Origin of the sequence: Erythrobacter litoralis, from assembly GCF_029760855.1 — a bacterium.
Lineage (GTDB): Bacteria > Pseudomonadota > Alphaproteobacteria > Sphingomonadales > Sphingomonadaceae > Qipengyuania > Qipengyuania litoralis_A.
Window position 1 is genome coordinate 230,687 of the sequence record NZ_SOSI01000005.1, and the last position, 54,186, is coordinate 284,872.

Consider the following 54,186-nt stretch of genomic DNA (forward strand, 5'->3'; position numbering starts at 1 on the left):
TGGTCGAAGACGACCCCAACAACGTGCAAGTAGCCCTAGGGGTTGAACGGCTGTCGGAGATAAACTTTGCTCTCGAGGGTGAGGAAGCACACGATTGGTTCGAAGAATTTGCTAAGGCGCTAGGTGTCGACAAAGGAATGCTGTTTCAGCAACTTTTTTCGATATGGGAGAGACAAGATGGTTCGCCTGAGACATGTTTGTCCTGTGTCGGTGAAATAGAAGCGGTGATCTTCCCCGCCGAGCCGCAGTCGGAATCAGACGCCCATGTAAAAAATAAGGGCCTCGCGACGGAGAAGGTGAGAATTGCTGATATGCCTGTGACGGTGGAGACCGAACCCGTTATCGATGAGACAGAAGTGCAGGCTGAAGACAAACCGAACAATAAGTAGTGTCGCTCTATCCTTGCGTATTGGTCGCGAGTCTTAATTTGACAGCGAGATCATGAGAAATTTGCGGGTCGAGGACAGCAATCGTTTCAGATCGCAAAAGCACTGCACGTTGGACGGACGAGCGTTTACAGGCACTTGAAGTAAGGCCAACGCTCACGAGATCTCAAAGCGCCGGAAGCCCATGTTACCCATCGCCAACCGATTGCGCAGACGGCTTGAAGACCGTCGAGCCTTCTTCGAGAATTGGCTGTTCCAATGGTTTGGTTTGAAAGACGGGCGTGGGGTCAGCGTCGACCTATTCAACGGCAAGAAATCGCATTGGGAGGGCATTGGGTACTTCGGCTCGACAAGGGACGTATTTTGGGAGGCCCTTCCCCGGGGCATTCGAAACGAAATACTCGAACAGTTGGAGTGGGTCGAACGAGAAGCCTCGCGCTATCGACCAGAGGTCTTGCCGAAGGCGCTGGATGAAGCAGCGGGCCAGTTAGGCACTTTCGTGGAAATCATTCGCCACAGAGCCATCGATTGTGATCAAGGACTGCGGGGTGATGGGATTAACATTCCTGGCCCGTCTGACCAGGGGCGATGGTACGGCACTTCCAAATCGAAAATCCGCCAACAAGCTGACGCGATCCTCGAAGCCCATCAGGGCGGTTCACCTAGCTCAGCTATTTCTAAGCGCGACGCCTTAGCGTTCGCATCAGATGAAGAGGCCGAAGACATGACAAAATATCAGGTGGCGCTATCCTTTGCGGGCGAGCAACGCGAGTATATCGAGGCCGTGGCGGAATATTTGAAAAAGGAAGGCGTCACAGTCTTTTATGACCGTCACAGCACGGTGGACCTTTGGGGGAAAGATGGAGCGGCAGCATTCACTGATCTATTCTCGAAAAGGGCTGCCTATGTGGTGATGTTCATTTCTGAGGACTACGTCTCGAAAGCTTGGCCGCGTCAGGAGCGGCAAGCTGCGATATCGCGGCAAATGCAGGATGAGGACGAGTACATCCTACCGGTGCGTTTCGACCAAGCAGAGGTCCCCGGACTGCCTTCAACCCTTCAATACGTACAGGCGGAACAATTTCAGCCATCCGATTTGGCGAAAGCGATCATAGAGAAAATTGGTCACAGCCCACTAAGCGGGAAGGCATCCGATGCGGCTCCACAATATTCGGAGAGCCTACGTGGAAAAGTCGCATTCGACTATACGAACCATGATGGTCGATACCTAATTGGCGAAGGCGAGGTCCAGTTTGAGACGAAATGGTCGGGGGCAGGAGCCGACACCATTCACGCCTATAACGACCCGCCTACCATCCATGGCATTGCCATTGCCGAAGGAGCGACGCGTATCGACGAAATCACCGATGCAAGCTCATACGATTTCTCTTCCCGTTCGAGGAGAGCGAACAAAGGAGAAGTGGTAATCCTTCGGAACATCCACGGGAACTACGCCGCACTCGAACTGATCGAAATCGGCTACAAGGGGCGAAACTCCGACCGGTTCGAGCTGCGCTTTACGTATAGAATCAATCCTAACGGAGTCAGAGATTTCTCCGCCTGAAAGCCCCTCCCCCCACGTGGTCCAGGAAAGCGGCACCAAATCTTGAGCGGTTCCACTTCGGGTATCTCAGGGCCTCTCCCCCAAATCTGAGAGTACCTCGGCAGAAAAACCTGGCGATGGAATTTTTGAAAGCCCGCAAGTGTGTACTCCGCTGTGTACTACTCTGTGTCCCCGACGTCCCGAAACAGCCTTCCCGTCCCACTCAAACTGTCCGATTTCCATAGCTCTGCAAGGGGTAAAGCGCAGTTGGCCCGCCGAAATGCGACTGACTGTTAATCACTTGGTCGTTGGTTCGAATCCAACTCGGGGAGCCAGATACCGTACCCAAGGGGTCCACGCTGTACCCAAAAGGCCTTGATTTCCGCGCCTTACGACAGCACCCCGCTCTCAACCAAGCTCGACCTTACCCAGCTATTCCCAACTGTCATGGGGGCTTTTGCGGGGCCAGGTCTTCGCAAAGTGGGGGCCTCGCATGCTGACAGATGCTCGCTGCCGTACGGCGATACCCCGAGAGAAGCCGTACAGGCTTCCCGACCAGCACGGTCTCTATCTTCTCGTCTCGACGACCGGCTATCGGAGCTGGAAACTGAAATACCGTTTCGGTGGGAAGGAAAAGAAGCTGACCTTCGGGCCTTATCCGGAGGTTCGGCTCACGGCGGCACGGGACCGGATGTTCGAGGCGCGCGAGCTTTTACGCCGGGGGGTGGATCCGGCAATGCCGGCGCCCGCTGCGGAAAGCTCTTACACTTTCGGCGATGCGGCGCGAAAGTGGCTCGACCTGCAGAAGGACAGCTGGAAGCCCAAGCACGCGAAGACGGTGAGGGATCGTCTGGATGCGGACGTCCTTACCCAACTGGGGAAGAAGGGGCTTGGCGAAATTCGGCCGCGCGATATCCTGACCCTGCTCGAGCCGGTGCAGGATCGCGGCGCCATCGAGGTCGCGCATCGCTTGCGCAATTACTGCAGCGCGATCTTCGAATGCGCGATTGCGCTGGACTGGGCGGAGAACAACCCGGCCGCCTCGATCGGCAAGGCACTGCGGCCGAAAGTTTCGCGCCGGTTTCCCGCCCTGCTCGAGCTGCGTCAGGCGCGCGCCTTTCTGCGAACGATGGAATCGCAGCCGTGTCAGCCGGCAACGAAGCTGGCCTCGCGCTTGCTCGCATTAACGGCCGCGCGCCCCGGACCGATCAGGATGGCGCAGCGCGAGGAGTTCGAGGGGCTCGGCACGGCCGAGCCGCTCTGGCGGATACCGGCATCCAAGATGAAGCTCGAGCGTGCGGCCAGCGAACAGGACGCGTTCGAGTTCATCATTCCGCTGTCACGGCAGGCGGCCGAGCTGGTCGCGGCAGCGATCGGGTTCGCGGGCAAGCGGAAGTTCCTCTTTCCCTCGAGCCGGCACTCGCACCGGCCGATCAGCGAAAACGGCCTCAACACCAACTACCGCCGCGTTCCGGGCTTCGAGGGGCGACATGTTCCGCACGGGTGGCGCAGCAGCTTCAGCACGATCATGAACGAGCGCGCAGCCGATCTCGACCGCCCGGCCGATCGCGCGATCATCGATCTCATGCTGGCTCACAAACCGCCGGGGACCGAAGCGGTCTACAACCGCGCGGCTTACATGCGCCGGCGCCGCGAACTCGCACAGGAATGGGCCGATCTGCTTTGCGAGGGCCTAACACCGGCGGCCGAGCTGGTCGACGGCCTGCGGAAATTTCAGCCGACCGGCTGACCGCGATCGGCGGTGCGGCATGAACGCCACCGCTACCCCGTTCGGCAGCCTCGCTGCAAAAATCGCCGGGAATACGCTCAGCCGGAAAGCGCGGGCACTTCTCGAGCGGGGCGACAATCCTCGATCAGGACAGCCCGTCTGGCGTAACTCCTACACCGAAGGAACCTTCGAGGACCGCATATGGCGGCCGATCAACGACGGTTCGACGCGGGGCGGCAAGCGCTGGACGTCTGCGCTGCTGAAAGCCGCTCGAGCATTCGAGATCAAGACGCGCACCAAGCGGCGCGAAGTCGAACCGGGGGCCCGCAACGGCGAGCTCGGCGAAGTCGGGCTGGAGGTTCTGCGCTATCTTTACGAGCTGGTCGATTACGCGACCGGAAGGCTCGAGCCTGCTATTGCGACGATCGCGTCGGAAATCGGCCGGTCGTACTCCGCCGTCCACGATGCCCTGCGACGATTGCGACGAGCTGGCTTCCTCCAGTGGATCCGGCGCAGTCGCCCGATCGACAAGCCGGACCCCTATGGTCCGCAGGTCGAGCAGGTAAGCAATGCGTACGCCCTGCTCGCGCCGGAAGCCATGAAGGGCTGGCTGATGCGTCTGATCGGTAAGGCACCCCTGCCCGCCTGCGAAAATCAACGCAGGGCGAACGACAGGCTCGAGTTCGAGCGAATGCTCCGGCAGCTGACAGCCCGGGAATATGTCGAGCAGCAGCGCTGGAATGGCGATGATCTGCTCGGCGAACAGCTCAAGCGCCTGGCGGCACTGGTGGACGCGCAGGAAAGGCACCAGCGCGAATCCGGCAGAAGCGGAGAGACCGGGGTAGTAGTTCCTACTACATGAAAAGAATGGCCTGACATGTAGTCAGGCCATGCGTCTGGACCCGGTCACCGCCCCCGCATTCTCCCCGCGGCCCTCAAACTCCCACTATCCGCACCGGCGGAGGTCGGCGGCTGCGCCGCCTCCGGCTCGGCGAGGACCGAGTGGCAAGGTTCGTGCCACTCGGCAGCGTTATGCAGCCAGCAGGGCTGCACGATCTTCCGGTTCGAAGTTGCTGATGATCAGCTCGCCAACGCGCTTGGCACCGATCGCCTTCGTCGAGATCGTATAGGTGGTCTCGACCGGCACCTGGACTAGGTCGGCGAAGATCTCGCGAACCTCCGGCGTATCATTGATTGAGATAATCATCTTGCCGCGCGCGCCGGCCGCCGCCTCCGCCAGTTTCGCGAAGTCGTCGGGCGAGAAGACCGCCGCGCCGTAGTCATCCTCGCACCCGTAATAGGGCGGATCGCAGTAGAACAGCATGCCCGGTCGATCGTATCGCCGGACGAAGTCGAGGAACGGCAGCTCCTCGATCGTCACTCCGGCAAGCCGATCGTGCAGGTCATCGAGTACGGGTTCAAGCTTCGTGATATTGAACCGCGCGCCTTGCCGGTTATCGACACCGAAATTGCGGCCCGCGACCTTCCCGCCGAAGGCGAGCTTCTGGAGATACAGGAAACGCGCCGCGCGCTGCAGATCGGTAAGCCGTTTCGGATCGAGACCGGCAAGCCGCTCGAACTCGTTCCGGCTCGCGAGCCGGAATCGCAGCATGTCGATAAAATAAGGGTAGTGCTCCTGCAGGACGCGGAAGAACGTGACGACGTCGCCGCTGATATCATTGATGATCTCGACGCGCGGGCGACTCGAACGGCGCAGGAAGATGCCGCCCATGCCGACGAACGGTTCGGCGTATCCATCGTGCTCGGTATTGGCGATCAACGAACAGATCCGGCGCGCTAGATTGCGCTTTCCACCGATATATCCGGCGGCGGGACGGACGGGCTTGATGCTTTGAATTGACTCCATGTTCCCAAGGGGCTCCATTGACCCCGCCCGTATGCGCGGGTGCGGGGCGGCCAGTCGGCCAGCTGTGTCGCGGCGGGTTGCAGCCCGTCGGTTCGCCTGGGAGCAACCAGGCAACCCCCGCTCCCGCTGCACGGGACGAAGGAATTTCGTTCAGATTGATAGAATTTCGGCCCAGCGATCGAACACCGCGCGGCGTCGATCGAGCTGGACGGAGCGGTTGTATGCCGCCTCGACTTTGCCCTTCCCCGCATGGCCAAGCGCGGCATCGATGTCGAAGCGCCACTCCGGGCCCATCTCCTCGTTGAGGATCGTCGAGAAGCTGGCGCGCCAACCATGTGGTACGTGTCGGCCGGCGTAGCCGGCGCGGATATACAGTTCGCGAAGGGCGCCCGCGCCGATCGGCTTGTCTTTCACGCGGCCGGGGAACACCAGATCATGCATAGCTGCATCCGCTCGATGCATATTCTTGGCGCCGCGCAGGACGAACAACGCCGCTTCACTCAACGGTACGACGTGATCGAACCGCGCATCGTCCTTCTTCGCGCGGCTCAGTTTCATTCGTTCGGCCGGCACCGTCCAGGTGCGTGCCGCGAAATCAATCTCCGCCCAGACCATGCCGCGCAGTGCGGCAAGCCGCACCGCAGTCAGCGCGAGAAAACGCGATGCCATGATCGTGAGCGGCCGCGCCTCGTCCAGCTCGCACGCGGCAAGTAGCGCGCGGCAATCGGCGATCGTCGTCAGGGCGGCATGTGGAAAAGATGGCGGCGCCGCGAGCATCGCCGCGCCGAGATCATCGGCCGGGTTGGCCGAGACAAGTCCTTCGGCCCGGCCGAACTTGAATATCTCGCCGAGCCGCTGGCGCACCCGGTGCGCGCTGGTCCTGCAGCCGCGCGCCTCAATCGCGCGGATCGCCTCGAGCAGATCCCTCGATGTAATCGCGTCTGCAGTCTGTTCGCCCAGCTCGGGGAAGATATCGCGTTCGAGACTGCCGAGGACGTCCCCGGCATGCGCCGCCGACCATCCGCCGCGCTTCGCGCGGTACCATGCGCGGCCGAGCTGCTCGAGCGTATCGACTGTGATCGCGACGCGCCGCGATGGATCGACGCCTTGCTCGATCTTCTCCTTCGCCTCGGCCTGCAGAATACGCGCACGCGCAACGTTGACTTCGGGAAACTGGCCGAAGGTGAGCAGCTTCTCGCGGCCACGCCACCGATACTTCTGCTGCCAGCTCTTCGTACCGGTAGGTCGGACGAGCAGATGCAGCCCGCCTTGGTCGTGCAGTTTATACGCGCGCGAATGCGCACCGGCAGCTTTCGCCGCGGCGTTCGTCAGCATATGAGTATCCGTTCTATGTGACCGCCTCGACGGCCGAACATGATGATCCGAAACGTAAGCGGCGCTATCGGATTGAGCTCTAGATTATCGCTGAGCTATCAGCTGCGATTTTAGTTTTTCGTTCGTTTAGGTAGGCTAGCCATGACCCAAAACTTTGAAATTGTTCGCCTAATAGCGCAGTTAGTGGGTGCTCTTTTGATCGCTTGGCTTGCCGTTCGATGGGCGCTTTCCCGCTACAAATCAGAAAAGGTCTGGGAGAGAAGTCTCGAAGCTTATTCAGAAATTCTCTCGTTACTTGTTGAGATACGCGGCATCGACCATGACCGCCTCACGATGTTGCAGGAGGCAGATGTCTACGCAGGTCATCCCCAAGCCAGCGAATTTCATTCGAGGCTGAGCGACGTTCAACCGCGGCTTCAAAAAGCAGTAGCTAAAGGACGTTTGCTGTTGCCGGAACGCGCCCAAGCCATTCTAATAGAATTGAGCGCGGAATTTGATCGGCAGCGTTCTTCTTCCGATTTGGAACATTTGTTAAATGCGAGATACGTTGCAGTAGGGAAGGCTATGACGGCCTTGATCGACTTTGGCCGCGGAGACCTCAGTATTGATAGCGAACGGCACGGATAATCCCTCCGCGTCGGTCGAGTGGCGAGCCCGCGCAGTTCTGCCGAAAACAGGCTCCGCGTCGCGGGACGATACCCCCGGCGATACCCCCAAATTTCGCGCGGATTTCGGTCTAGAAGTTAATGTCGCAGGGCACCACGGCCGCGCCGCGGTGCCCGCACTCGCTGCAGCGTGCCTTTTCCTCGATGGTCGATAGAGTAAGGCTTACCCGCCGCGCGTTCAATTCGATCATCAATTCGGAGCTGTTGGCTTCGACAACGTGGCCGCATCCGTCGCAGGTGAAGCGAAGATTGTAACCGCGCCGGGCGCACTCGTTAACCGAATCGAGTTTATGTCGAACCATACTGACGTGATGGAACAGGCAGGGAACATCGGTCAATGAAGGGCAAGCCGGACGTTCAGGATCCGAAGGGCGAATGGAAGCTGTATTTCGGGTTCGCGTTCTGGAGCCTGCTCATCATTGCCTGGCTAATCGTTTCGGCGATCGAGCTCATCATGCTCGCATACTGAAAAGTACTTAGTCCGAAGCGCCTGCGGCGGGGTCGACCTTGGCTTGCGCTTCAACCCAACCGATCAGCGCGTCGAGCTGGATGGCCTGCTCGGTGGCGATGAGATCGCGCTCGAGCTGGTTTGTGGTTCGTCCTGTGGCAGGAAGTCGAGGATCGCTGGCCGTTTCATTAGATCCTGCGGCGGCATGGGATAACCCGGGCACTGAGTCGCCTGCGGCCTCACGCTCAGTACCGGTTCCGGCCGATAGCTCTTGCCGCAACCTGTCAGCGCGATCACGCACGATAGCGAGGCGAGCGCGGTAATCGTTCTCGATGGCATCGGAAATTTTCTCCTGTTCGGCCGTAACCCGCTCGAGCCGTTCGCGCTCGAGACGCGCAGCCTCTTCCTGTGCGAGGCGGTATGTCTGTTTGGTGGTGCTATGGGCCAGGCGTTCGCTGTCGCGCTGTGCCTCGTACTCGCCCGCCTTCGCGATCCACCCCGCAATCGATATCGGCCCGAGATGAAATCCGTTGAGCCGCACCGACTGTATACTGGCAAAGATCGCCAGCACGAGAACGGCCGCGCCGATCGCGGCGAGCCAGACGCCCTTCAGCGCGATGCGAGCGGTGGTCCAGGGCGGCATCAGGCGCGCAGCCCGGTGAGATAGCCGCGCACCCCATACTTCGCGGTAAGCTCCATGTTGCGCAGCCGGCCATGCCGGTAGCTGACATGCACCCATCGCCCGTACTCGTAGATCAGCTGGTCGTAGTTGAGGTTGCGCTGCATCCACTGCGCGAGATCCAGCACGCCGACCCCCGGTACCGTGAAATCCGCCGCCTCGCCCAGGCAATGCTGGCTGCTGCCGGAACCTCCGATCGCGCGGTTGAGGATCGGCGAACGGTATCCGCTCGAGACGACGACCGGTCGATCGAAATGGGTGCGTACCGGTTCGAGTACTTCGATGCAAAGCGTGCGAAGGTTCGCGATGACGGCCGGCGGCGGATCGTTCGGAATGTCGCGCCGCGCGGCGGTCTGCGACGCGGTCATCTCGGCAAGAGTAAAATGCGGGGACAGGTTCATGCGAAGAAACTCCAGCAAACGAGGAGCCAGACCGCCAGCAGCGCCCAGTAACTCCACCAGAACGGGCGGGAATAGGTCCGGCCTTCGCCGAGCGCGGCGACCCAGACAAAAAGCGACTTGCCGGCGATGATCATCACCGACCCGACAAAATAGACGGGGTCGTCGGTCGCGAAGGTCGCGCCGTCGCCGACCATCTGCTCGATACGGCCGTAAAGCTGCAGGATCATGCCCAGCGCGTGGAGATCCATGCCGAGCGCCATCGCGAGCCCCGCATTATAGATCGACAGCGGAAAGCGCCGGCGCCATCCGGGCATGGTGTAGCCGGCCACGATGAAAATGCTGCCGAGCACCATGCAGCCGAAGATGAAGAGGATCATTCGCCCTTGCCTTGTGTGAGTTCGGTTATGCCGCGATCCGCGCCGAGGAGGCGCTCGATGCGTTCGGCGCGCCTGGTCAGCTGCTCGGCCTCTGCCTTCAGCCCGTCGATGTCGGCGAAGAATTTCTGGACGCCGGAGAATTTCGGCGGGAACGCGGCGCGCAAGGCAGCGCGAATGCTTTTCAGATCACTCATCGTCCCGGATCCCCAGTCGCGTCTCGATCCGCGCAACGATGATGTTCAGCCCCGCAATGACTTCGCGTACTGCGCCAAGCGCATCCGCCGACTTCGTCCAGGCGCGAAAGGCCATGAAGACGACGCCGAGCAGTGCAGCGAGCATCAGCGCACACAGCACGAGCGCGACGAACAGGATCGCCCGCCAGTCGTCGAGCTCGGCCATGACCCGGCCGGCCTCGACGACATCGGGCGCGCTCATCGTCGGCGCGGCTGCGAGCAGAAGGTCCAAGATCATGGCCTCCGTCTCCTCGAATTGGTGTGAAGTATTCGGTTTACCGAACCACGATCTCGCGCTGGTGCGGCTTCACCGAGTGGCCCGGATAAGGGTAGGTGTGCGCCGGATTGTAATAGCGGGAATCGTGCTCGGTCGGCATGTCGAGATACAGGCGGTTGTCGTAATCTCGCGGTCGCAAGAGTGCCGCGGTCGCCGGGCCGCGCAGATAGGAGATGCTGTCGCCGGGCTGGAACGCCTGCTTGAGCGCGATACGGACCGTGCCGGCCGCCGCATCCTCGATCGTCACCGTGCCCTTGTGCGTATCCGGATAACCGACTGCGTCCATGCGGTAGATCGGGCGCCGTTCGCCGGTCGCAGCACGGGTGAGCTCGAAGCCGGTGAGCTCCTGCTGGTGCGGCGACGGAACCTCCGGCATGGCCAGCCCGCGTTCCTGCCGCCGCGTGATGAGCGTGCCGTTGTTTGGCAGCAGGATGCGGCCGATCGCGTAGCTGTTGTCGAGCGAAACGTCCCAGTTCTCCACGTCGATCGCCGGTTCCCCGACCACGTCGCCTAGATCGCGCAGGATAGGAACGAACGCGGGCTGCAAATAATAGATGATACCGTCCTGCAGATAGAGGTTCGGGTGGATCGTAACGGGGTAGAAACAGGATCCATGGCTCGAAGGGCCAGTGACGGTATCGTATTGCTGAGCGATCGGATTGGCCTGGATCGCATCGAAGATCTCGCGCTTGGGCTCGAGCCAGCGATTGCCGGCATTGGGTCCACTGAAATTCGGATTCTCCGGATTGCTGCTGTCGAGATCGTTGAACGGCATCGGCGTGAGCATCGCGAACGTCGCTGTGTCCGCCAGCAGGCCGCGCCCCTGCCCGGTCGCATCGAACAGGCAATGATCGACGCGCTGGCCATTGACGTTGACGAACTGGCCAAGCGGTACCGGCGTTCCGTCCTTCTGCTTGCCGTACCAGTACGGGAAAAACGCATCGTCGTAATAGTTCGCGCTGCCGGCGTCGCTGTTGTGCCAGCGCTCGATCAGAGTATCGACCGGTCCGTACTTGCCGGTCATCGCATCGTGCAGCGCCTTCACATCAGCCCAGCTGCGCTCCGGGCGATCGTCGTTGAAGACGGTCGCGCGAGAAGTTCCGCCGACATGCTCACAGGCCAGCGCGATCTTCATCCCGGGCTTGGCATGGTCGAGCCAGGTCGCCAGCGTCGCCATCGCAGGGTTGATGAGCTTTGCGTCGGCCGTCGCCTGCGTGACCAGCGTCGCCTGCACGGCATCGCCGACGGCCGAGCCGGTACGGCGATAGACCACGACATTCCCGTCCGGCACGTTCGCGGGCATCGGCAGCTTCTGATAATTGGATTCGGGCGCGGTGAGGTGGGCTTCCTCGCTTTGCCCCATCCAGAAATACCGACCATCGACCGTCGCCGGCAGGACCTCGGTACTGATCTCGCCGCCGTCCTCCCAATTGTCGAACAGCGTGCCGCTGGTGCCGGACAGCAGAATGATGCCGTATCCGCCCGCCGTGATCCGCCCCGCGCTATCGTCGACGAACGTCCCCTGGTGCTTTCGCGCTCCGTCGATCGTCTGAAACACCTTGAACTCGACTTTGGTCGGGAAAACGGAGGCGACGACCTCGCACGTTGCCGACGTTGAACTGTCGGGTACCAGTGTCGATGCGCCGGACAGCGTCAGCTTCGAGACGTTCTTCTCGAAGCGTACGATGCGATTGCTGGTCCCGCCGCTGTTGAGGCGCATCGCATAGCCGGTGAAGCCGTCGATCGGATCGTTCGTCCCGAACAAGGCGATCCCGGCGCGCACCGTTGCCAGGAATTTGGCCTGTACCCGCTGGGGGCTGACGCCGGCGCTGCCCTCGCGCAGCGCGACGGCGTACTGGACGTTGTTGTTCGAATAGACGTTGTCCTGCGCCGCGCTGACCACGAGGTTGGCGAAGCTCGACATCCATCCCGTCCGCTGGCCGAGCTGCTGATCGGATGCTGACGGATTGTCGAACGCGTCGACGAAGGCGGCGGCGACCACGGTCGTATCGTCGTTCTGGATCGTAATCAGCGACCGGTAGAAGGTCGTGTCGACCATACCCGGATCGGCGTTGCGCAAATCGAGATAGAACACGTATTCCGGTTCCTCGTCCGCATTGGCGACGATGCTGAAGCGGATGGTCTTGATTTCTTCGCCGGCCGCGAATTCGAGCGTGCCGGACGGATAGGCGCCGCCTTCGAATTTCGCGGCGGGCGGCCCGTCCTCGCCCAGTCCCTCGGTATGCGTATACCACTCGACCGAACCGGCCGCGCTCGCATCGTCGCGGCTGACGGTAAGCGCGTATTCGGTGAGCCCCGCATCGCCTTCGGGCTGCGACAGGGAAGAAGGCTCGAGCGAATAGGTCGCGCCGCCCGGCGGAGGCGTGCCGGTCCCGGCGTCGACGGCGCTGACGCTGTCGGTGCTGCGCACCCAGGGACCGTTATCGATGCTCTGTTCGCAGGTGATGTTCCTGTCGCCTGCCTTCATCCGGTATGTGCGGAAGGCATCGCCGACGCCGGTGGTCCCGGGAATGACCTCGCCGTCGCGCAGGGTCCGCCAGGCGCGCTGGTCCGGCGAGGCTGGAAAGCCGCGCGTCGCGCCGAGGCCGAAGGATACCCAACTGCCGACCTCGACCGTCGCCTGCCCGTCGACCGTGAAGTATTCGCCGTCGAAGCCGACATGCAGCTTGGACGGGTTCACGATCTCGATTGGACCATTGTAGGAAATGTATTCCGGGCGCTGGATTTCGTGGCCCCACGGCAGCGGTGCGAGATCGGGCTCGATCGGTAGTTCGACGTTCGGATCGCCGTTGACGGCGGCGGCGAGCAGGTCGACAGCCACGCCGTTGGCCGTCGCCGGGGGATTGGACACACCGACATCCCCGACCGCCACGTTCTGCCCACCTTGTACGGGGTTGCCGCTGCCGTCTGCCGGATAAAGGGCCTCGTCGTAGGTCTTGATCGTCGCGCTGTTGAACCGGCGCAGCCGCATGAACGGTTTCGCGGGATCGGTCGCGGTCGGATGGCGTCTCAGCGTATTCCTCCGCATCGTGCCATGCGCGCCGCTGACATCGATCCCGTTGGGCGAGTCGCATGCGAAATCGTTGTCTTCGATCAGATAGTGATGGTTCGGCAGCGCCGCGACGGTGTCGTAATCGACGACGCCCTGCCCCAGCCAGACGAAGTCGTTGCGGCGGAAGATGAAATGTGAACATCCGGCGCGAGGCTGGCCGATATCGGGATGGCTGGAATCGTACCAGCCAACGCCGATGTCGCTGCCGACCTGCGGCGGCGTACCGTCGTCGAAGAAGCGGATCTTCTTCGTGACGATCACGCCATCGCGCGAGAAATTGTCTTCGAAGATGAAGTAGTGGCAATCGACGAACTGAGAGGCATCGGCGCGAGCCCATTCGAAGATGCTCTTGCTGATGATGAAATGGCTGCAGCCGTTGAACGAGACGCAGTTTTTTGCCTGCCCCGCCACCGCGCCCGCGATCCAGACATGCGATGCGCCGGCGCCCTGGATGCTCTTGCTGTTGATGTTGTCGGTCGTGCCGAGGACCGCATCGGCGGAGTATGTTCCGCCGGCGAATTGCGTACGGATCAGGGGCGAGAGCAATTCGATCGAGAGGATCTGCGCGCGCGGCATGACCACCTGCACCCAAGCAGGCTTTGGCGCGGTGATGCGCCAGTGGAACGGATCGCCCGGCGTATCGAGCACGATGACCTCGCCGCCTCGCGCCATCGCATAGGCGACCTTGAGGGCGTCCGGCGAGGAGACCGTGATGAATTGCGGCGATCCCTGCACCGTGGCAGTAATGGACATTAAGCGACCTTTCTGAAGACGGCGACGTAGATGATGTTCGGGGTGGCCGCCTCGGACTGGCCGATCGTCAGGAAGACCGGATCGCCGACGAAGGCGGGCTCGGGCACCATGACCTCGATGCCTTCCCCGCCGGCCGGCGAAAGCGCGATCCATTCGGCCTCGGACCGGACCTCGCCCGTCGCATCGAGGATGTGGCCGGGAGCGGGAACTGCGGTGGACGGGAACTGGTGAAGCGCCGCGCCTGTCTGGTCGCGCACCATCAGATTGGCGTTCGAAATGCCGTTACCGAGCGCGGCGTGAATGACATACGTGCCGGCACCGGGCAGATCGATGCGGTTTGTCGCCGTCGAGTTGCGGCCGAACCGACCGGCAAGTCGCCGATCGACGAGCGTCGCATCGCTAGTAGATATCGCGGCCGCGCGATCGAACCCGTAGAACAGGTCGTCGTGAAGCGGATTGGCCTGCGGATAGGTCGCCGTGTTGGTGTTTCCAGCGATGCCGACGAGCGGATAGGGAATGTCCGGCAGGTTGAGCCGTGCTTCCTCGCTCCCGCAGAACGCGAAGGCATGGATCAGCTCGTGGCCCGGCACGATCGGGCCGAACGGTGCACTCATTGCCAGAGTCTCCCCGCCCGCCGCGTCGATCGCCCATGATTTCAGGATCAGACTCGATCCGACCGTATCGGGAATGGCGAAATCGGTACGGTTCGGCGCAGCACGCCGGGTCAGAACATCTTCACCGGTATCGGTGACAATCGCGGCTTCGAACCGCTCGATCGTGCCGTCCCAGTCGCCCATTACCAGTGCGATATGCGTGTTGGTCATTGGCGCACCGTCGATGAAGGGCGCGGACAAGTTCGTAGCCGATCCGTCAGGTGCGACGGTGTCGAAGGTGTAGACGCCGGTCGCGTCCCCGATTGTCACGCCGCCCAGCGGATCGCGTAACGTCAGGTGAAACGCGCCGCTTCCGCCGAGTGCTTCAGGATTGACAGCGACAGACACGACGGCGGCGTTCTGTCCATCGGCGAGTTCGATGGTGCCGGTAGCCGACTGGTCGTCGGCAAGATCCTCCGCCGTCGCATCGCCAACAAAATCGAGCGACCAGGCCGCCGTCACCACTCCGTCCGTCCCGCCGGTTCGCGCGATGGGGAAGCGGATCGTCGAACCTTCGAGCTTGCCATCGCCGACCGAGAGCTCTCCGGCCAGCACCTGCGCATCGTCGCCGAGGATCGTGGCGGTGGCAGTCGGCGAAGCCGCGCCGACAGCGAAACCGTCCGGCATGGCACCGAAGCCGACCGTGAACTGCTCGTCGCCCTCGATCTTGCGTTCGCCCAGCACCTCGACGTCGAACGCGACCCGCTGCGTGCCGATGGGAATGGTGGCAACGCCGGAGCGGGGACCGATGAAATCGTCGTCCTGCGTCGTGACATGCGTGACGAGCCAGGGGATCTGCGCGGCTTTCAACGCGGGCCGCGACAGCAGGATATCGAAGGTGAACGCGGTCGGTCCGTCGTTCCCTTCGAACTTGCTTTGCGAGCCGTAGATATTGACCGCGATAGGTCCCTGCGCCGCGCTGCTGTCGGTATTCGTCTGGAGATCGCTGACAGCCTGCTGCAGCGCCTCCTGGACCGCACGCAACTCGGCAACTTCCGCTTCGGCGTAATGCTCGACATATTCCGCGCTCGCCCCGGCGCGAAACGTGAAATAGGAAATCTTCGGGTCTTCGTCTGTGTTCTGTCCGTAGAGACTGATCCGGATGGATTTTGCGCCGGCCGGAAGCTTGATATCCTCGAACTTGAACCGGGTCGGTCGCTCGATCCAATTCTCTCCGAGTGCCCGCCACAGGCGAGACCCTTCGGGATCGCTGTAATCCGCCTTGGCGCGATCCGCTTCGAGGCCACCGGCGATGAGCTGGCCGCCAGCGTCGAGCGCGGCGATCCTGACATAGACCCCGCTCATCGGAGAATAGGGCTCATCGTGCGGATGCTTGCGCATAACCGTCCACCCGAGCGAAAAACGGCCGTAGGGCAGCGCCGACACGTCGATATCGAAGTTTCGCGCGTAGATCGCGGTACCAATCGGGCCGGGTTTGATGGCCTTCACGCCATCGATGACCTGTGTGCTCAAAGGTCCGCCCAGCCATTTCGCCACGGTCCCGGGCTTTCGCAATTCGGGATCGGGCCAGAGATTGCGGAAGATTGCGAACTGCTCGCGCGCACGGGTGTTCGCATCGAAGTTTGCAACGGCATCGGCGGCTTGGGTTCGCGCGGTCTCGGCACCGGCGCGTGCCGAGGCGCTGGCTGCGGCGCTCGTTTTTGCTTCTTCGGCCTTGGCGCTCGCCGTCGTGGCATAATCGCGAACGGTGGCGACCTGCGCGACGGCTGAGCTTACCGTGTTTTTAGCTTCGTGCAGGTAACGCGCCATCAAGCGCGTATCTTCGCCGAGGAGGACCGAAGTGCCGCGCAGATCGCGCCTGATGACGACACTCATGCCCAGGGGCTCGCGACTGCGCTGGCGCGGACATGAAAGGGCCCGGCTATGGCTTCGAACGTAAATTCGCCGGGAGGGGTGACGTGCAGTCCCCAGACAAGCTCGGTGTCCTCGCCCGGTGTGGGCATGGGCATTTGATGCATAGTGAAATCGTTGATCCGGACCCAGACGGTCGTAATTGGAACGCCATCGACGGTCTCGAACCCGGCAACATAGACGCCTTGAACGTAAGCGGAGGTGACTTTGCCGAGCTCCGCGCGCAATCGCCCGCCATCACGCCGGTCGCGCACCTCGAAGCGGAACTCTGCCTCGCGGTAGTCCCATCCCTCGAATACAATCAGTCCCTCGGGTGGGCCGAACGACGTCGATCGTACCCCATGAAGGGGCACGAGGTTGTTGCGTTGCATTGTAGTGGTTCCCTTCTTCCGAGGGTCGAAACGAGTCAGAGGTTCGCTTATGGAATGTAGTAATTCGTTTCGTTGAATTCGGACCGCGACCATCCGGAAGGTGCGGAGCCGCCCGACGACGAAGTCTCTCCGCTGTTTCTGGGAAGCGAAGGCGAACCGAGATAATGGCGTGCCGGTGTTGCCGGCTTCAACGCGGCCACGTTGGAATAGAGACTGGCCTGATAGCCGACCGCGCCGCCCGCTCTTTCCGCATCGTCGTAGAACACGTGGTACCGGCTGCCTGCCACCAGCGCGGCACCGGTATTGTCGGTCGTGATCGCTCCGCCGCCCACCTCCACTTGCCGGTCGGGATAGATGCGCAGATGCGCTTCCACCGTAATTGTCGTATCGGTCGCGACGAGAAGCCCGTCGGCCGGATCGTAATCGGTGGTATAGCTCAGCGCGATCTGCTGCTGGATGTAGGCTGCCGGCTGACTCGCGGCGGCGGCGATCCGATCCCGCTCTTCGGGCGTCTGCCCCAGCGCCGGGGTGGCGGGAGCCGTTGCCGTCTTGCCCAGCGCGAAGGCATGCTTATTCGGCGTCTCTCCGATCATCGTCAGGGTGACTTCCAGCGTGCGGGGATCGATCTCGCGCTTCAGGACGATGGCGGGTGTATCGAGACCGAGATCGGGACGATTGATATGCAGGCAGTCCCCCGGCCGGTAACGACGCAGGCGCGGCTTGCAGGGAATGGTGATCGGATAGAATTCGCGCGCATTGACCAGCCTGTACGCGGCAAGCTGTCCCGCCTGCTTCCTGTGCTTCACGAGATTGAACGGGAAGCTGGTGCTGACCTCCTCGCCATCCTCCTCGAGATATTGCGCGTTGACGATCGGCGCTGCCTTGACCAGCTCCCAGTTGTCTGCCTCGCTCGTATATTCCGGAACGATCCGGTTTATCCGGTCGCGATAGCTCTGCATCGCGGTGACTTCGGCATCGACCGTTCCGGCGTCGGCTTCCGTGATCGTGTCAAGAACCACGCGCGGGCGGTCCCAGTGGAACCCGATCCCGGTATTGAGCGGTAACGGCTCGCCGCCGCCCGCGATGCAGATATCGCGCAGGTTGCGCCAGCGGTCGCCGGGCTCGAATACCGCACCGAAGATGCGCCAGTCGTTCGCATCGCAATCGTTCGCCCAGGTCGCGATCGCTTCGAAGTCGATCGCCTCGCGCGGCAAGCCCATCCCGAAAACGCGCTTGCCGTTGCGATACCGGCCGAAGGCATAGGTGCCGGCATGCAGGGCCGGATTTTCGCTGTACTCATAGGTCACCTCGTTACCGAGGCGATGCGAACCCGATCCACCCGGAAACGTGCTGTCCTTGCGCGGATCGTAAACCCGGACCCATTTCGCGTAAGCACCGGCGACCGGTCGGCCGGAAGCATAGCGCTCACCGTCCTTGTCGAACTTGTAGTTCCACCCGATTGCCGCCTGCCCGGAAAGCCTGTGCGAACTGCCCCATCCCGGCGCCGCGCCATAGGGCGGTACCAGCGCCGAAGCCGAGTTCTGGCCGAGCTGCGACGTATGCGCGAAGAAGCTCGAATAATAGGAGCCAACCGCCTTGAAATCGAACTGTGGCGTCAGCGGACCGGCGATCGCGCCGCCGACGCAATAGACCACCACTTCCCACAGATAGGGGTTCGGCACTTTCTTCAGCGTCGCTCCGTAACCCGTACGATGGCGCAGGACGCCTGCGAAATATCCCTCGCCCATCACATAGGGCGATGGCGCATCCGGATCGATGCGCAGCTGCGTGATGCTGCCTCGTGCTGGAGGCGGCTGCGCGAGGGCCTGCGCCCCGATCTGGGCGACACCGGCCACTACGCCCGCAACCGTGGCGACCGTGCTGGCGACGGCTGCGATACCCGGCGCCACGATGCCGAGTGCCCCGCCGGTCGCGACTATGCCCGCGACCAAAGCTATTCCGCCGGCGATCTTGCCGACCGTCTTGAGCGCCTTCGACATGGTCGTTCCCGCCGATCAGCGCGCCGTCAAAGCCGCCATGCCGCATCGATCTCGTCGAGCGACACATCTAGCAGGACGAGAACCGGTTCATCCTCGCGCCATCCGGCTATCTTGCGCGGGGCGACGTTGACGAAGATCGCGTCCAGTCCTTCTGTCCCTGCCACCGCGCATAGATCGCCCAGGCGCATCTCGGCCGGCGCAATCCGCGTCAGGTGCGCATCGAGCAGGCCAATCAGGCTTTCGTGACCGAGCGTGCGCAGCGCTTTCTTCGCACCGATCGCGCTGCGAAACCGCGGGACCGTGGGCAGCCGCCGCCCCATGGCCCGGGCCTGATAGCGCGCGAGATGCGCGCAGGTCCTGGCATAGCGCCAGTCGAAGGCGCGATTGCGGAATCGCGCCATGGTCTTTTCGGTCGCCAACCGCCGGCGTTCGAGTTCTGGCGGTCGGCTCATCTGAAATACCTGTCGAGGACCGGGTTGATGACATCCATGCGCCCGCCGCCGCTTCCCCCGCCACCCGAACGGGAACCGCGGCTCGGGCCTTCGACGCCCCAGGCGACGGGGATGCTCAGGCCGGTCGCGTTGTCGTGTCCAAGCTCACCGGGATTGACGCTCTTGTGAAACGCCGGGCTTAGCGTGTTGCCGATATCGAGTTCGAAGAGCCGTTCGGCGTTCGAGACGATCGACATGGTCAGCTCGCGGCTCTGGCCGACCCGCAGGGTGGTCTGGTCGATCTGTCCGTCGAACATCGCTTCAGGGGTGCCGACAACGAGTCCGCTGTCGACGTCGTATTCCGCGATCCAGAAACGGACGCGGCTGCGCTGGTATCCGGGTTTCGAGAGTTCGACCGGGGCCGTAGTGCCCGGTGGCAAGAGGGTAAGATCGAGCGCAGGGATCTCGTCGCCCTGGCCTTCGGTCATGCCGTCGACGGACGAAATCGACCCGAACACCGGGTCCGCGCTGCGATAGGTATCCCCGTTCCACCTGATGAAGCCGCCGTCGCACAGCAGCACGGTATGCTCGGGCAACTCGATCTTCAGCAGCCCGATCATTGCGATACGCTGCATCTCAGGCGACCTCGCGAATGGGTACGGAAAGCGCGATCAGGCGATTGACCGGGATCTGCCAGCCCCATTCCGTGCCGACCGGCCGCCCTTCGATCATCGGCTCGACGAGATGGACCTTCGCACCGTCCGCAAAGGGGAAGCGCAAGGCGGGTTCGATCTTCATCGATGCGCGCCCGTCGTCGGCCGCGATGCCGGTCGATCGGCAGTTGTGAAGAAAGTGCTGGCCCTCGACGTTCTCGATCGAAAGCCAGAACCCCTCCTTGAAGACATAGCCCGGAACGAACCCGCGCATTGCGATCGTCGTGCCGGCCTGTCCGCCGCCGGCAATGCGCGGCTCGCCCGGAATACCCTGGTCGACACCGAGCAACGGAAACGGGATGCGGACACCCTTGCGCTTGGCCTCCAGCAATCGCGAGACGAACACGCGCGCTTTCTCCGGCTCCATTGGCGGAAACGACACTTCGATTGTGAAGCGCGATCCCGGCCGGTCGACGCGCAACTCGGCGGCACCCGTCGGCGGTACGAGATCGATGCCGAAATCCAGCATTGCGGGCGAGGCGCCGTTCGGTGCCGGCGCATCGGGAAGCTCGATCATCCGACCCGCCGGCTCTGCCGCCGTGCCATCGATCGCTGCGCCACCATCGATCCGCCCTGCATGATAGCGGGCGCTGCCTGCTGGACGCGGCCGTCGACAACGACATCGAAATACGGCGACGGAACGACCTGTATCATCGAACCGCCGCCGCGGCCGAGTTCATGGTTCGGAATTATCGTGCCGCTGCTGCCGGGGTGGAATATTTCCGGCCCGTTCTCGCCAACCAGATACGTGCCGCCGGCAAGAACCGGACCGCCCATTGCACGTGCGCCGTCGAGAATTGGGAATGGTCCGCCCCAACCGCTTTCTGAGGAAAAGAGGCTTTTCGCAAGCGGCTCGATGATCGCCTTCTGGACGGCGATGCGCAGCAGGTCCGCAATGATCTGCTTCGCGACGTTGGCGAAAACCTCTCCCAGGGATTTCACCCCCATGATCGCATCGACGATGCCATCGTTGAGAGCCTCGAGCCCGTCGATCTTGATGCCGTCGATCGCTTCGTTGATCTCGGCGGCCGACATGTCGAGGTCGTCGAGATAGCGTTCGAGTTCAGTGCGGTTCGCTTTCTCGCCTGCAGCCCGTTCGCGAGCCTCGATAGCATCCAGACTGGCAAGCAGGGCTGCGGCCCGCTTCTTCTCGGTCTCGCTCGCTTCAGCGGATGCGACAACCAGTTCGAGCTGGTTGCGCCGGTACTCCTGTTCCAGCGCTAGGATCTCCGCCGCGATGGCCTTGCGCTCGCCCTGCGTGTCGGCGAGTTCGTAATCGAGCTGAAGGAGGTCGCGCTTGGTATCGAATTCCGCTTCCGCGAGAGCCAGAGCCTCGCGCTCGAGATCGATGGCATATTCCCGCCGCAGCGCGTCCTCGTACAGGCCTTCCTTGGCCGTCACCAAGATGTCGCCATTCTCCGCGATATCGGTCGCCACGCCATAAAGTTCGTCGATGACGGCGGCCTGCGCGGCTTTCTGCTGGGCCAGATAGTCGAGGGACTGCTGTTTCTCCGCCGCGCTCATGCGCTCGCTTTCGGCGACCTCGGCGGCCGCGGCCGCGAACTCTTCCTCGAGCTGGCGTCGGCGCTCTTTCACTTCCAGGGAAAGCAGCTCGCCCGCGATATCGGCGCGCTCGGTCGCATCGGTCGCTGCCTGTCGCCGGGCTTCGAGCTCTTCGGCATCGAGCCGCGCGGCTTCGGAGACGAAGCGGCGTTCCAGTTCCGCCCGGGTGATGCCGGTTGGTTGTCCCGCCCTTCCCGCACGCGACTTCCTACCGTCGCCTTTGGTCCCGGAAGGCGATGTCGTGCTGGAAGGAGCACCGTCGCCGGTCACGTCCACCCCGGCATTATAGCCTTTGAGGATAAGCATCATCTGATCGTTGTTAGCGGCGATTTCCTTCTCGATCGCTGTAAGCGATCTTTTCTGCTCCTCCGTGCGAATATCGGCTTTCACGTTCGCGGCTGAATAGGCAGCACCCATCCCACCGCCCGGGGTGTAGGCAACTGGCACTGTGCGCTGACGCGCAACCTCCGCCTTAATCTTTTTCTTGTCCTGTTCGAGCTCGACGTTCCGCGCGGCGAGGCGCGTAATACCAAGCTGCTTCAGCGTCGCTATCAAGTCCTCGGCCGCACCGATTGCATCTCGCATCGACTGGGCCATTCCATTGATTTCGCCCGTAGCACCCTCGGCATATTTGCCCATGCCTTCTACGGCGACCCCTGCTTGATCGAGCTTCTGTTTGTATCGCGCAGCGGTTTTCTCGGCTTCTTCGGCCGATTGTTCGAATTCTTCCGTTTTTTGCCGTGCGTCGGCTGATCGCGCTGTAAGCAAAGCATATGCACCGGCGACGAGACCCAAAGTGACGAGAACTGGTCCAAGCGAAGTTTGCAACGCGAGTATGGCGCCCCGCAATCCACCCACCGCCGCAGTGGTTCCGGCAGCCGTTGTCGATGTTGCCACGAATACGCCGGAAAGAGTGACGAGCGCCGATTTGAGAGATCCAACCAAAAAGACGAGCGGACCGGTAGCTGCTGCAAGACCGGCCAGCACGACAAGGCTGGTTTGAACTCCCTCAGGAAGCTTGGAAAACGAATCAAGCACTGCAGTCAGAGTGGAAATGAGAGGCGTGATCGCCGGGATCAGCTTCTCGCCAATCGCGACCTGCAGTTCCTCGAAAGCCGCTTTCGCCGCACGCACACGGTTCGCGGTACCGTCCGCGGTCCGCATTACGTCGCCTTGCGCATTCGTCGTCGCTTCCATGATCAGCGCGGCGCGCGCCATCACCTTGTTCTGTTCGGTGATCGCGTCCGCGCTGCCGGCCAGCCCCATCTCCAGCGCCTTCGCCTTGACGTTCGCCTCGGTAAGGAAGACGCCGAAGTCGCGCAGCGGCTCGCTCTCGCCGGCAAGCCCGGATCGCAGCTTCGCCAGCGCTTCGCCTGGATCGGTGTTGTAGAAGCTCGACAGATCCTGCGCGAGGATGGCGAACTCTTTCGACAGATCGGCTGCCGCTTGACGCGTCGGGGCAGCCTGGTTGAAGAAGATGCCGAAGGTGTTCGTGGCCTTCTGGATTTCCTGCGTCGACCGGCCCATGGCGTTGCCGGTTTCCTCGGCCCACTGGGTCATCGCCTTCGACATCGACCCGAAGGTCTGGTCGAATGCGCTTTGCAGCTCGGCCGCGTCGCTCGCCGCATTCACCGCGAACCCGCCGAAAGCGGCGAGCGGCGCGGTGATGCCGATCGTCATGCGCGCGCCGAGATCCTTCATCGCCGACGCGGTGCGCTGCGCCTGCCGCTGGAACTTCACCAGATCTTTCTCGGCCGTGCTCATCCCCGAGCGGAACTGCCCGCTGTCCAGCCCGAGGCTGATCAGCAGCGATCCGAGCATCGTCGCCATATCAGCCCACCTTTCGGATCGTCATTGGCATGCCGCGGCTCGCTGCATCCTGCAGCACGCTCAGCATCTGTTTCGGCGTCGCCTTCCCGCGGGGCCGCGATCGGGCGAGATAATGGTCGAGCGGCTTCAGGCCTGCCGTCGTCTGCCCCATCAGGGTGAAGGCCGCCGTCTGCCACGCGAGCGTCAGTTGCGCTTCCGCTTCACGAGTACGGCGCCTGCCGACCCCCTCGATCACGGCCCGGAAACTTGCCGGTGTCTGTCGCCAGAAGGTTTCCTCGCTTTGGCCGGCATTCGCCCAGAGCGAGAGAAGATTCAGCCAGCCTTCGCGGCCTTTCGGCGCCGCTTCGGCTTCGCTTGCGGAGGGTTTGCGGTGCCGCCGGCATCGCCTCCCCCGGTCGGCAGCGCCTTCGCGATCGCCTTGGCCACGACCTCGACCGTGCGCGGCAGGCCGACCTCCTGAATGATCGCACCGCCGGTCTTCAGGTCGACGTCCGGATGCGCGCCTTCCAGCGCCCAGGTGAGCAGCTGCCGCAGGTTCGCGAAGTCCACACGCTGCGCGATCTGGAGCATGCCCCCTTCGTCGTCCAGCGCGCCGAGATCGACCAGCCCGAGAAAGGGCGCGGCCGCGACCATGAACTTCTCGCCGGTGCGCTCCTCGATCTCGCAGATCGCATTGAAATCGAATCGGACTTCCCAGTCCTGCTCCAGCGCGGTGAAGCGCTGGCTGTCGATCGCGCTCAACTTAGTTCGCCGAAGCCGCGTCGATCGCGGCCTTGTCGACCGGCTTCAGCGTGATCTCGAAGGTACGTTTGCTGTCCTTCGGGTTCTTGCGCTTGAAGTTGTAGAACAGGCCGGTGCCGGACACTTCGAAAGTCTCGTCGTCCTGCTTCAGCGTGATGGTATAGGGAAGCGCGCCCTCGGCATCGTCCGCCGCCTCTAGCGTCGCGTCGCTCGCCGAATTGATCACGTAGTTGCCCATGATTGTGATCGGCGTGCCGTCCTTGAGCGGCTGCTTTTTCCACTCCTTGTAGTCTTCGGTGTCGAAGCTGGAGGTCTCGTAAAGCTCGCGCTCGTTGCTGGTCGGCAGCTCGGGAATGTCGTCGATCTCGGCGACGACGACGAGGCCCGCGCCGACATCGATCGCGAGCTTGGAGCCGAAGCCGGTGGTTACGTCGGAAAGAGGCATGGTCGGTTCTCCTAACCCTTGTGCCAGATAATGAAGTCGATGCTGTCCACGTGGACGAACTGCGTTTCGCCGCGACTGCCGCGGCTGCGAACCGCGTCGACGAACGCGCGGTCGAAAATGATGTCCGAATGACGCCCTGCCGGGAGAACCGCGGCGATGACCGCCTCGCGCAGCGGGACGATGCTGTCCTTCCCCTCGCCGACGATATCGGCCTGCACGCGGCTCGGCCGGATGCTGTCCGGGCCGTCATGCGTCTGCGGGCGCGGATCGCTCACCAGCGTGAGCACGATGCGCGGCGTCTTGGCGTTCTGCGGGCTTTCGTCCCAGTCGATCGACGGCGCGCCGGCGGTCTGGCCGATCAGTCCGGCGACTGCCGGATCATCGATCAGCCGCTTGCGCAGTGCCGCCTCGAAACTCACGAAGAGGCCTTTCTTGCCGCGGCGCGCTTTATAGCTGGCCAGATTTCGTCGGCCACGCGCTGCGGGGTCGCAGCCTTCTCGGAATCGAACGCCGGTCGCATGAACGGTTCGGCCTTTTGTCCTTTTTCAGGGGCCCCGAATTCTTTGATGACGGAAACGCCTGCGACCCCTGGATCGCGGTAGGTCCCCCCACCATTCTTGCGTGCGACCTCTTTGGGCGGTTGAACCGATTGATCGATCCCGATCAGGACCTTGGCTTCGTCACCATCCGATCCGCGCTGCCGCTTGGCCGCCGCGATCTTTACGGACTTCTCCAAGTCCCCGACGTCTTTCGGCGCATTGCGTTTCGCAGCGTCGCGCATCGGTTCAGCCGCCTTCCGCAAACCGAACAATCCGACACGACGGACGACTTTGGGATCGCCAAGCTCGCGCAGTGCCTTCTCGATCGCCTTGCCGCCTTCGAATTTGAAAGTCGGCGTCATGCCTGCACCCGCTCTACGAGCAATTCGACGCCCTCGCGCCGACCGACCTCGATGGGCGGTGCGACCAGCGAATAGTCGTCTCCCTCGAACCGGACGGACCAGGTCTCGTCGATCGTTCGCGTCAGCGCGTCGGAGCGCATCCAGATGCTCAGCACCGCCTTGCCGGCAAGCTGAAGGCCCTGCACCTTCTCCCTGCCCATCGCTGGCTTCACCGATGCCCGGCGCGACCCGGCTACTTCGGACATATTCCGCGTCGTGTAGCCGGTATCCTGTCCCATGCCCGGTTTCAGCAATTCGACACGCCGATCGAGCGCGCCCGCGCGAAGCTTGCCGCTCACAGCCAGATCCGGTGATTGGCGAGCAGCGCATCGACGCGCATACTCGATTTTGTTTCTGCCGCCACGGTGCCGATGACACCGCTCTCGCGAAAGGCGAACTGGTCGCTAACCATCAGCAAGAGAGCGGTTTTAATTACTGGCGGCAGAAGATCATACCCGACACGCAGCCGGACCTTGATCGCTTCGCTTTGACTATGCAGATCGTTCGGCCATCCCTGGCCGGTTCGCGGGCGGATGCCTCGCCAAAGTCCCTGTCCGCAGAGCTCGACGGTGTCGAGCACGATAGCGCGTGCCTCGCCGCTCCGATCGTCGAATGAAATCGCCTCGATCGCTGTCACCGGCCCTATCGGCAGACGCAGGAGGTCGCACCATTCGTCGGCCAGCAGCTCGACCGTTTGGTCGACGAGGCGGGTGTTGGTTCGGTCCTCCGTATGCCCGCGTGCTGCCGCGATGAAAGACGCGAGCAATTTGTCGAACTCGGTGACATCCGCATCGATCGACACGAACTCCTTGGCCTCTTCCAGCGCGACCGGTTCCGTCGCCGGGGGGGCAACGGTGGCGGCAACGGACCAGGCCATGGCTTACTTCGCGGCGGCCTTCGACTTGGCTTTCGGCGCCGACTTGTTCTTCGGCTCGACTGCCTTCTTGTTTTCGGGCTTCTCGGCCTGCTTCGCTTCCGGGTTGTCGGGCACGTCGCCCTCCTCTTCCTCGACGATCTCGACGAGACCGTTCGCGGCCAGCTCGTTGGCGCGGGCGCGGCTCACGGAGAATACTTCTCCGGCGTGGACGCTCTTGTCGACGTCGGTGCCTTCCGCTCCGCTGTAATCGCGCAATACCTTGATCTTCATGGGTGCTCCTTCTGGGGGACGTACCGAACGGAGGCGACCCGAGAGGGGGTCAGGCCGCCACCGTTCGGGCGGAGCGCTTGGCCCCGCCCGTCCGATTGATTTTGAGTTGTCCGCGATCAGGCGACGTTGCCGAAGTCGCCGTAGATGAAACACTCGGGGCGATAGAGCGCCAAACCGAGCCGCTCTTCCCCGCGGATCGTCACCATGTTTTTCACGAAGTTGTCGCGATCCTCGGTGCTGATCTCGACATTGGCGTCCTCGCGGTCGAACACCTGCGCACCCAGCTTGAATGCACCGGTGAGGAACTTATCGACCGTCATTGCCGGGGTTTCGACAACCGGTAGGCGCCAGAGCTTCGGCGTGGTGCCGTCCTGAGGATCGCCGACGATGTAACGTCCGTGATCGTCCTTCGCGGTCTCGATACGGGCCCAGTCGATCGGGTTGAGCACGTGGCCGGTAGCCGGATACTCGGCGAGGACGGCCTGCAGCATCGCATAGCGCAGCTGGTCGATCATGCTGCCGGCGGCGAGACCGCCACCGTCATAGGCGACCGCTTGCGGAATGATGCCAAGCAGGTTGTCGCCCGTGCCGTCGCCCTTCAGCAACTGCAGTTCCTCGGCGTAGGCAAGCCCGTAGCGGAGCCGGCCATCGATATAGCTGGCCAGCATGGGTGCGTCGGCGAGGATCTGCTTCGATGCCTGAACCCAGTGCGCGATCGTCGCGACCGGCAGGGTCTTCTGATCGAACTTCATGGTCGACTCGGCCTTCATCTGGCCTTCGGCCTGAGGTGCGGCGTTGTTGGTGAAACCAGTTTCCTGCACGAACTGGATCGCATTCGAGCTGGTCCGGCCCGGCGTGATGAGATCGCGCACCGTCATGCGACGTTCGGGCGGGGCAACAATGCCGTCCTGTCGATCGGGTACGATCAGATCTCCGGCCGCACCGTCGGTATCGGTCGTGACGCTGGTGATAGCCTTCACGTCCATCTGAACCGAACCCTTGGACGGTACGCGGTCCATGAAGCTCTTCACGTCGTCGCTGTCGACGACACGCTGTCCGAGTGACTTGCGACCCTCACGGCCGCCATCGCCCAGACCACCAGCGAGCTTCTGCTCGATCTCGGTCATCTGCGCGCTGAGCTCGTTGAACTTGACCAGCGCTTCGTCGGCCGAGGTTTTAGCCGCTTCGGTAAGCTGCTCGCCTTTCTCGAGGCGACCTTTGGCGTCCTCGGCAAATTCCTTCACCTTATCGGTCGCCTCTTTGAGTTCACGGCTAAGCTGCTTGACGTCGGGTTCCGAACCGCCATCCTTGCGGCCGAATTCCATCGGCTCGCCGCCCGGAAGGCCAGCGAGAATGTTGGGATGCTTCATTTGATATGCTCCTAGAGCTTGGGAAGAGAAAACCCGGCGATGGCATCGCCCAGGAACTTCAGATCGCCGGCGCTCTCGGACTCGCTCCGGAGCAGATGGTCGAGGCCGTGATTGGCGATCGCGGCGGCCTGCGACTTGGAGAAAGGAAAAGCCTCGCGCAGTGCCTTCTCGAATTCTGGTTTGGTGGGGAGTTGACCCCGTTCCAACTTGAACTTCACCGCTTCGACGCGGGCATCGTCATTGGCTGGGAACGTGACGAGGCTCACTTCGACGAGGTCGAGCTGCTCCAGCGTCCGAATGTTCGTTTTTTCGTCATAGGTTGCCTTGCGCACCCAGTATCCGATCGACAGGCCGGATACCGCGCCAGCCTTCAGTAAGGCGTGCGCCTCACGCGCGCCGACGACGTCGTCCTTCAGAAGCCGTCCTTCGACCTTCAGGCCGCGCTCGTCTTCCTCGAGCATGTCGTAGATGCCGATCGGCTCCGACGAGCGATGCTGCCACAAGACGGGTACGGTACGGTTTTTGGCCTTCAGGTCGGCCAGCGATTCGACGAACGCGCCGGGCGCGACGATCTCGCCATAACTGTCCTCGACCCCGAACACCGAGCCGTAACCGCTGAAGCTGCCGTCGTCGGAGACGTCGGAAGCCTTGATCGACAAGGCGAAATCGCGGACCTTCAGCTGGCCGTGTTTGTGGTGCATCAGCATCAGGTTGTTTCCTTTTCGCGAGTCTTGGCATCGAGCATGTGCGACAGACCGAGCCAGTCGATCATCGAGCGCTTTGCCTGCTCGCCGCTGGTGCTGGTCAATTCGCCCAGCTTCGATGCAGGGATCATGTTCGACTGGATGGTGAGTTCATCGCCGCCCTCGACCGGCGGCAGGTTCTCGAGCCGGCGTATCTCGTTGCGGGTCATGATGCCGTTCTGGGCCATCACGGCGTAGAAGGCGGCGCGTGCGGCACTGTCGGCGCGAAGCAGCCCTTCGATGTTGAATTCGACCGTTACGGACAGCCGCTCGACCGGCGTCAGCAGCTGCTTGGCGATCGCCTGCTCGACCCGCTTGATGCGTTCGCGCAGGGTAAAGACCAAGAAGCCGAGCGTCTGCTGCTCGAGCCCGCTGCCCCAGCTGGTCGAATTGGTCGTATGGCCGACCATGTGAGGGGGTACACCGAACCACCGGCACCCGTCCTCGACTGAAAATTGCCGGCTCTCGATCATCTGTGCGTCGTCGAGATTGAGCTGGATGGCCTGCCAACCGAGCCCGGCCTCGAGCACGAGCGGTTTGCCGTTATTGTCGCCCATCATCGGCTCGACGACGTATTTGTAGATATCGTCGCGCTGCTGGGGCTTCAGCGTATTACTGTCTTTCGTGGTCAGCACACCGGTGGGGCGCAGGCCATTGCGGAATACATGCGCTGCAGCCTCATCGGTCGCGAGCGCCAGGCCGAAGCTCTGCCGGCCGAAAGCAAGCGTCGAGAGGCCGCCCATCGGCGAACCGCCGAAGCCGCGAATATGGAACATTTCCTCGGAGCGCAGGTCGACGGCCTTGCCGCCATCGGTATAACGGTACCGGATGCGGCCGTCGTCGCCGCGTCGCACACGAACCTGTTCCGGTCGGATCGGTAGCAGCGCCACGATCTTGTTGCCGGTGCCGCGTACGATACGTGCGTAGGCATTGCCCCAAAGCTCGAGGCTGACGAATACGAATTGCCAGAAATCGAGTGCCGACTGATCGGCATTCGGACTGAAGCGGAGCAATCCGTAGAGCGGGTGCTCCTTGTGGAGGGTTCGCGAACCGTCGTCCTTGTCGCGGTAGAGCATGATCGGAAGCGACGACATGGTTCCGGCGACGAGCCTTGTGCAGGCCCATACCGTCGACAGCGTCAGCGCGTTATGGGCGGTGACAGTCTTGCCGCTGGTGCTCTGCTCGGCGAAGAGGCCCCGCCACCCATCGGGCGACAGAAGGTCGAGCGCGCGCTTGGCGAACGTCGCCGCCTTCGCCCGAAGACCACGCATCATCTTGAATTGCGGCATCAGTCCTGCGTTTCCACATGCCGCGCACGCATGGCGGAGAGGAAGTCATCCATTCCGGCTTCCTCCTCGTCCTGGTTCATCGCGGTGCCCAGCGCCATCATCAGCGCCACCGGGTTGTCGATCTTCGCCTCGTCCCGAGGTTTGTTCGGGTAGACGTTGTCCTTCTTGTCCGGCGCACCGAGGACGTTGTTGATCTGCCACTCCATGACCGGACAGCCGCCGTGCGCGATCGTGCCTGCGCGCATCAGCGCGTCGAGCTCCTTCATCGGCTCGCTCATGTTGAGGACGATCTGCCGGTATTCCAGCATCGGGAACCCGTCCTTCATCGCCGTCGTGGCGAGGTAGGTAGCCTGATGCGGGTCGTAACTGATCTGCTCGAGCTGGAAGAGCCCGCGGATTTCGCGCAGCTTCTCCAGGACTTCGTCGTAATCGATGATCTCGCCGTTGGTGACCGACATCATGCCGGCCCCGTCCCAGCCCTCGTAGGCCGGCACGTCGAGCACGCGCTTCTCCGGAACGAAGTACCATCCTGCCCGGATATACGGGTCTTCCGGCGTCGCCTTCGCGCCGATCGGCGGAAACAGCAGCTCGAGCGCGGCGATATCGATTTTCGAGGCGAGGTCGAGCCCGGCCACGCATCGCCGGCCGCGCAGGTGCTCCAGCTGGATCAGATGGTTGGCCACTTGCGGCAAGTCCGGATCGGAGCATCGCCGCCACGCTTCGACATCGAAATAGGCTGCTTTCGCTGCGACCCAGAGGTTGAGATGCTTCGTCTTGAAGACGCCGCGCTTTCGCGGTGTGTTGATCGCGTCCCGCTGGCGGGAGAGGAGGAAGTCGGCCGAGACCGAGATCCCCATGTTCGGGTTCGCCTTGCGGAGCGCCGCTTCGCTCTTCCAGTCGTCGTCCTCGTCGATCGTCCATTCGGCGAAGAACGTCTCGTCTTCCAGCGGCGGGCCGCCATTATGGCCGATGCCGGCGAGTTTCTCGCGTTCCTCCTGGATCGCGGCGTAGCATGGGCCGGCAAGGTTATCGCCGGCCGTGGTAATGAGCACCTGCAGCGGTTGATCGCGGGCACCCATGCCGGTCTGCATGGTATCGACCTGCCCGTCGTCGGGATGCTCGTGATACTCGTCGTGGATCGAGCAGCTGGGCGATTGTCCGTCGCCCGGATCGCCGATCAGCGTCTCGAATTTCGAGTTGTCCGCGACCCGCATCAGGTTGCGGGCATTGACCTCCACGCCGAACCGCTTGAGCAGCGCTGGCGTGCGCTGGGCCATGAGGCGGGCGGGCCCGAAGACTTCCCAGGCCTGCTTTTCGTTGGTCGCGCCCGAATAGACCTCGGCGCCGAATTCGCCGTCGGCCGTAAACATGTAGAGGCCGACGCCGGCCGCGATCGCGCTCTTGCCGTTCTTGCGCGGCACGACGACGAACAGGACGCGAAACCGGCGCAGTCCCTTCCGATCGCCGTCCTTATGGACCCAACCGAAGGTGCAGACGATCGTCCACACCTGCCACGGCTCGAGCCGCAGCGTTTCCTTCTTCGCCGCCCACTTGCCTTTCGAGTGCGGCAGCCGCTCAATGAACTTGCACGGCCGGACCGCCTTGTCCGGGTCGAAGCGGTACGGAAATTCCTTACTGCGCGCCTGCTTCAGTTCGGCGAGGAAACGCGCCGCCTGCAGCCGGATCGACTTTCCGGCAGGCTGCTTCCCGGAAACGACGTCGCGCGCATACTGCTTCGCGATCGCCGCATAATCCCGGTCCGACACATGCGGTTAGGCTGCGCGCCTATGCTTCCGGCGTGTGCGTCGGGAAGTGTGCAATCGGTTGCTACGGCGCTTAGGATGCGCCTGCGAACCTCGTGACCGACGATCGAGCGGGTGGACGAATCCGTCGGTCCGCGGAAGAAGGCCATGTACTGGCAGAAGTTCGCTCTCCAATTCGAACCGGTGTTCGGTCGCTTGGATGTCGACAAATCCGGACATCATCAGCTTGGCGGCCAAACCGCCGAGGAACATTCCGCCCACATTCGTCTCCTAGAACTCGTCGAAGGCACCCGCCTCCGGTTTGTGTCCGCTGGCTATGCGCAATGCCGCCGCAGGGTTGAGCATCAGCTCGGCAATCAGTGACTGCGCGTGCCGCATCGCCTCGCTCAACATGGCAACCTCGGGCCTTGCGCGAACCATTCGGGTCACGACCAGCTGATTGCCGATCTTCTTCGCCGATTCCGATGTGAAGGTGTCGCCCTCCACCTCGATTACGGCCTGGTAACGCTGGATCTGCTCAAGCCGCTGAGCCAGCAGCGCAACGTGTTCCGCATAGTGCGGACTGGCGCGGTCCTGCTCCTCGAGGATCTTCGCAAGCGATTCGAAATGCAGTTGAGCCAGATCGGAAAGATGCAGCGGACAGATCATCGCGCCGGTAGACGCTGGCGTCCCGACCTCGTTCTCGCGATCAGCTCGCTCGGTCCCGGCCAACTGCTTGAGCGCCGGCTCCTTACGCTTGCGGCCACTGTTCGGACGCGCTCCGCCTCTCGGCATCGTCAGCCTCCCAGCTCGAACTTTTTACCCTTTGATTTTGCCCGCGTAAGAATTTGGCTAGGGCGTCGGTGTCCGCGAGAGAGGTTCTCAGAGATCGACCCTCCCCCCCTGGGCCGCCGCCTCGAAGGCGCGCTTCACCTCGGCGAGCTGCCGGTCGATCGTCGCATCGCACGGCCGTCCCTCGGCCCGCTCCCGTTTCGACTTCCCGTCATGACAGGGGTCGCACGCGCCCTGCTTGTTCCACCGCTCGTCGCACTGCGACCATTCGAGCGGTACCACATGATCGACCACCGTCGCCTGCCGTCTCCGCCCTTCGGCGAGGCACATGCGGCAATACGGTTCCTCGAGCAGCACCTGCGCCCGGTCCCGCTGCCCTGCACGGCCGCGGGTGCGCGGATCCTTCCAGTTATCAGGACGCTGCCAAGGGGTGCGAGGGCGCCACCCGGACGGTCGGAACACAGGCGCTCGCTTCGGCATCGTCAAACTCCACGCCCAGCTCGATCAGCTGACGGCGGTTCCGTGTAAGCTCGTCCTCGAGCTGGAGTGCGACCGCCGCGCGGTGCTCTCCGACATGCTCGGACGCCATGGCGCTGCCACCGACGGTGATGGTGAGCTGCCCGCGCTTCACGCCATCGATCGAGACCAGCAGCTGCCCGCGGCGCATGACCAGGTCGTTGACCGTAACGAGGTCGACCAGCCTCACGTCCGCGTTCCTTCCTGCGTTACGCGCTCGAGCACGAAGTCCTCTGCGCCGGGGACAAGCGAGAAGCCCATATCCTTGAGCGCAGCAGCATTGCGGCCGGCAAGCGCCTTGGCGATCGCCCGCTTGTCGAATGAGACAGTGGTCTTAAGCAGGGCCTTGCCCCAGCGCGCCTTGCCCAGCCCGCTCTTCGCCGCGTTCTCGTCCTTCGGCAAGCCGAGCGACTCCTTGCCCGAACGCGTGCCGATCATACACCCGCCCAGCTCGATCGACTTGCGCTTGCCTTCCGTAAGCGCAGCACCATCGGCGCGCCACCACGGCTCCAGCTTGTCGCGCAGTTGCACCTTCTCGGCGAGGAGCGGTTCGAGCTTGCCGTCCGCATCGATGTCGACCTTGGCGATGGCGGCGTTGCGGTCGTTCTCGATGCGCGCGATCGCGTCCTCGATCTCGGCATACCGTTCGCAGAGCGGCTGCGCGCCCTTCACCGAGCGCGGTGTCCGGATCCCGCCCATCAGGTGAGCAGGATCAACAGATAGAAACCGAGGGCGGCTATCAGGAAGCGATTGCCCATCCGGGTTTCATCCGGATGCGTGCCACTGCTCGCCATGCCGACGGCAAAGTGACAGAGCGCACCGAGCGCGAAGAGAACGAAGGCGAGGACGCCGACGAGGTAATGCCAGTGTATCATGTCAGCCCTTCTCGAGTAGAAGCAGTTCGACGATGGCGGTGAGCCGGCTTACCGGTGCCGCCTTGCGTTCGGCCGACTTGATCGTCGCCTCGCAAACCAGTTCGCCAGGCAGGATGAATTCATGGGAGGGCAGCGCCGCCAGCATCGCTTCGCCGGCGATCATACTGCTGTGGCCGGCGAACTCGATCGAGACGATGTGCCGCGTGCCGGCATAGGTGGCGGATCGCCAGCTGCGCTCGGAATGCGCCAGCACAACGCCGCGATCGTCTGCGAGCGCCAACAGCTGCTCGCGCAATTTGGCGGCCGTGCCGAAGCTCTGCTTCGTCGCTTCGCAGGCATGCGCGCCGAGCAGCTCGAGCACAGCGCTCACAGACCCTTGCCCTCCAGCCCGAAAGTCCGGCCGAGCTGCTCCTTGGCCGCGCGCCCTTCGCGGATTTCGGTCAACACCTGATCGAGCCAGCGACGCGTCACCACCGCGCTTTCGCCCGGCAGCTTCGTCTCACGCTCGAGCGCGGCAATGTCGATCATTGCGTACCCTCGCGAAAGGCGGCGCGGATGCCGGCGGCAATCGCGGCGCCGCGCTCCTCGAGACGATCGAAATGGCGCTGGTCGCGGATACCGAGGCGCAACTCGGCCATGAGGCCATCCAGCGCTTCCACCTGCGTGTCCACCAGCGTCTCGACGCTGGGACGTGGCGGCTGCCTATGCGGCATGAACCGTTCGCATGGTGGATCTCCCGAAGGAATACGAAAAAGCCCGCCGGCCTCGTGTGAGGCGGCGGGCTCTTCAAGGGGGCGCGTCCGGGAAGGACGCAGTTGTCGCGGGGTCGGATTAGCCCGATTCGGTCACCGAACGGCAGGGTCCATTTTGTGACGCCGTCGAATAATCTGACTCTATTTAAGGAGCTATTGGAACGAGGCTGGAAGCCGACATGGGGATAAAACCACCGGCAAGCTTGGCCAATGTTCTTGGATTGTGCCTATGTAGGGGTCGACCCAGCAAGGCGCTGGCGGCGCCGAGCCGGGTCTATCATCAACCACCGTTGGAGGGTGGTCCTGATCTCGACCCCTGAATGCATTTAAAGGAGTGCATGGTCAACCCTCCGACCTTGGAACAAGGGTTAATACCATGGCAGTGTTTCTAGCTACATATGATTTGAACCGCGAAACCGCTCGGCCGCCGATAACCCAGCTCATCCGAGACACATGGAATTTCGCAAAGCTTTCAGAATCGTCGTACGCGATTGAAGCAGCCTCGGCGAAAGAGGTCTACGATACTTTGGGATCGCTACTGGATGAGAACGACGAGTTGTTCGTCATATCTTTGAAGAACCCGTACATAGGTTTCGGGCCAAAGATCATTCATGACTGGCTTAAATTGAAGCTCGCTTAGTGATAAATCAGGCGGTCGTGGCCTTGTTCAGGGCCGCCTGATCTTTCGGACAATTAAATGAGGCCCGCATGCGCCGCTAGCACGTCAGCCTCGTCGATCTCGCGGCACGCCTGCCCCACGAATTCGCTCCAGGCATCGAGCGCCTTGGATAGCAACCCGCGCACCGTTTCCTTGCGCATGCCATGAGCCTTCGCCACCGCCGTAACGCTCTGGTCCAGCGCGATCATCGCCAGCACCGGCGCGGCCGCCGTGCCCTGCGCCGCGCGCCAGCGACCGTAGGCGACCTCGGCCCGCACCGCGCCAAGCCGTTCAAAGAACGTGCCCTGCCCACGTCGGCTGTCGTCCACCCGGGTTTCGAAGCTGACCGTCCCGATCGCGACGTCGGCGCCGATCTGCTCGACCACCGTGCGGATCTCCTGGCTCGCCACCAGCTGCTCGATCGTGATGTGTCCGGCCTCGTAAAGCCGCGCGAGGCTGCCCTGCTTGACTTGGGCGGCCTTTGCCTTCGTTTCCGGCGTGCCGCCATCGATCAGCCGGTCGCGCTTCGCATGGGCCTTGCCGCGCTCCGCTTGCTCCTTGCGGAACTCGCGTTCCTGTTTTGCACGCTCAGGGTGCCGCGCACGGTAGTCACCTGCGATCTTCGCATGGCGCTCGGCGCGATCCTTTTCCAGCGCGGTGGCTCGTCTCGTCATTCCGGTCTCCGTCCTGCGACAACGGGAGCCCGGGCGGGACATAGTCGAGCGCCGGCGGGGGTAGCAGGGGAGGTTTTGTGACGGGCTCGGCCGCGCTTAGATTGTCCTCGTCGACCGTCCAGCCTAGCTCGCGCAGCTGGCGGATCGCTTCCTGCCGGATCGAGGGGAGCGAGAGACCGCGGCTCTTCCCCGCCCTGCGCAGCAGCAGTCCATCGGCCGCAAGGCTCTTCACCGCCTTGCGCACGCGTGTGCGGTTACTGTCCAGCCCCGCGGCGATCTCGCCATAGCTCGGGCTTTCGCCCATCTCGGCGAGGTAGTCGCGCACGAAGGCAAGCACGAGCAGGCGGAAACTCGCCATCTCGGCCGTCAGCCGCGCCGGTGATGTCGTATGCGTATCGGCGGACTGCGCCAAACCCGTTTCCAAGACCCTCAAGTGGGAACGTAAGGAGAAAGCCGGCTGTAGGAAAGGGCTTGCGCACTAATGGCGTGCTTGCTTTCGGGAAAGCGGCGTGCGATTCCATTAAGCGTGGAAAATGCGATGGCGAAAAAGCGGAAATCCGATGCGGCGACGCGCGACTGGCTTGGTGGCTTGATCGTTGTCATGGCTACTATCGTGGCATTCATCGGCTTTGCCAACGCGTCCTTGAAATGGACGCTGATCGTTTCGTCTGTCGTTCTTCTAGGTCTGATTGGGTTTCTCTGGTCCGTCGGGTTTCGCAAACAGCGAGCCCGGCGGCGGAAGGACGACACGAGGCGATAGGACCCTTACGACTTTGCGTGTCTGACCGATAGGAACCCACTTCGTCCCGTCGAACCGCTCTTTGACCGTCAGTTCGACTTTCATCATCACACCTTCCGCGAAGGGAATTCTTAGCGTCTTGCTGCGAATGGCTTCTAAGACCGCTGGATCTGTCATGAGGGCACTGAATTCGAGGCCTTCGCGAGAGAAGGTCCAGCGCCGCTCCTTACCCACGAGTACCGGTCGGATCAGTACGACATCCCAAGTGTAATGACGCTCATCCTCCTGCTCAGGAGCGAGGTCCTCGTTAATTTGGAAAAAGCCCGCTTTGTAGGCGAAATCTGATCGCGGAATTGAATAGATCGGTACGGCCTCATTACCCCTAAACACTTCTACGTAGGTTATCGCCGGTTCCTCCTGAAGAGGCTCGAAAAAGTCCCTCCTCGGACCTTCCATACGTGGGTCACCTTCCAGCGCATCTCGCATCTCCTCGAACACGCGCATTTGATCGTCAGGAATGCGCGCATCAGGTGTGACTTGGTTGACCACGATCGCCCCGGCAATGCAGGCGAGCAGCGTCTTCGCATGGCCCCACAACAGCGGGTATTCCTGTCCACCCTCTTCGATCGCGGCGAGCGTGTCTTCAACGATGCGAAGAGCTTGTTTGAATCTTTGACTGCCGTCCTCGACGGCGACCAGTTCGAGAGTGACCGAAGCATGAGGCGAGATGGTCGCCACTGCCGTTTTGACTGCCTCACTCCAACCAAGAAGCGCGCGCGCAACATTCTCGATATCCGGGTTGCGCTCGGTATCGATCTCAAACTCGAGGACGAGATCGGGTTCAGGCCTTCCTGAAGGCAAAAGAAGGTCATTTAGGGACACTCAGCATCTCCCCACTTCGACAAGAAATAGGTGGGACCTCGGCTCAAGCGCGTTCAACGATTTTCCGGAGCGTCCAGCCCAGCTCGACACTCCAGTCCATTTGCGGATGCACGCCGTCGGCGTCGATGATTGCCCCATCGGCTTTGATCCGAAGGTTACCTAGGTCCGGTGTCATCACAGCACCACGTCCGACGACACATTCGTCGTCCCCAGCGCTGCCGGGCTGGAACCCAGAACGGCCCTCATTACTGCTGCGCAATCGAAGTGACCCGAGCCCGTAATCTGGTTGTCCTTTAAAAACTGCACGACGTAGTCTTCTGTCCAGGCTGGTGCCCCGTATCCCAGCGAGTTGCTGGCAACCGTATCCGCGCCCTTCTCGATGGTCTCTCTCACGCTGCTGTAATGCGAGCATTGATAACCGTCATCGAAAGCCATCGACATCATCATTGTATCGGGAAGCGTGTCTCGTTCGACACGCTGCGCGAAGAGGATGCCGGTCTCCGAGTCCTCGTAGAGATGCACGCAGGACCATGCATCATCGTCGCTGGGCCAGCACCGCTCGGCCATGTGTTTGGTGAAATCCTGCTTCTTCGAGAGGAACATGCTTCCGTCGGAAAGCTCGTCCCAGGTTACCTCGAGATCCGACAGCGAAGCCGGCTCCGAGGTATCACATCCTCCAAGCCCCAAGATCGCGAACGCTACCACAAAGGCGCTTTGGCGCATCCTCAACACGCCCCTACGCTCGCCGCCCCATACGCAGCTTCCTCGCGAGTGTAGCCTGAGCCGTACTCCGAAGAGAGCTGATCGATCAGGCCGTCGCAGGAAAAGCCGGTCATATTCACATATTCCTGTGCCGATCGCGCCGCCTGCTCCTTCCAGTCGACGTCCAGGCTGTCGACCGCCGCCTCGGCATCGCTGCGGGCATAGCCGGAACCATACTCGGAGGAGAGCTGCTCGATCAGTCCGTTGCGGGAGAAACCGCTCATCGCAAGATACTCGCGCGCATTGCGAACCGCGTTGTACTGGGATCCCGACAGCAGCGAGGAAAAGTCTGTTTCTTGCTCGGCACCCGCGGCGATGGCCGCAGCGCCCACTTCGGTGGCGGCAGCTTCCATGCCGGCATCGGCGGCCATGTTTATTCCGGCATCGCTCATGCGCTCCGCCTCGCTCTCGTCCCCGCCGATGACAGAGCCGATAGCTGAAAGGATCACGAAAAATCCGACAACGCCGAGGCATCCTGCAACGACTGGATTGCTCTTTTTCTTAGGCTCGACTGTATCGACGGCGTCAGGATCGATGTCCGTTTCGATCTGTGCCCTCTCGGTTTCTTCGGTTTCGACGCCGTGCTCGGCTGTAGCCCCATCGATCGGGCCGCCACAATGCGGACAGGCGGCCGCCCGATCCGAAACCTCGCGCCCGCAATCCTCACATGTAATCAAAGCCATAATGTGTACCCCCCAGTAAAGTCAGTCGTCCTGTGCTCGGTATGTTGATCGCGGCGAATGAATTGTCGGTGTGTGCGAGCCTGCGGCAGCAAGAGAGCGGGTCAGGTGCATCACTGCATCCCGATCCTTCTCTCCAAGTTGACGCATGAGATCGAGCCACTCCCGCTCCGCGAAACTCAGCACATTTTCTGGGAGGTCGCTCTCCGGATTATCGGTTTCGCCTTCGAGATATGCCGGTGTCGTATGAAGCTCACGAGCGATGCGATGGATGTGTCGCGATCCGCTCTTGTTCGAATTGATCAGCTGATAAATTGCCGGCTGCGAGATCCCAACTCGGCGCGCGAGTTCGGCTTGGGAAAGCCCCTCACTCTTCAACCGATCCTGAATCCGCGCACCCAAGGTCATGGGCCAGATGGTATAAGTGGGCCTATCGCGCGCCAGACAAGTTGACTTATTGACTCTGCAATAAGTGCGCTTATTATCTTGGTTCGTGATGACCGCTTCAGCCATCTCCAATCCGCTCTCCCAAGCGATCAGTCGATTGGGTTCGCAGCGCGCACTCGCGAAGATCTGCGAAGTTACTCAACCGGCGGTTTCGCTTTGGGTCCGGCTCAGCAAACCGCTTCCCGCCGAGCATGTCCTGAAGGTCGAAGCTGCAACAGGCATTTCCCGTCACGAGCTTCGTCCTGACCTTTACCCGCGCGAGGATACGCCCGCGCAGCCGTCGGCCATATGCCCTCCCGAGAAGGCCGGCGGCTCCCCTTCCTCGCTCGAAGGCGTGCAGAGATGATTGGCCCTGTCATCGCTGCCGATCATGCCGAGCGCTCCGGCAATTGTATGCTGGAGACGACGGGCGCGTTTGCAGCGCTCCTTGACCGCCACAGCGGCCGTGCCGGCCGGCCCGGTCCTGCCGACGCGTGGCCGCGCGCGCAGGCCGAAGGCTGCAAGGTGCAGCCCGCCGGTGCCCGCACATGAAACCCCGTGCGCCTCTCTCGACCGATCAGGCCCTCGCCCGCATCGCCGGCCAGTTGCCCGGCAGCTATGCCGAAATGGCGGAGCGTACCGGCCGCAGCGAAAGCCATGTGCGCAAGTGGGGCGATCCGGATTGCCGAGAGATGATTCCGCTCGATCACGCGATCACGCTCGATCTCGCATTTCAGGAAGCCGGCGGCAACGGCTGTCCGCTGCACGATTCCTACACCGCACGGCTCGAAGTCGCGGCCGCAGCCAAGTTTGCCGAGCAGTTCACTCTGCTCACCCACGCCGAAGGTCTGAGCAAGGAAGCCGGCGAAGCGCTGCACGCGCTGCTGCGCGCTTGCCAGCCGGATGCCGGCCTGCACGAACGCAGGCTCGCGCTGAAGGAAGTCGTCGACGTGGCCGAGCAGCTGCGCCCGATTATCGCCGCGCTGAACTGCGATGGCGCCCGCTCGGCCGAACAGTCGGGCCAGTCGCCCTGATAGCACAAGGTTCGTCGGCCGGTTTCCTAAACCACCGGCCGGCGTCGTCCAGGGGCGGCGGTTTCCAGTAGCAGTCTTTCCGCCGCCCCACCCGTCCCACTGAGAGCGCGCCACCCTACACCGATGAAGCGAACCCCCGCTTCCCGGAGCGCTCTCCTTTTGTCTGCGATCGGAGCGCCCTTCATGCCCTTCTTGTCCGCCACCGAAATGCGCGCCAACGCCGCGCAGCTTGTCGAGGAAGCCGCCATCCGCGTCGATCGCGACGAAGGCGGCGAGGAAGCCCAGCGGCTGTTCGATCTCGCCGAAAGGATCCGTGCCTTGCCGGTTCAGACACAGGCGCGCGCCACCTCGACACTACAGGCAGGAGCGAGCTGATGTCCTTCGAACACTTGGAATTGCCGGACTATCCGCGCCGTGAGCTCCGCGAGCAGATCAGAAAGACTGCCGCTCAAAACGGCTCCGGAATTACGCCGGCGGCGATCGACGAGGTCGTCGACCTCGCATGTCATGCGGCCGAGAGCAGCCGGAAAGCCGCATTCGCGGTTCTCGATCGCGCGAGCGACCCCCGCATCTCCACCACCGCGGTCGGCATAGCGTTTTCGCTGATCGCGCATGATTGCGAGGCGATGCGCTCGGCTCTCGAGTTCGCAGCGTCCGCTACAGGCAAGAAGTTCACTAACATGACGCTCAAGGTCGGAGGGCAGGCCAATGGCTGAAGCAACCGGCGACCGGCTGCGCTTGCTGATCGAGCGCATCGAGCGGCTCGAGGAAGAGAAGAAGGGCATCGCCGACGATATCCGCGACGTCTACGCGGAAGCGAAGGCGACCGGGTACGACGCGAATATCATGCGCCAGATCATCCGCCTGCGGAAGATGAAGCCCGACGATCGCAGCGAACAGGACACCATCCTCGAAACCTACAAAGCCGCGCTGGGGATGGGCTGATGGCTATCACCGCGCGCGAACAGCAGATGCTCGATCTCGAAGAAGAGGGACTGTCACCCGACGAGATCGCCGCCAGAATGGGTATCAAGGCCGCCTCGGTCAGACGCATCCTGCAGATGTATCGTTTCAGCTTCGCCGAAGATCGTCGCATCGAAGCAGGTTTGATCTCGGGATCGATGCAATTGCGTAAGGCCGTCATAGCAGCCGGCGGGCATCACTGATGCGCTGGCTCCGCTTTCTGCCCTTCTTCCGTCCCCGCCACGACAGGACAATCCTGCCAATGGACCGCACCGAGGAGGAGATCGCCGATCGTCTCCGTCGCAAGCGCGCGGATCGCGTCGCCGACCTCCGCCCCGCTCCGCCCCCCTCCGCCCGAAAGGCCGATCGATGACCCTGCTCGCCCTGCCGCTCGACCAGCTGGTCGTCTCTCCGCTCAACGTCCGCACCAACGAGGAGGATGCGACCAGCGTCGACGCGCTGGCCGCCTCGATCTCGGCGCACGGCCTCTTGTTCCCGCTGGTCGTCCATGATCTCGATCTACTGATCGGTTCGGAGTTCGAAGAGTTCGCCGACCGGCAGGATGCTACCCACGGCGTGCTTGCCGGCGGCCGTCGCCTGCTTGCCCTGCGCCAACTGGCCGCCGACAGCCGCATCGATCCGACCGAGTCGATCGAATGCGTCGTGCGCGACGTGCCGCTCGAACGCATCACCGAACTCTCGCTGTCGGAAAACCTCCTTCGCCGCGAATTGCGGCCATACGAGATCCACGCAGCGGTCGCGCGTGCGATGAAGCAGGGTGCCACTGTCGAGAGCTTTGCCTCCGATTGCGGCCAGAACGTCTCCTGGGTGCGCAAGCAGCTACGCCTCGGCAGCCTCGTCCCGGAGATCTTCGATGCGCTGGCGACCGGCAGGATCTCCGACGAGACCGCCCGTGCCTACGCGGCGACCGAGGATCAGGCCTTGCAGCGCGAAGCCTGGGCGTATTTCAAGCCGCTTCCGGACTACCAGCATACGCCCGCCGCGATCCGCGTATTCTACAAGGTTGGCGATCGCGAGCTTGAGAAGCAGCTCCAGTTCGTCGGCGACGTCGTCTACCGCGGCCGGGGCGGTCGGTTCGAACTGGACCTTTTCGCTGCCGGCGCGCGCGATCGCGGCCGTGTCGTCGACGAGGAGCTGCTACGCAGACTCGTCGCCGAGAAGCGTGCCGAGGTCACGAACCGCATCCGCGCCGAAGTCGGTGAGTGCGATCTTCAGTTCCAGCCGGCGCCGCCGCAATATGCAGGCCACACTGATTACGGCCTCGAGATCGTCCCTGCCGGCGGAGACTGGACGGCTTTCCGGATCCCGCGCGGCGCCCCGATCGAAGCCATCGTCGCGGTCTTGAAGATCGAAGACGATGGGGATTGGGACGTGCGCTTCTGGTGGGCGAGCCGCGCGGCGAAAGGCGCAGCCGAAAAAGGCAAGCCCATGCCGGCCGCTCCGGACACTCCGCTGGCAGGCGAAGCGTTCGATACCGGAGAACCCGGTGCACGCCGCGGTGCACAGGCGATCGTGCGCGATCGGCATGGTTTCACGAAGGACGGTCTGCAGGTCGTCCGTTCGACGCGGCGCATGCTGCTACGCTCCGTCCTGCTTGCCAACGCCGATGGCGGCGGCACGCTCGGCCGCGACTATCTCGTCTGGGCTCAGCTCCGCCGTGAGTTCACCGCCGATCGCGAAGGGCGGATCGGCATGCGCTTCATTGCCAGCGAATGGTCGATCCATGAAGAGGAGCCGACCGAAACGGTGCGCCCTTGGCTCGACGAGCAGGCTGGCACGCTGAAATGGGAAGCGGACCTTGCCCGCTGCGCGCAGTTGCCCGCATTCAAGATCGCCGAGCCGGAAGAGGCCTTCGCCGCCTATCATCTCGAACTGCCCGAGGAAGAAAAGAACCGCTGCGCCGCGATCGCGGCCGGTCTCGCCCTCCTGCGTTCGGCTGCGACCGAAGGGCTCGACGTCGCGGTGCATGATCGCATTGCCGAACTGGGCGACGCTACTGATGAGCAGCTGCGCCGCTTCTGGAAACCGACCCCGGCATTCCTCGGTCTGCTTCCGAAGATGAAACGCATGGAGCTTGCCAAGCCCTATGCACCCCGGACCGTCCGCGACTGGGCGAAGCTGAAGGACAAGCCGCTCTCCGCCGCAGCGGCCGCCGCCCTCGATCGCCAGGATGAGTGGCTGCATCCCCTCCTCAGTTTCGCGCGCCCGTCCTCCCCGGCCACGCCGATCGAGCAATCGATCCCTGCAACGGAGGCGGCGGAATGAGCGAACCCGGTACCCCCTGCTCCCGCTGTGGCGTTCGCCCCGACGTAGCGTGCCAGCACCGAGCGGCCGACCCGGATTGGACACCGCCGTCAGCTCGCTCTGATCGGCGAGCCTGCGATGGTCGCAGAGACAACGGCGCGAACATGAAGTCGCGGACCTACGTCAGCGGCGGTGGACGCTATCGCGGAAGAAGGAAGGTGGAAGCATGAGCGACCGCTTTCTGCGCCGCCCGGCAGTCGAGGAGGAAACCGGCCTCAGCCGATCGGCCATCTATCGAATGATGCTCGAGGGCGAATTTCCGCGTCCGATTCGGATCGGGAAACAGGCCGTCGCCTGGCGCCAGTCGGCGATCGAACAGTGGAAATCTTCCCGGCCAGTGGCCGGCGATTAACCGTGAAACGGGGCCCCCGCGCTGACCGCTGCGGGGGCCTTCTCTTTGCCCCAACCTACCGAAAAGACAAGAAAACAGGGAGTTTACCGATGGAACGAGCGTTCAACTCGGGGAGCCATTCTTCACAAACCCAGCAGCAGACGCCCGCCGACCCATAAGGTCAGCGCGGCCGTGCCCCAGCGTATCCACGCCGCGGGCAGATATCGCAGGGCTAGCCAGCTGCCGATCTGCCCGCCAATCGCGACCGCGACGATCAGCGGCAATCCGAGATCGACGGCGGCCGCGAAACGGCCCGCCCCGCCCTTCAAAATTTGCCCGGCCAATCCGAACAGCGAGTTGACAAGAATGAACAAAGCCGCCGTGGCCGCCACCGCGCGGGCGGAGTTCCAACGGGTCAAATGCAATAAGGGGGCTAAGAAGATGCCCCCGCCGATACCGACCAGTCCTGCAAGATAGCCAAGCGGTGCGGCGATAAGCGGCGCGAAGCGGGCGAGAAAAGTCGGACCGTCGGGATCGGCCTGCCCCCTGAGCGGAAGCAGCATCATGATGCCGGTCAGAACGAGGCTGGCGCCGAGGATGGTCAGGAATGTGCCCTCACCGATAGGCGTCAGCCCCCCCAGAAAGGCTGCGGGCGCCGCAATCCCAGTGAGGAGCAGCGCACCGCGCCACGGCGTCACGCCCGCCCGCCCGAAGCGCACCGTGCTGCCTCCGACGACGACGATATTGCAGGCGAGCGCGATCAGAGGAAGGATACGATAATCTACCCGTGCCAGCGCCAGCAGCGCATTGTAGGTCGAGCCGCCTCCGAAACCGACGCTGGCATAAAGCAGCGCAGTTACGAGGAAGCCGCCGATCAGCCAGATCATTCAGCCGGCCCCGAACGGAGCGCGCCCGCCCTTCAGGCCGACGCGCCGATCGATCCGTGGCAATGCTTGTACTTGTTGCCCGAACCGCATGGACACGGGGCGTTGCGACTGATTTCCTTTCCGGCGAACGGATTGTCGGACACGCCGCCGGGGCTTGCGGCCGCCATCGGACTGCCCGCCAGCGACCCGAACAGATCGGCACGGCGTTCCGAACCGTCGCCATCGTTCGAATCGTCGAAGCCGGTGAGCGGATCGATATGCCCCGTCAGGAAATCCGGGAGATCGGGCAACGCGCTGCGCTGGACCGGCGGCGGCTGGTTGATCTGAAGGTTCAGGAGGTTGGCCGTCACCGTCTCGCGAAGATTTTCGATCATACGCTCGAACAGGCTGAAAGCTTCCTGTTTGTATTCGTTGATAGGCGTTTTCTGCGCATGAGCGCGTAGCCACACGACCTGTCGCAGCGCGTCGAGCGTGGCTAGGTGGTCCTTCCACTGGCCGTCCAGCTCCTGCAGAAGCAGGCTCTTCTCGATCCGACGCCACATCTTGGGGTCCGCCTTCTCGATCTTCTCGTCCATGCGCCGGTCGGCTTCGGCACGAATGCGTTCCTCGATGAGTTCGGGCTCGACGTGATCTTCCTCGAGCCACTCCTCCATCGGGAAGCTCATGCCGAAGGTCTCTTCGACACGCTCCTTCAGGCCGGCGATGTTCCACTGTTCAGGATACGAGCCTGGCGGGCAGGCTTCGGCGACCATAGCATTGATCGCATCGTAACGCATGTCGACGACCACTTCGTCGACCGTCTCGCTGTCCATGATCTCGGCACGTTGGTCGTAGATGACCTTGCGCTGGTCGTTCATAACATCGTCGTATTCGACGACCTGCTTGCGCATTTCGTAGTTGCGCGCCTCGACCTTCTTCTGCGCCGTCTCAATGGCTTTCGAGAGCCACTTGGAGCCGATCGCCTCGCCATCTTCGAGGTTCGAGTTCATCATGCGCGAGAACAACGTGTCTGGCCCGAAGATGCGTAGAAGATCGTCCTCGAGGCACAGATAGAAGCGGCTGAGGCCGGGGTCGCCCTGGCGCCCCGAACGGCCGCGCAGCTGGTTGTCGATCCGGCGGCTTTCATGCCGCTCCGTACCGAGAACGAACAATCCGCCTGCATCGAGCACGCGCTGTTTCTCGTCCTTGATTTCCTGCTTCAAGCGTTCGATCGCGGCGTCGCGCTCTTCCCCTTCGGGCATGTCGGCAAGTTCGTCGCCGATGCGGAATTCGAGATTGCCGCCGAGCTGGATGTCGGTGCCGCGGCCGGCCATATTGGTGGCGATCGTCACGGCACCGATCCGGCCTGCCTGCGCCACGATATGCGCCTCACGCTCGTGCTGGCGCGCGTTGAGAACTTCGTGCTTCACGCCTTCCTTGTCGAGGAACGTGCTGAGGAGTTCGCTTTTCTCGATCGACACGGTGCCGACGAGGACCGGCTGGCCCTTCTCGTTCTTTTCACGGATCGCCTTCGCGATCGCCTGGAACTTGTCGGCGGTGTTCTTGTAGAACTCGTCTTCCTCGTCGATCCGCTGGACCGGCACATTGGTCGGAATCTCGACCACGTTCATCTTATAGATGTCCCAGAATTCCGCCGCTTCGGTGGCGGCGGTACCGGTCATGCCGGAAAGCTTGGGATACATGCGGAAATAGTTCTGGAAAGTGATCGAGGCGAGCGTCTGGTTCTCTGGCTCGATCTTGACGCCTTCCTTGGCCTCCACTGCCTGATGCAGGCCGTTCGACCAACGGCGCCCGTCCATCATTCGGCCGGTGAACTCGTCGATGATCACGACCTTGTCGTCCTTGACGATGTAGTCCGTGTCTTTCTTGAACATGATGTTCGCACGCAACGCCTGATCGAGATGATGGACGATCTGCGTGTTCTCGACGTCGTAGAGATTCTCGGTTTCGAGCAAACCGGCTTCGGCGAGTCGCTTCTCAATCGCGTCGGTGCCGTCCTCGGTCCAGTTGATCTGCTTGGTCTTCTCGTCTGCTTCGTACCAATCTTCCTCGATGGTCTTCACGATGGCGTCGATAGAAACGTACATCTCCGACTTGTCCTCAGTCGGACCGGAAATGATGAGCGGGGTGCGCGCCTCGTCGATGAGGATCGAGTCTACCTCGTCAATGATCGCGTAGTTGAAGGGGCGCTGCACCATCTGGCTGCGCTCGTGCTTCATATTGTCACGCAGGTAATCGAAGCCGAATTCGTTGTTCGTGCCGTAGGTGATGTCGGCGCCATAGGCTTCGCGGCGGCTGAACTCGTCGAGGTTTGGGACGATGACGCCGATCGTCAAGCCGAGGAACTGGTGCAGGCGGCCCATCCATTCGGCATCGCGGCTGGCGAGGTAATCGTTGACCGTGACAACGTGGACTCCCTTGCCTTCGATCGCGTTCAGATAGGTGGCGAGCGTCGCCACCAGTGTCTTGCCTTCGCCCGTGCGCATTTCGGCGATCTCGCCGCGGTGGAGCACGATACCGCCGACCATCTGCACGTCGAAATGCCGCATGCCGAGCACGCGGATCGAGGCCTCGCGCACCGTGGCGAATGCTTCGGGCAGGATATCGTCGAGCGTCTTGCCTTCGTCGAGCTGCTGGCGAAACTTGTCCGTCTGTGCGCGCAGTTCGTCGTCCGACAGATCCTGCATCTGCGGCTCGAGCGCGTTGATTTGATCGACGATCTTGTGCAGCGATTTGACGTAGCGATCGTTCGAAGAGCCGAACATGGCCTTCATTACGGAATTGAACATGATTGTTTGACCTTGCCGGACGACGCACAAATATGCGGTCTATCCCGAAATGTGGAAATACGAAGGGTTAGCTTTGCGGTGAAGCTATGGGGATCGAGGCGCTATTCGCGCGCGCGATCGGGACCGAGCTGAACGGTCGGCAGATAGACGACGACAGGCTTCGATGCGCAGGGCGAGGGCGTCTCGCCCCGCAAACGCTGCGCTTTCTGACGCCGGAGGCATGCCGCATCGACGGTTTGCGTGCCGGGCTCCGCTTCTGCGGTCCGCTGCACTTCGACATTCGCCGAACTCGCTACTGCCGCCTGCGCCGGCGCATACAACGCGGCGAAACCGGTGATCAGAGCAAGAAAGGCGAGAAGTTGGCGAAGCATTCGGTCGTTCAGGTAGCGCGGTTCGGCAGAAATTTCCAGCGCACAATAGCGCCAAATCCTTTCGGCAGCCTTTAAAGCGGCACCGCTATTCGCTTCGCGGCGCTTGACCCGTCGTGCTGTTCCTCTCACCGGCATCAATATGGACCTGACCCGCTCACCGCTTGCCCGCCCCTTTCCCGAGTGCCCTGAGATTCGTGGCGTAACTCTGCGTGTGGCGAAAGCGCGATACAAGGAATGGGACCGGGCGGACCTTACGCTCGCCGAACTTTCGGAAGGCACGGCGGTCGCCGGTGTCTTTACTAAAAGCGCTTGCGCTTCGAGCGAAGTCGAACTGGGGCGCGAGCAGGTGAAACTTGGACGGGCGCGCGCGCTGGTCGTGAATGCGGGGAATTCCAATGCTTTTACCGGACATCGCGGCCGCGAGACGGTAGAGCAAATCATGGCGCAAGTTGCTGATGCTATGGACTGCGCGCCGAGCGATGTGTTCGTCTCTTCGACCGGCGTGATCGGCGTGCCGCTGCCCAAGGACAAGGCGCGCGATGGCATCGACGCAGCCCTCGCGGCCGAACCCTGCGATTTCCGCGCCGCAACCGATGCGATCGGAACGACCGACACTTTCGCAAAGGGTTCGACTGCGTCAGCCCTAGTTGGCGAGATTAGAGTCGAACTCGTCGGCATCGTGAAAGGCAGCGGTATGATCGCGCCCGACATGGCGACGATGCTCGGCTACATCTTCACCGATGCCGTAATCGAACCGTCCTTCCTCCAGGAAATGTTGGAAAAGGCAAATGCCGAAACCTTCTCATGCATCACCGTGGACGGGGATACCTCGACCAGCGATACCGTGCTAGCCTTCGCGACCGGCAAAGCCGCCCATGCGACGCTCGCCGACTGGGACGATGCCGGAGCCGATGCGTTCTACGCGGCGCTCCTCTCCGTATGCCGCGAACTGGCCCATCTGGTCGTCCGCGATGGCGAAGGCGCATCGAAGTTCATTGCGGTCGAGGTGACGGGCGCGGATAGTGACATCAGTGCGCACCGGATCGGCCTCTCCATCGCCAATTCCCCTTTGGTCAAGACCGCAATCGCGGGCGGCGATGCGAATTGGGGCCGCGTGGTGATGGCCGTCGGCAAGGCGGGCGAACCGGCGGACCGAGACCGGCTCTCGATCGGTTTCGGCGGCATCTGGGCGGCACGCGACGGGCAACCTCTAGCCGATTACGACGAGACGCCGGTGGCCGCTCACTTGGCTGGCGACGACATCACGGTGCAGGTCGATCTCGGCATCGGCGAAGGCCGCGCGACGGTTTGGACCTGCGACCTGACCCACGGCTATATCGACATCAACGCGGATTATCGCTCGTGAGTGCGGCGCTGGACCGGGTGATCTTCGACCTTATGAAGAAGGCAAGCGAGGATGCGATCCTGCCGCATTACCGCTCGCTGGGCGAGGACGAGATCACGAATAAGGCGAGCGACGATGTCGTCACCGTCGCCGATCATGCTTCGGAACGGATCCTGACGGAGAGTTTGGCGAAGCTCGAACCCGGCGCGGCCATCGTCGGCGAGGAAGCGGCGTTTGCCGACGCTACGGTTCTGGAAGGTTTGAAAGGCGATTGCTGGATCGTCGATCCGCTCGACGGAACCAACAATTTCGCTCGCGGCAAACCACCGTTCGGAATCCTGCTGGCGCGTGCCAGTGGCGGGTTTGCCCGTTCGGGCTGGATCTACGATTGCCTTACCGGACGCTTCTGCTCGGTTCACGAAGGACAGGGCGCTTTCGTCGATGGCGAGCGGATCGAAGCCCGCGAGACCGGAGAGACGCCGCCCGTCGCTGCGATTTCACTGGTCTTCATGCATGACGAGCAGCGCGAAGCGGTCAAGCGGCAGGTAGCGCCGCATTATCGCGTCGTCGACATCCCGCGCTGCGCGGCGGAGCAGTATCCCCGTCTTGCGCTCGGCATCAACGACGTATCGATTTTTCAGCGCACGCTCGCCTGGGACCATGCTGCGGGCGCGCTCTGGCTGAACGAGGCGGGCGGCAAAGTCGCCAGACCGGACGGTTCGCCCTATCGAGTGGACGACGAGCGTACCGGGATGCTCGGGGCCGCGAGCCCCCGCCAATGGGAAAGGCTCGCTGCCCGCTGCGGCGATCTAACCTAGAGGTTGCTTTCGAGCCATTGCTTGAGCTGACCCTTGGGCGCCGCGCCGCGCATTTGCGCCGCCGGCTCGCCGTTCTTGAACAGGACGAGGTAGGGGATCGACTGGACGCCCATCTGGCCGGGCACGCCGGTATTCTCCATGATATCCATCTTGGCGATGGTCACTTGATCCTTCATCTCGTCACTCAGTTCCTCGAGCGCGGGAGCGATCATCTTGCATGGTCCGCACCATTCCGCCCAAAAATCGACCAGGACGGGCTTGTCACTCTCGAGAACGTCGGATTGAAACTTGTCGTCGGTCACGTTGATGGTGGCCATGGGTATCTCCTGAAATCGTCAATCGTACCTCGCCGATGTGGCGATGGTCCTGCCTCTACTCAACGGGCGGGAGGGCAAAGCTTTCCTGCCGCGCGGGAAACGCCGCTTTGTATCGGGCGAGTGCATCGGGCGGGAGGACGATTATTTGCGGTGTTTGCGTATAAAGCACGGCCGCCGATACGCTGCGGCCCGGATAGATCGCCTCCAGCGCCGCGACATAGGCGGCCATCTGCCGCATTGTCGCGTCCGGCACGCCGTCGAGCCCGGTAGGCGGGCGGCGGGCGGTCTTGAAATCGACGACCGTGATCGCATCCTCGCGGATCAGCAGCCGGTCTGCCGTTCCCATCACCACCTGCCCCTCGACCGTCGCGGCGAGCGGGATTTCCGCCAACGCATCGGGTGAGAAGATGTCGGCGAATTCCGGCGTGTCCAGCACCGTCAGCGCACTATCGAGCAGTTCGGCGCGCACGTCCTCCGCCAAATCGTCGCCGCGTTTCGCCAGCCATGTCTCGGCCCGGGTCCGCCGTTCCGATAGTGGAACGTTCGGCAGCCGCTCCAGCAACGCGTGGATCAGCGTCCCCCGTCGCGCGGCAACTGCCGTAGCTTCGGGCGGAAACGGCGGATCGCTACCCTCGACCTCGCCCAGCCCAGATGGCGAAAGCGGGCGTGGCGGCCGCGGTTCGGGCCCGACTGGGCGCAGCGCCCAATTCGGCAGCGCTTGCACCGGTTCGGCCGCGTGTTCGGCAGGAGGCACCGAAACGTCGGCCAACGCGCCGAATTCCCAGCGCGCGCCCCAGATGTCGTCTTCCAGCGCGTCGTCCTCGAACAGAGGCTTTAGGCGCGCATACCAGCTATCTTCATGTGGGCCGCTCTTCGCATCGCGCGGGCCAAGCGAGCCGGTGATGAAGAGCGCCTCCTCCGCCCGCGTCATCGCGACATAAAGCAAGCGCCAGTGTTCCTCCAGTTCGGCTGCCGACGCTTCGGCATCAGCAAGCGCCAGAGGGCCGACCTTCTCTTCCTTGCGGACGCCCGGAATGGGTACGGGATAGTCGCGTGTCCCGCCGATCTGCCGGTCGGGCAGTTCGAGCTCTCCCGGCCTGTCGGGCGCGATGGCAGCGTCGGCGAGAATGACGATCGGCGCCTGCAAGCCTTTGGAGCCGTGCACGGTCATCACCCGCACCTGATCGCCGCCCTCGCCCGCCTCGCGCTTCACCTCGCCCTCGCCCGCGTCGAACCAGCGGATGAAACCCTGCAGGCTCGCGATGCGCGAGGCGGCATAGGCATGCGCGGCGTTGAGCAGTTCGTCGATCGGATCGTTCGCCTCGCGCCCCAGCCGAGCGACCAGCTTGCGCCGCCCGTCCATCGGCCCGACGAGGATGTAGTGCAGAAGCTGCTGCGGGCTGTCGAAATCGGCGCGGCGAAGGATTTCACGCAAGGTTTCAAGCGTCTGCACCACCAGCGTCGTCTCGCTTTTGCGCAAGTGGTTCCACAGCCGCACGTCCTTCGGTCGATAGGCGTGTTCGAGTAGGTCTTCCTGACTCCACCCGATCAGCGGAGAAACCAGCAATGCCGCCAGCGTCAGATCGTCGAACGGCTGGGCGGCGAACCGCAGCGCCGCCATCAAGTCCTTTACCGCCAGCGGATTGCCGAGCCGCAGCCGGTCGATACCCGCCACCGGCACGCCGTGGCGATGCAGCCGCGCGACGATAAGCGAGGCAAGGTCGCGCCGCTTTCGCACGAGGATCATCACGTCGCCCGGCCCCGCCCGGCGCGGTTTGTCGCCCTTCACCAGCGGAAAGCCCGGACCGTCCAGCGCCATCCAGCGGCGTACCTGCCGCGCGATCCGATCGGCAAGTTTGCGGTCGTGCTTGCCCAGCCACGTTTCGTCCGCGGCGCCTTCTTCCATCCCGCTGTCCGCGTGGATCACGTTCCACAGCGCGACCAGGCCGGGTCGATCCTGCCCCATATGCGGCTCCGCCCCGCGATCAAGCCCCATGCTGCCCGAGCCGATAGCGGCGATGGCACGATCGACGAAGGTAAGCACGTTCTCGGCCGTGCGGAAACTTTGCCCCAGACCATATTGCTGCAGATAGCGCGGCCGCGGACCGCCCCGCATCTCGCCTGCGGCATCAGCCGTCTGCCGCATCCGCTCCGCCACCCGGTCGCGCGCCTCACTGAAATTGCGGGGCGAAGTGCCCTGAAAGCCGAAGATCGCTTGCTTGAAATCGCCGACCGTGAAGATCGTGCGCACCCGGTCGCCCTGCGCGCCCTCGCCGCTGAAGAAATCGTCGGTCAGCGCATCGATGATCTGCCATTGCGCGCGGTTCGTATCCTGCGCTTCGTCGATCAGGATATGGTCGAAGCTGCGGTCGAGCTTGTAGCGGATCCAGTCCGCCATTGCGGTATTGGAGAGAAGGTGCGCGGCGCGGGCGATCAGGTCGTCGAAGTCGACCAGCCCCTCGCGCGCCTTGGCCTCCTGCCATGCCAGTGCGAAGGTACGCCCGGCTTCAAGTTGCGGCGCGAGGAAGGCGGCAAGGTCGAGCAAGGCGCGGCGGTCGCGCACGGCGCGAACGGCTTCGGCGATCGTCTGCTGTTTCGCTGGGTGATCGGGGTCGTTCTTTTCCGCGCCCTTCATTGCGCGCGGTTCGCCGTCTTTCTTCAGCAACGTGTCGTAAAAACCGTTTAGCGCTTCCAGTCGGCCGGCGGTGTCTAACGCAATCCAGCGCGGCACGAAATCGCGCACCTTATCGGCGATCTGAGCCTTCCAGCCGTCCGTCGCCTGGACGCACGCGCGTAGGGTATCGACAGGGAAGACGCCGTCGCCGCACGCCTCGGCTACCCACGTCTCCCCAGCATCGGAGGGAACGCCGAGAAAGCGGCGCACCGGCTGTTCGAGCGCATTTTGCCAGTCGGCGCGATACCACAGGTCCAGATAGCCGGCGCAGCGCATTAGCCAGCCCCGCACCGCATCCGCACCCTTGCGGCGGCTCATCTCAGCGACCGCTTCGCGAAAGTCGGCGCGACGCTCGTCCGCAAGCAATTCGGCCAGTATGTCGCGGCTCAAGAGGTCGCGCTCGCGGTCGTCCATCGGCTGGCTGCCGGGGAGGATCTGCGCTTCGGCAGGGAAAGCGGCGAGGAGGTATTGTGCGAAGGCATGGATCGTATCGATGCGCAGCCCCCCGCCCGGGCAGTCGAGAACGCGGGCGAATAACGAGCGGGCGCGGGCAAGCGTCTCCGGATCGATCGCCGCGCCGAGATGCCCGAGTTCGACTGCGAGCCGGTCGTCCTTCAGCCGCACCCAGCGCGCCAGCACTTCGCCGACACGGACCGCCATTTCCGCCGCCCCCGCCTTGGTGAAAGTGAGGCACAGTATCTGCGAAGGATCCGCGCCCGCCTCCAGCAGTAGCCGCAGCACGCGGGCGGAAAGCACCTGCGTCTTGCCCGTCCCGGCGCTGGCGGAAAGCCACACGCTTTCGCGTGGGTCCACTGCATCGCGCTGGTGCCCGGCAAGGGGATGGACTGCGCCGCTCACAGCGCGTCTTCCTCGACGTCCATATGCGGCAGCCATTCGTCGAGCCGCATGAGCTGATCGTAGGTGCCGTAATCCGGCAAGTCGGGATTAAGGCGGGCGGTG

The 54,186-nt window shown here is 62.8% G+C and carries 65 protein-coding genes (2 of these 65 only partly in view); 16 read left to right on the forward strand and 49 right to left on the reverse strand.

Annotation, left to right across the window (positions count from 1 at the left end; translation table 11 throughout):
• The 4 genes from E3U23_RS11185 to E3U23_RS11200 all read left to right on the forward strand — a co-directional run.
• A protein-coding gene (locus E3U23_RS11185; protein WP_279351344.1) for an ATP-dependent nuclease crosses the window boundary here: on the forward strand, positions 1-389 show its 3' portion. Its footprint begins 1,252 nt before the window's first position; only the last 389 of its 1,641 coding nucleotides appear in the window; the start codon falls outside the window, past its left edge; its stop codon occupies positions 387-389.
• Positions 390-570: 181 nt separating this feature from the next.
• Positions 571-1,950 (forward strand): TIR domain-containing protein, encoded by a 1,380-nt coding sequence (locus E3U23_RS11190; protein WP_279351345.1) that lies wholly within the window; start codon positions 571-573, stop codon positions 1,948-1,950.
• Between the two features lie 472 nt (positions 1,951-2,422).
• Entirely contained in the window at positions 2,423-3,679 is a 1,257-nt protein-coding gene (locus E3U23_RS11195; RefSeq protein ID WP_279351346.1) for a tyrosine-type recombinase/integrase, read from the forward strand.
• 19 nt (positions 3,680-3,698) lie between these two features.
• On the forward strand, positions 3,699-4,520 hold the full coding sequence (locus tag E3U23_RS11200; RefSeq protein ID WP_279351347.1) for a hypothetical protein: 822 nt from the start codon (positions 3,699-3,701) through the stop codon (positions 4,518-4,520).
• 168 nt (positions 4,521-4,688) lie between these two features.
• Here the strand turns inward: E3U23_RS11200 and E3U23_RS11205 are convergent, their stop codons facing one another.
• A complete protein-coding gene (locus E3U23_RS11205; protein WP_279351348.1) occupies positions 4,689-5,525 on the reverse strand; it encodes a DNA adenine methylase in 837 nt (278 codons plus the stop codon).
• 150 nt (positions 5,526-5,675) lie between these two features.
• The gene (locus E3U23_RS11210; RefSeq protein ID WP_279351349.1) at positions 5,676-6,860 is read right to left on the reverse strand and encodes a tyrosine-type recombinase/integrase; all 1,185 of its coding nucleotides are present in this window, start codon (positions 6,858-6,860) and stop codon (positions 5,676-5,678) included.
• Positions 6,861-7,001: 141 nt separating this feature from the next.
• Here E3U23_RS11210 and E3U23_RS11215 point away from each other — a divergent pair, with 141 nt between their 5' ends.
• Positions 7,002-7,487 (forward strand): hypothetical protein, encoded by a 486-nt coding sequence (locus tag E3U23_RS11215; RefSeq protein ID WP_279351350.1) that lies wholly within the window; start codon positions 7,002-7,004, stop codon positions 7,485-7,487.
• A gap of 109 nt (positions 7,488-7,596) precedes the next feature.
• Here the strand turns inward: E3U23_RS11215 and E3U23_RS11220 are convergent, their stop codons facing one another.
• Positions 7,597-7,863, reverse strand: a complete 267-nt coding sequence (locus E3U23_RS11220; protein WP_279351351.1) for a hypothetical protein — start codon at positions 7,861-7,863, stop codon at positions 7,597-7,599.
• On the opposite strand from E3U23_RS11220, the gene E3U23_RS11225 reads away from it, so the two are divergent.
• Entirely contained in the window at positions 7,863-7,994 is a 132-nt protein-coding gene (locus E3U23_RS11225; RefSeq protein ID WP_279351352.1) for a hypothetical protein, read from the forward strand. The genes E3U23_RS11220 and E3U23_RS11225 overlap by 1 nt on opposite strands.
• A 7-nt stretch (positions 7,995-8,001) precedes the next feature.
• On the opposite strand, the gene E3U23_RS11230 is transcribed toward E3U23_RS11225, so the two are convergent.
• The 40 genes from E3U23_RS11230 to E3U23_RS11425 all read right to left on the reverse strand — a co-directional run bounded on the left by E3U23_RS11230 (position 8,002) and on the right by E3U23_RS11425 (position 39,354).
• The gene (locus E3U23_RS11230; RefSeq protein ID WP_279351353.1) at positions 8,002-8,616 is read right to left on the reverse strand and encodes a hypothetical protein; all 615 of its coding nucleotides are present in this window, start codon (positions 8,614-8,616) and stop codon (positions 8,002-8,004) included.
• On the reverse strand, positions 8,616-9,053 hold the full coding sequence (locus tag E3U23_RS11235; protein ID WP_279351354.1) for a D-Ala-D-Ala carboxypeptidase family metallohydrolase: 438 nt from the start codon (positions 9,051-9,053) through the stop codon (positions 8,616-8,618). The genes E3U23_RS11230 and E3U23_RS11235 overlap by 1 nt, the downstream gene beginning before the upstream one ends.
• Positions 9,050-9,430: a hypothetical protein gene (locus E3U23_RS11240; protein WP_279351355.1), complete on the reverse strand. Its 381-nt coding sequence runs from the start codon at positions 9,428-9,430 to the stop codon at positions 9,050-9,052. The genes E3U23_RS11235 and E3U23_RS11240 overlap by 4 nt, the downstream gene beginning before the upstream one ends.
• On the reverse strand, positions 9,427-9,624 hold the full coding sequence (locus E3U23_RS11245; RefSeq protein WP_279351356.1) for a hypothetical protein: 198 nt from the start codon (positions 9,622-9,624) through the stop codon (positions 9,427-9,429). Before E3U23_RS11245 ends, E3U23_RS11240 begins: the two co-directional genes overlap by 4 nt.
• Complete coding sequence (locus tag E3U23_RS11250; protein WP_279351357.1) at positions 9,617-9,901, reverse strand: hypothetical protein; 285 nt, start codon at positions 9,899-9,901, stop codon at positions 9,617-9,619. Before E3U23_RS11250 ends, E3U23_RS11245 begins: the two co-directional genes overlap by 8 nt.
• 37 nt (positions 9,902-9,938) lie before the next feature.
• The gene (locus E3U23_RS11255; RefSeq protein ID WP_279351358.1) at positions 9,939-13,766 is read right to left on the reverse strand and encodes a hypothetical protein; all 3,828 of its coding nucleotides are present in this window, start codon (positions 13,764-13,766) and stop codon (positions 9,939-9,941) included.
• Positions 13,766-16,255, reverse strand: coding sequence for a hypothetical protein (locus tag E3U23_RS11260; protein WP_279351359.1), 2,490 nt, complete (start codon positions 16,253-16,255; stop codon positions 13,766-13,768). The genes E3U23_RS11255 and E3U23_RS11260 overlap by 1 nt, the downstream gene beginning before the upstream one ends.
• On the reverse strand, positions 16,252-16,662 hold the full coding sequence (locus tag E3U23_RS11265) for a hypothetical protein (protein ID WP_279351360.1): 411 nt from the start codon (positions 16,660-16,662) through the stop codon (positions 16,252-16,254). Before E3U23_RS11265 ends, E3U23_RS11260 begins: the two co-directional genes overlap by 4 nt.
• Positions 16,663-16,709: 47 nt before the next feature.
• Positions 16,710-18,662, reverse strand: coding sequence for a hypothetical protein (locus E3U23_RS11270; RefSeq protein ID WP_279351361.1), 1,953 nt, complete (start codon positions 18,660-18,662; stop codon positions 16,710-16,712).
• A 26-nt stretch (positions 18,663-18,688) separates the two neighbouring features.
• Complete coding sequence (locus E3U23_RS11275; protein ID WP_279351362.1) at positions 18,689-19,114, reverse strand: DUF6950 family protein; 426 nt, start codon at positions 19,112-19,114, stop codon at positions 18,689-18,691.
• Positions 19,111-19,728 carry a hypothetical protein gene (locus E3U23_RS11280; RefSeq protein ID WP_279351363.1) on the reverse strand — a complete coding sequence of 206 codons (618 nt, stop codon included), beginning with the start codon at positions 19,726-19,728 and terminating at the stop codon, positions 19,111-19,113. Before E3U23_RS11280 ends, E3U23_RS11275 begins: the two co-directional genes overlap by 4 nt.
• 1 nt (position 19,729) lies before the next feature.
• Entirely contained in the window at positions 19,730-20,323 is a 594-nt protein-coding gene (locus E3U23_RS11285) for a hypothetical protein (protein WP_279351364.1), read from the reverse strand.
• Entirely contained in the window at positions 20,320-23,199 is a 2,880-nt protein-coding gene (locus E3U23_RS11290; protein WP_279351365.1) for a hypothetical protein, read from the reverse strand. The genes E3U23_RS11285 and E3U23_RS11290 overlap by 4 nt, the downstream gene beginning before the upstream one ends.
• Before the next feature lies 1 nt (position 23,200).
• The gene (locus E3U23_RS11295; protein ID WP_279351366.1) at positions 23,201-23,434 is read right to left on the reverse strand and encodes a hypothetical protein; all 234 of its coding nucleotides are present in this window, start codon (positions 23,432-23,434) and stop codon (positions 23,201-23,203) included.
• 77 nt (positions 23,435-23,511) lie between these two features.
• Complete coding sequence (locus E3U23_RS11300; protein WP_279351367.1) at positions 23,512-23,940, reverse strand: hypothetical protein; 429 nt, start codon at positions 23,938-23,940, stop codon at positions 23,512-23,514.
• A gap of 1 nt (position 23,941) precedes the next feature.
• Positions 23,942-24,385, reverse strand: a complete 444-nt coding sequence (locus tag E3U23_RS11305; protein ID WP_279351368.1) for a hypothetical protein — start codon at positions 24,383-24,385, stop codon at positions 23,942-23,944.
• Between the two features lie 11 nt (positions 24,386-24,396).
• A complete protein-coding gene (locus tag E3U23_RS11310) occupies positions 24,397-24,804 on the reverse strand; it encodes a hypothetical protein (protein ID WP_279351369.1) in 408 nt (135 codons plus the stop codon).
• Complete coding sequence (locus E3U23_RS11315) at positions 24,801-25,286, reverse strand: HK97-gp10 family putative phage morphogenesis protein (RefSeq protein ID WP_279351370.1); 486 nt, start codon at positions 25,284-25,286, stop codon at positions 24,801-24,803. The genes E3U23_RS11310 and E3U23_RS11315 overlap by 4 nt, the downstream gene beginning before the upstream one ends.
• Positions 25,283-25,624, reverse strand: a complete 342-nt coding sequence (locus E3U23_RS11320; protein ID WP_279351371.1) for a head-tail adaptor protein — start codon at positions 25,622-25,624, stop codon at positions 25,283-25,285. The genes E3U23_RS11315 and E3U23_RS11320 overlap by 4 nt, the downstream gene beginning before the upstream one ends.
• Positions 25,621-26,202: a head-tail connector protein gene (locus tag E3U23_RS11325; RefSeq protein ID WP_279351372.1), complete on the reverse strand. Its 582-nt coding sequence runs from the start codon at positions 26,200-26,202 to the stop codon at positions 25,621-25,623. The genes E3U23_RS11320 and E3U23_RS11325 overlap by 4 nt, the downstream gene beginning before the upstream one ends.
• A gap of 3 nt (positions 26,203-26,205) precedes the next feature.
• Entirely contained in the window at positions 26,206-26,472 is a 267-nt protein-coding gene (locus E3U23_RS11330; RefSeq protein ID WP_279351373.1) for a hypothetical protein, read from the reverse strand.
• A 116-nt stretch (positions 26,473-26,588) separates the two neighbouring features.
• Entirely contained in the window at positions 26,589-27,842 is a 1,254-nt protein-coding gene (locus E3U23_RS11335; RefSeq protein WP_279351374.1) for a phage major capsid protein, read from the reverse strand.
• 11 nt (positions 27,843-27,853) lie between these two features.
• Positions 27,854-28,549 (reverse strand): HK97 family phage prohead protease, encoded by a 696-nt coding sequence (locus tag E3U23_RS11340; protein ID WP_279351375.1) that lies wholly within the window; start codon positions 28,547-28,549, stop codon positions 27,854-27,856.
• Positions 28,549-29,874 (reverse strand): phage portal protein, encoded by a 1,326-nt coding sequence (locus tag E3U23_RS11345; protein ID WP_279351376.1) that lies wholly within the window; start codon positions 29,872-29,874, stop codon positions 28,549-28,551. Before E3U23_RS11345 ends, E3U23_RS11340 begins: the two co-directional genes overlap by 1 nt.
• Positions 29,874-31,640 (reverse strand): terminase large subunit, encoded by a 1,767-nt coding sequence (locus E3U23_RS11350; RefSeq protein ID WP_279351377.1) that lies wholly within the window; start codon positions 31,638-31,640, stop codon positions 29,874-29,876. Before E3U23_RS11350 ends, E3U23_RS11345 begins: the two co-directional genes overlap by 1 nt.
• Before the next feature lie 267 nt (positions 31,641-31,907).
• Positions 31,908-32,411, reverse strand: a complete 504-nt coding sequence (locus tag E3U23_RS11355; protein WP_279351378.1) for a P27 family phage terminase small subunit — start codon at positions 32,409-32,411, stop codon at positions 31,908-31,910.
• 87 nt (positions 32,412-32,498) lie between these two features.
• Positions 32,499-32,738, reverse strand: a complete 240-nt coding sequence (locus E3U23_RS11360; RefSeq protein ID WP_279351379.1) for an HNH endonuclease signature motif containing protein — start codon at positions 32,736-32,738, stop codon at positions 32,499-32,501.
• An 82-nt stretch (positions 32,739-32,820) separates the two neighbouring features.
• Entirely contained in the window at positions 32,821-33,114 is a 294-nt protein-coding gene (locus tag E3U23_RS11365; protein ID WP_279351380.1) for a hypothetical protein, read from the reverse strand.
• A complete protein-coding gene (locus E3U23_RS11370; protein WP_279351381.1) occupies positions 33,111-33,623 on the reverse strand; it encodes a host-nuclease inhibitor Gam family protein in 513 nt (170 codons plus the stop codon). Before E3U23_RS11370 ends, E3U23_RS11365 begins: the two co-directional genes overlap by 4 nt.
• Positions 33,623-33,799, reverse strand: coding sequence for a hypothetical protein (locus E3U23_RS11375; RefSeq protein ID WP_279351382.1), 177 nt, complete (start codon positions 33,797-33,799; stop codon positions 33,623-33,625). The genes E3U23_RS11370 and E3U23_RS11375 overlap by 1 nt, the downstream gene beginning before the upstream one ends.
• Position 33,800: 1 nt before the next feature.
• A complete protein-coding gene (locus tag E3U23_RS11380; RefSeq protein ID WP_279351383.1) occupies positions 33,801-34,169 on the reverse strand; it encodes a hypothetical protein in 369 nt (122 codons plus the stop codon).
• Positions 34,166-34,327, reverse strand: a complete 162-nt coding sequence (locus tag E3U23_RS11385; protein WP_279351384.1) for a hypothetical protein — start codon at positions 34,325-34,327, stop codon at positions 34,166-34,168. Before E3U23_RS11385 ends, E3U23_RS11380 begins: the two co-directional genes overlap by 4 nt.
• Complete coding sequence (locus E3U23_RS11390; RefSeq protein ID WP_279351385.1) at positions 34,324-34,512, reverse strand: hypothetical protein; 189 nt, start codon at positions 34,510-34,512, stop codon at positions 34,324-34,326. Before E3U23_RS11390 ends, E3U23_RS11385 begins: the two co-directional genes overlap by 4 nt.
• Positions 34,513-35,244: 732 nt before the next feature.
• A complete protein-coding gene (locus E3U23_RS11395) occupies positions 35,245-35,883 on the reverse strand; it encodes a hypothetical protein (RefSeq protein ID WP_279351386.1) in 639 nt (212 codons plus the stop codon).
• Positions 35,819-36,316, reverse strand: coding sequence for a LexA family protein (locus tag E3U23_RS11400; RefSeq protein WP_279351387.1), 498 nt, complete (start codon positions 36,314-36,316; stop codon positions 35,819-35,821). The genes E3U23_RS11395 and E3U23_RS11400 overlap by 65 nt, the downstream gene beginning before the upstream one ends.
• On the reverse strand, positions 36,313-36,519 hold the full coding sequence (locus tag E3U23_RS11405; RefSeq protein WP_279351388.1) for a hypothetical protein: 207 nt from the start codon (positions 36,517-36,519) through the stop codon (positions 36,313-36,315). The genes E3U23_RS11400 and E3U23_RS11405 overlap by 4 nt, the downstream gene beginning before the upstream one ends.
• Positions 36,520-36,562: 43 nt before the next feature.
• The gene (locus tag E3U23_RS11410; protein WP_279351389.1) at positions 36,563-37,504 is read right to left on the reverse strand and encodes a hypothetical protein; all 942 of its coding nucleotides are present in this window, start codon (positions 37,502-37,504) and stop codon (positions 36,563-36,565) included.
• A gap of 174 nt (positions 37,505-37,678) precedes the next feature.
• A complete protein-coding gene (locus tag E3U23_RS11415; protein ID WP_279351390.1) occupies positions 37,679-38,227 on the reverse strand; it encodes a hypothetical protein in 549 nt (182 codons plus the stop codon).
• 2 nt (positions 38,228-38,229) lie between these two features.
• Entirely contained in the window at positions 38,230-38,949 is a 720-nt protein-coding gene (locus E3U23_RS11420; protein ID WP_279351391.1) for an Ltp family lipoprotein, read from the reverse strand.
• 21 nt (positions 38,950-38,970) lie between these two features.
• Positions 38,971-39,354 carry a helix-turn-helix domain-containing protein gene (locus tag E3U23_RS11425; RefSeq protein WP_279351392.1) on the reverse strand — a complete coding sequence of 128 codons (384 nt, stop codon included), beginning with the start codon at positions 39,352-39,354 and terminating at the stop codon, positions 38,971-38,973.
• A gap of 88 nt (positions 39,355-39,442) precedes the next feature.
• On the opposite strand from E3U23_RS11425, the gene E3U23_RS11430 reads away from it, so the two are divergent.
• From E3U23_RS11430 to E3U23_RS11465, 8 genes are all read left to right on the forward strand, one after another.
• Positions 39,443-39,739 (forward strand): transcriptional regulator, encoded by a 297-nt coding sequence (locus E3U23_RS11430; RefSeq protein WP_279351428.1) that lies wholly within the window; start codon positions 39,443-39,445, stop codon positions 39,737-39,739.
• A 181-nt stretch (positions 39,740-39,920) separates the two neighbouring features.
• Entirely contained in the window at positions 39,921-40,406 is a 486-nt protein-coding gene (locus tag E3U23_RS11435; protein ID WP_279351393.1) for a hypothetical protein, read from the forward strand.
• A gap of 183 nt (positions 40,407-40,589) precedes the next feature.
• Positions 40,590-40,781: a hypothetical protein gene (locus E3U23_RS11440; protein ID WP_279351394.1), complete on the forward strand. Its 192-nt coding sequence runs from the start codon at positions 40,590-40,592 to the stop codon at positions 40,779-40,781.
• Entirely contained in the window at positions 40,781-41,122 is a 342-nt protein-coding gene (locus E3U23_RS11445) for a hypothetical protein (protein ID WP_279351396.1), read from the forward strand. The genes E3U23_RS11440 and E3U23_RS11445 overlap by 1 nt, the downstream gene beginning before the upstream one ends.
• Entirely contained in the window at positions 41,115-41,351 is a 237-nt protein-coding gene (locus E3U23_RS11450) for a DUF2312 domain-containing protein (RefSeq protein WP_279351397.1), read from the forward strand. The genes E3U23_RS11445 and E3U23_RS11450 overlap by 8 nt, the downstream gene beginning before the upstream one ends.
• Positions 41,351-41,572, forward strand: coding sequence for a helix-turn-helix domain-containing protein (locus tag E3U23_RS11455; protein ID WP_279351398.1), 222 nt, complete (start codon positions 41,351-41,353; stop codon positions 41,570-41,572). Before E3U23_RS11450 ends, E3U23_RS11455 begins: the two co-directional genes overlap by 1 nt.
• Positions 41,573-41,738: 166 nt before the next feature.
• A complete protein-coding gene (locus E3U23_RS11460; protein WP_279351399.1) occupies positions 41,739-43,655 on the forward strand; it encodes a ParB/RepB/Spo0J family partition protein in 1,917 nt (638 codons plus the stop codon).
• A 205-nt stretch (positions 43,656-43,860) separates the two neighbouring features.
• A complete protein-coding gene (locus E3U23_RS11465; RefSeq protein WP_279351400.1) occupies positions 43,861-44,046 on the forward strand; it encodes a helix-turn-helix transcriptional regulator in 186 nt (61 codons plus the stop codon).
• Positions 44,047-44,168: 122 nt separating this feature from the next.
• Here the strand turns inward: E3U23_RS11465 and E3U23_RS11470 are convergent, their stop codons facing one another.
• From E3U23_RS11470 to E3U23_RS11480, 3 genes are all read right to left on the reverse strand, one after another.
• Positions 44,169-44,912: a sulfite exporter TauE/SafE family protein gene (locus E3U23_RS11470; RefSeq protein ID WP_279351401.1), complete on the reverse strand. Its 744-nt coding sequence runs from the start codon at positions 44,910-44,912 to the stop codon at positions 44,169-44,171.
• Between the two features lie 32 nt (positions 44,913-44,944).
• Positions 44,945-47,701 carry a preprotein translocase subunit SecA gene (secA, locus tag E3U23_RS11475; protein WP_279351402.1) on the reverse strand — a complete coding sequence of 919 codons (2,757 nt, stop codon included), beginning with the start codon at positions 47,699-47,701 and terminating at the stop codon, positions 44,945-44,947.
• Between the two features lie 101 nt (positions 47,702-47,802).
• Positions 47,803-48,072 (reverse strand): hypothetical protein, encoded by a 270-nt coding sequence (locus E3U23_RS11480; RefSeq protein ID WP_279351403.1) that lies wholly within the window; start codon positions 48,070-48,072, stop codon positions 47,803-47,805.
• Between the two features lie 139 nt (positions 48,073-48,211).
• On the opposite strand from E3U23_RS11480, the gene argJ reads away from it, so the two are divergent.
• Both argJ and E3U23_RS11490 read left to right on the forward strand, forming a co-directional pair.
• A complete protein-coding gene (gene argJ / locus E3U23_RS11485) occupies positions 48,212-49,438 on the forward strand; it encodes a bifunctional glutamate N-acetyltransferase/amino-acid acetyltransferase ArgJ (RefSeq protein ID WP_279351404.1) in 1,227 nt (408 codons plus the stop codon).
• Positions 49,435-50,235 carry an inositol monophosphatase family protein gene (locus tag E3U23_RS11490; RefSeq protein ID WP_431732684.1) on the forward strand — a complete coding sequence of 267 codons (801 nt, stop codon included), beginning with the start codon at positions 49,435-49,437 and terminating at the stop codon, positions 50,233-50,235. Before argJ ends, E3U23_RS11490 begins: the two co-directional genes overlap by 4 nt.
• Here E3U23_RS11490 and trxA read toward each other — a convergent pair.
• The 3 genes in view from trxA to addB are tightly spaced (at most 55 nt apart) and all read right to left on the reverse strand, a layout consistent with a single transcriptional unit that may run on beyond the window.
• A complete protein-coding gene (gene trxA / locus E3U23_RS11495; protein WP_279351405.1) occupies positions 50,232-50,552 on the reverse strand; it encodes a thioredoxin in 321 nt (106 codons plus the stop codon). The two genes, E3U23_RS11490 and trxA, sit on opposite strands and share 4 nt — an antisense overlap.
• Positions 50,553-50,607: 55 nt before the next feature.
• A complete protein-coding gene (addA, locus tag E3U23_RS11500; protein WP_279351406.1) occupies positions 50,608-54,084 on the reverse strand; it encodes a double-strand break repair helicase AddA in 3,477 nt (1,158 codons plus the stop codon).
• A protein-coding gene (gene addB, locus E3U23_RS11505) for a double-strand break repair protein AddB (protein ID WP_279351407.1) crosses the window boundary here: on the reverse strand, positions 54,081-54,186 show its final stretch. 2,918 nt of this gene lie beyond the right edge of the window; the window shows 106 of its 3,024 coding nt (coding positions 2,919-3,024); its start codon lies beyond the right edge, outside the window; it ends in the stop codon at positions 54,081-54,083. Before addB ends, addA begins: the two co-directional genes overlap by 4 nt.

What these genes read in the sequence shown, in the direction of transcription:
- E3U23_RS11190 (WP_279351345.1), top strand. Translation starts at nt 571, where the DNA reads ATGTTACCCATCGCCAACCGATTGCGCAGACGGCTTGAAGACCGTCGA.
- E3U23_RS11195 (WP_279351346.1), top strand. Translation starts at nt 2,423, where the DNA reads ATGCTGACAGATGCTCGCTGCCGTACGGCGATACCCCGAGAGAAGCCG.
- E3U23_RS11200 (WP_279351347.1), top strand. Translation starts at nt 3,699, where the DNA reads ATGAACGCCACCGCTACCCCGTTCGGCAGCCTCGCTGCAAAAATCGCC.
- E3U23_RS11205 (WP_279351348.1), bottom strand. Translation starts at nt 5,525, where the DNA reads ATGGAGTCAATTCAAAGCATCAAGCCCGTCCGTCCCGCCGCCGGATAT.
- E3U23_RS11210 (WP_279351349.1), bottom strand. Translation starts at nt 6,860, where the DNA reads ATGCTGACGAACGCCGCGGCGAAAGCTGCCGGTGCGCATTCGCGCGCG.
- E3U23_RS11215 (WP_279351350.1), top strand. Translation starts at nt 7,002, where the DNA reads ATGACCCAAAACTTTGAAATTGTTCGCCTAATAGCGCAGTTAGTGGGT.
- E3U23_RS11225 (WP_279351352.1), top strand. Translation starts at nt 7,863, where the DNA reads ATGAAGGGCAAGCCGGACGTTCAGGATCCGAAGGGCGAATGGAAGCTG.
- E3U23_RS11230 (WP_279351353.1), bottom strand. Translation starts at nt 8,616, where the DNA reads ATGCCGCCCTGGACCACCGCTCGCATCGCGCTGAAGGGCGTCTGGCTC.
- E3U23_RS11235 (WP_279351354.1), bottom strand. Translation starts at nt 9,053, where the DNA reads ATGAACCTGTCCCCGCATTTTACTCTTGCCGAGATGACCGCGTCGCAG.
- E3U23_RS11240 (WP_279351355.1), bottom strand. Translation starts at nt 9,430, where the DNA reads ATGATCCTCTTCATCTTCGGCTGCATGGTGCTCGGCAGCATTTTCATC.
- E3U23_RS11245 (WP_279351356.1), bottom strand. Translation starts at nt 9,624, where the DNA reads ATGAGTGATCTGAAAAGCATTCGCGCTGCCTTGCGCGCCGCGTTCCCG.
- E3U23_RS11250 (WP_279351357.1), bottom strand. Translation starts at nt 9,901, where the DNA reads ATGATCTTGGACCTTCTGCTCGCAGCCGCGCCGACGATGAGCGCGCCC.
- E3U23_RS11255 (WP_279351358.1), bottom strand. Translation starts at nt 13,766, where the DNA reads ATGTCCATTACTGCCACGGTGCAGGGATCGCCGCAATTCATCACGGTC.
- E3U23_RS11260 (WP_279351359.1), bottom strand. Translation starts at nt 16,255, where the DNA reads ATGAGTGTCGTCATCAGGCGCGATCTGCGCGGCACTTCGGTCCTCCTC.
- E3U23_RS11265 (WP_279351360.1), bottom strand. Translation starts at nt 16,662, where the DNA reads ATGCAACGCAACAACCTCGTGCCCCTTCATGGGGTACGATCGACGTCG.
- E3U23_RS11270 (WP_279351361.1), bottom strand. Translation starts at nt 18,662, where the DNA reads ATGTCGAAGGCGCTCAAGACGGTCGGCAAGATCGCCGGCGGAATAGCT.
- E3U23_RS11275 (WP_279351362.1), bottom strand. Translation starts at nt 19,114, where the DNA reads ATGAGCCGACCGCCAGAACTCGAACGCCGGCGGTTGGCGACCGAAAAG.
- E3U23_RS11280 (WP_279351363.1), bottom strand. Translation starts at nt 19,728, where the DNA reads ATGCAGCGTATCGCAATGATCGGGCTGCTGAAGATCGAGTTGCCCGAG.
- E3U23_RS11285 (WP_279351364.1), bottom strand. Translation starts at nt 20,323, where the DNA reads ATGATCGAGCTTCCCGATGCGCCGGCACCGAACGGCGCCTCGCCCGCA.
- E3U23_RS11290 (WP_279351365.1), bottom strand. Translation starts at nt 23,199, where the DNA reads ATGGCGACGATGCTCGGATCGCTGCTGATCAGCCTCGGGCTGGACAGC.
- E3U23_RS11305 (WP_279351368.1), bottom strand. Translation starts at nt 24,385, where the DNA reads ATGCCTCTTTCCGACGTAACCACCGGCTTCGGCTCCAAGCTCGCGATC.
- E3U23_RS11315 (WP_279351370.1), bottom strand. Translation starts at nt 25,286, where the DNA reads ATGACGCCGACTTTCAAATTCGAAGGCGGCAAGGCGATCGAGAAGGCA.
- E3U23_RS11325 (WP_279351372.1), bottom strand. Translation starts at nt 26,202, where the DNA reads ATGGCCTGGTCCGTTGCCGCCACCGTTGCCCCCCCGGCGACGGAACCG.
- E3U23_RS11330 (WP_279351373.1), bottom strand. Translation starts at nt 26,472, where the DNA reads ATGAAGATCAAGGTATTGCGCGATTACAGCGGAGCGGAAGGCACCGAC.
- E3U23_RS11335 (WP_279351374.1), bottom strand. Translation starts at nt 27,842, where the DNA reads ATGAAGCATCCCAACATTCTCGCTGGCCTTCCGGGCGGCGAGCCGATG.
- E3U23_RS11340 (WP_279351375.1), bottom strand. Translation starts at nt 28,549, where the DNA reads ATGCTGATGCACCACAAACACGGCCAGCTGAAGGTCCGCGATTTCGCC.
- E3U23_RS11345 (WP_279351376.1), bottom strand. Translation starts at nt 29,874, where the DNA reads ATGCCGCAATTCAAGATGATGCGTGGTCTTCGGGCGAAGGCGGCGACG.
- E3U23_RS11355 (WP_279351378.1), bottom strand. Translation starts at nt 32,411, where the DNA reads ATGCCGAGAGGCGGAGCGCGTCCGAACAGTGGCCGCAAGCGTAAGGAG.
- E3U23_RS11360 (WP_279351379.1), bottom strand. Translation starts at nt 32,738, where the DNA reads ATGTGCCTCGCCGAAGGGCGGAGACGGCAGGCGACGGTGGTCGATCAT.
- E3U23_RS11370 (WP_279351381.1), bottom strand. Translation starts at nt 33,623, where the DNA reads ATGGGCGGGATCCGGACACCGCGCTCGGTGAAGGGCGCGCAGCCGCTC.
- E3U23_RS11375 (WP_279351382.1), bottom strand. Translation starts at nt 33,799, where the DNA reads ATGATACACTGGCATTACCTCGTCGGCGTCCTCGCCTTCGTTCTCTTC.
- E3U23_RS11385 (WP_279351384.1), bottom strand. Translation starts at nt 34,327, where the DNA reads ATGATCGACATTGCCGCGCTCGAGCGTGAGACGAAGCTGCCGGGCGAA.
- E3U23_RS11390 (WP_279351385.1), bottom strand. Translation starts at nt 34,512, where the DNA reads ATGCCGCATAGGCAGCCGCCACGTCCCAGCGTCGAGACGCTGGTGGAC.
- E3U23_RS11395 (WP_279351386.1), bottom strand. Translation starts at nt 35,883, where the DNA reads ATGACGAGACGAGCCACCGCGCTGGAAAAGGATCGCGCCGAGCGCCAT.
- E3U23_RS11415 (WP_279351390.1), bottom strand. Translation starts at nt 38,227, where the DNA reads ATGCGCCAAAGCGCCTTTGTGGTAGCGTTCGCGATCTTGGGGCTTGGA.
- E3U23_RS11420 (WP_279351391.1), bottom strand. Translation starts at nt 38,949, where the DNA reads ATGGCTTTGATTACATGTGAGGATTGCGGGCGCGAGGTTTCGGATCGG.
- E3U23_RS11425 (WP_279351392.1), bottom strand. Translation starts at nt 39,354, where the DNA reads ATGACCTTGGGTGCGCGGATTCAGGATCGGTTGAAGAGTGAGGGGCTT.
- E3U23_RS11430 (WP_279351428.1), top strand. Translation starts at nt 39,443, where the DNA reads ATGACCGCTTCAGCCATCTCCAATCCGCTCTCCCAAGCGATCAGTCGA.
- E3U23_RS11435 (WP_279351393.1), top strand. Translation starts at nt 39,921, where the DNA reads ATGAAACCCCGTGCGCCTCTCTCGACCGATCAGGCCCTCGCCCGCATC.
- E3U23_RS11440 (WP_279351394.1), top strand. Translation starts at nt 40,590, where the DNA reads ATGCCCTTCTTGTCCGCCACCGAAATGCGCGCCAACGCCGCGCAGCTT.
- E3U23_RS11445 (WP_279351396.1), top strand. Translation starts at nt 40,781, where the DNA reads ATGTCCTTCGAACACTTGGAATTGCCGGACTATCCGCGCCGTGAGCTC.
- E3U23_RS11450 (WP_279351397.1), top strand. Translation starts at nt 41,115, where the DNA reads ATGGCTGAAGCAACCGGCGACCGGCTGCGCTTGCTGATCGAGCGCATC.
- E3U23_RS11455 (WP_279351398.1), top strand. Translation starts at nt 41,351, where the DNA reads ATGGCTATCACCGCGCGCGAACAGCAGATGCTCGATCTCGAAGAAGAG.
- E3U23_RS11460 (WP_279351399.1), top strand. Translation starts at nt 41,739, where the DNA reads ATGACCCTGCTCGCCCTGCCGCTCGACCAGCTGGTCGTCTCTCCGCTC.
- E3U23_RS11465 (WP_279351400.1), top strand. Translation starts at nt 43,861, where the DNA reads ATGAGCGACCGCTTTCTGCGCCGCCCGGCAGTCGAGGAGGAAACCGGC.
- E3U23_RS11470 (WP_279351401.1), bottom strand. Translation starts at nt 44,912, where the DNA reads ATGATCTGGCTGATCGGCGGCTTCCTCGTAACTGCGCTGCTTTATGCC.
- secA (WP_279351402.1), bottom strand. Translation starts at nt 47,701, where the DNA reads ATGTTCAATTCCGTAATGAAGGCCATGTTCGGCTCTTCGAACGATCGC.
- E3U23_RS11480 (WP_279351403.1), bottom strand. Translation starts at nt 48,072, where the DNA reads ATGCTTCGCCAACTTCTCGCCTTTCTTGCTCTGATCACCGGTTTCGCC.
- argJ (WP_279351404.1), top strand. Translation starts at nt 48,212, where the DNA reads ATGGACCTGACCCGCTCACCGCTTGCCCGCCCCTTTCCCGAGTGCCCT.
- trxA (WP_279351405.1), bottom strand. Translation starts at nt 50,552, where the DNA reads ATGGCCACCATCAACGTGACCGACGACAAGTTTCAATCCGACGTTCTC.